Here is a 55,209-nt window from a genome sequence, read left to right on the forward strand (position 1 = left end):
TTGATGGCCGGGTGCCGAATGCGGTCCTGCTGGAGATCTTCACCGACACCGGCATGGGCACGCTGATCAGCAACCGCAAGCGCTCCTAACGCTGAAAACAAAAGACCCCGCTCAACCAGGTTGAGCGGGGTCTTTTTTATTTCAACAGCCGTCACGCAACCGCGTGGGTGTCACACGCCGAACTGCTCGCGGTAGGCTTTCACCGCAGGCAAATGCTGCTTGAGCTGCGCATCGTCTTCAAGGAACTGCAACACCTGGTTCAACGACACGATGCTCACCACCGGAATGCCGAAGTCACGCTCCACTTCCTGGATCGCCGACAGCTCACCGTTGCCGCGCTCCTGGCGGTTCAGCGCGATCAGCACGCCCGCGGCCGTTGCACCGTCCTGGGAGCCGATGATCTGCATCACTTCACGAATGGCCGTGCCAGCGGTGATCACGTCGTCGATGATCAACACATTACCCTTGAGCGGCGCGCCGACCAGGCTGCCCCCTTCGCCATGGGCCTTGGCTTCCTTGCGGTTGAAGCACCACGGCACGTCCTGCCCATGATGCTCGGCCAGGGCCACGGCAGTGGCGGCGGCCAACGGGATACCTTTGTAGGCCGGGCCAAAGAGCACGTCGAAGGCAATGCCGCTCTCAACGATGGCTGCCGCATAAAAACGACCCAATTGCGCCAGGGCAGCACCCGAATTGAACAAGCCGGCGTTAAAGAAGTACGGGCTGGTGCGACCGGACTTGAGGGTGAACTCACCGAAGCGCAAAACGCCGCGATCGATGGCAAAACGAATGAAATCGCGTTGATACGCCTGCATGAAAAAAGCCTCAGATACCACGGATTTAGCTAAATGGGTAGACGGCGTGTATCATACACGCACGCGATTTTTGGGGCCATTTATGCGGATCATCAGTGTGAACGTTAATGGTATTCAGGCTGCAGTCGAGCGTGGTTTGCTCAGTTGGCTGCAAGCCCAGAATGCCGACGTCATCTGCCTGCAGGACACCCGCGCCTCCGCCTTTGAACTGGACGACCCAGCCTTCCAACTGGATGGCTACTTCCTTTATGCCTGTGATGCCGAAGTCCCCACCCAAGGTGGCGTGGCCCTGTATTCACGGTTGCAACCCAAGGCGGTCATCAGCGGCCTCGGCTTCGAGACAGCCGACCGCTACGGGCGCTACCTGCAAGCCGATTTCGACAAGGTCAGCATCGCGACCTTGCTGCTTCCATCCGGGCAGAACGGCGATGAAGACTTGAACCAGAAGTTCAAGCTAATGGACGATTTCGGCCGTTATCTGGACAAGCAGCGGCGCAAGCGTCGCGAGTACATCTACTGTGGCTCGCTGTACGTGGCGCAACAAAAGCTGGACATCAAGAACTGGCGCGACAGCCAGCAATCCCCGGGTTTCCTGGCGCCGGAACGCGCCTGGATGGACGAGATTGTCGGCAACATGGGGTACGTAGATGCCCTGCGCGAAGTCAGCCGCGAAGGCGATCAATACAGTTGGTGGCCAGACAACGAACAGGCGGAGATGCTCAATCTGGGTTGGCGTTTCGACTATCAGTTGCTGACCCCCGGCCTGCGCCGTTTTGTACGCAGCGCCCGCTTGCCTCGCCAGCCGCGCTTCTCGCAACACGCGCCGCTGATCGTGGACTACGACTGGACACTGACCATCTGAGGTCATTGCCCAGGCACAAAAAACCGACATCGCTGTCGGTTTTTTTGTGGCCGCCGATTACTTCAACAAGCGCCAGATAAACGGGTAGCGGTAGGCAATGCCCTTGTTGACCTTGACGCTCGCGATGGCCATTAGCACGGCCGCCACAATCACCAGCACCGCCAGCACAAAGCCGCCAAACGTCGCGCCACCTACCACCATGCCAAGCGCCCAGACCAGGCACACCATGATCTGGAAGTTCAACGCCTCCTTGCCCTGATCATTAATCAGCGGGTCGGCCTTGCGCTTGAACAGCCACACCGCCAAGGGTGCCACCAGGTTGCCCAGCGGGTAAAAAAGCCCCACAACCGCCACGAGGTGACACAGCATCGCCCAGCGGCGGGCGCTTATGGTCGGTTCGGGCGGCACAACCTGCGGGTCACTCATGGCATCGCTCCTTGAAGCCGTGTGGGGTTCAGTCGGCCAGGGCGGCGGTCTGAAGCTGGAAGATTTCGCTCATGCCTTTTTGCGCCAGGGCCAGCATCGCGTTCAGTTCTGCCGGCTGGAATGGCGCGCCTTCGGCGGTGCCCTGCACTTCGATGAAACCACCGGTGCTGGTCATCACCACGTTCAGGTCGGTTTCGGCGGCCGAGTCTTCGAGGTAGTCTAGGTCCAGCACGGGCTCGCCCTGGTACATGCCCACCGAAACAGCAGCGATCATTTGCTTGAGCGGGTCGCCTGCCTTCAAGCCGCCGCGCTTCTTGATCACTTTAAGGGCATCGACCAGCGCAACCATGGCGCCGGTGATGGACGCAGTGCGGGTGCCACCGTCGGCCTGGATCACGTCGCAGTCGACATACAGGGTCACATCGCCCAGCTTGGACATGTCCAGCGCAGCGCGCAGGGAGCGGCCGATCAGGCGCTGGATTTCCAGGGTGCGCCCGCCTTGCTTGCCACGGCTGGCTTCACGCTGGTTACGCTCGCCGGTGGCGCGCGGCAGCATGCCGTACTCGGCAGTGAGCCACCCCTGGCCCTGGCCCTTGAGGAAACGCGGCACGCCGTTTTCTACGCTGACGGTGCAGATCACCTTGGTATCGCCAAACTCGACCAGTACAGATCCCTCGGCGTGTTTGGTGTAGTTGCGGGTGATGCGGATCGAGCGCAGCTGATCGGCAGCGCGACCACTTGGACGTTTCATAGGGGATACCTGTACTGAGGACGAAAAACTGCCGGGCATTATAGAGCCGCTGCGCCCGCAGGGCACGGCTAAAAAAATCCGGTTACGAAGTGCCCCGCCTGCATCGCTTTGTCACAGCCACCGTTTGGGCGCACCGGCCCCGTTGCGCTACACTCCTGCGCCTTCTGCCTGTCGGCTTCAATTTACCCATCAGCCCGCCCGTCGGCGGGACTGCATCGCGAGGTACCGCCATGGTGCACAGCATGACCGCCTTCGCCCGCGTCGAACACGCAGGCGCCCAAGGCACCCTGAGCTGGGAACTGCGCTCGGTCAACAGCCGTTACCTGGAGCCGCACCTGCGCCTGCCGGAAGCCTTTCGCGACCTCGAAGGCGCCGTGCGTGAAGCGCTGCGCCAGGGCATCTCCCGCGGCAAGCTGGAATGCACCCTGCGCTTTACCGAGGAAACCACCGGCAAGCCGCTGCAGGTAGACCGCGAGCGCGCCGCGCAACTGGTCGCCGCCGCCGAAACCATCGCCAGCCTGATCAAGCAACCGGCCGCCCTGAACCCGCTGGAAGTGCTGGCCTGGCCCGGCGTGCTGGTCGCCGACGCCACCGACCCGCAAGCCCTGAACGCCCAGGCCCTGGCGCTGTTCAACCAGGGCCTCAAAGAACTCAAGGCCGGCCGCGAGCGCGAAGGCGCCGAGCTGGCTCGCCTGATCAACGAGCGCCTGACGTCCATCGAAGCAGACGTGCTGACCTTGCGCGAGCTGGTCCCGCAGATGCTGGCCACGCAGCGCCAGAAAGTGCTCGACCGTTTCACCGACATGAAAGCCGAGCTGGACCCGCTGCGCCTGGAACAGGAAATGGTCCTGCTGGCACAAAAGAGCGACGTGGCCGAAGAGCTCGACCGCCTGAGCACCCACATCCTGGAAGTGCGCCGGGTGCTCAAGTCGGCCGGTGCCGCCGGTCGGCGCCTGGACTTCCTGATGCAGGAACTCAACCGCGAAGCCAATACACTGGGCTCCAAGGCGTTCGACCCGCGCAGCACCCAGGCAGCGGTCAACCTCAAAGTGCTGATCGAACAGATGCGCGAACAAGTACAGAACATCGAGTAAGGCAACCTCCATGACCCACAGCACCGGCACCCTCTACATCATTTCTGCCCCGTCGGGCGCAGGCAAAAGCAGCCTGGTCAAGGCATTGACCGACGCCGACGAGCAGATCCGCATTTCCGTCTCCCACACCACCCGAGCCATGCGCCCGGGTGAGGTGAACGGCGTGCACTATCACTTCGTCGAACGCACCGAGTTCGTGAAGATGATCGAACACGGCGACTTCCTGGAGCGTGCCGAAGTCTTCGGCAACCTCTATGGCACCTCCCAAAGCCACTTGCAGCAAACCCTGGACGAAGGCCACGACCTGATCCTGGAAATCGACTGGCAGGGCGCCGAGCAAGTGCGCCAGTTGATGCCCAAGGCGCGCTCGATCTTTATCCTACCGCCGTCCCTCGAGGCCCTGCACCAGCGCCTGACCAACCGCGGCCAGGACAGTGACGAGATCATCGAAGGCCGTATGCGTGAAGCCGTCAGCGAAATGAGCCACTACGTCGACTACGACTATCTGATCATCAACGACGACTTTGCCCACGCCCTGGACGACCTCAAGGCGATTTTCCGCACCAACCAGCTCCAGCAAAAGCGCCAGCAACAGCGTTTCGGCAAGTTGCTCGCCGAACTGCTGGGCTAAGCCGCGCTTCCCAAAACCGCTGCAAGAGCTTTACATTGGCGCTTGCAGCGCGTTTTAAGCCGAGCCCTGAAAATCAGCGCTTCCCTAAACGCTGGTGATTTTTTAAACTGTTCAGTCCGCTCGCCCAACCGGGCACCGCGCATACTGCATTCGCTCCGAGGAATACCATGGCCCGCGTAACCGTTGAAGACTGCCTAGAACACGTGGATAACCGCTTTGAGCTGGTCATGCTCTCTACCAAGCGTGCCCGTCAACTGGCCACTGGCGGCAAAGAGCCCCTGGTTCAGTGGGAAAACGACAAACCTACCGTAGTCGCCCTGCGGGAAATCGCTGAAGGCCTGATGAGCCACGAGTACGTCGCTGCACAGGACGCCATTCAGGAAGATCCAGTGTTTGCAGCGTTTGAGGACGAGTCCAACGAGGCCGTCTAAGCCTATGCCTGGTCGACGTAGCACGGCGCGGGGTCACAGCCATCGGCAGGAGTTCATACTTTGCCGAGCATAGACGCCCTCGCCGATCGCTTATCGGCCTACCTCGGCCCGGACCAGGTCAACCTGGTCCGCCGAGCGTATTTCTACGCCGAACAAGCCCACGACGGCCAACGCCGCCGCAGCGGCGAGGCGTACGTCACCCATCCTCTTGCGGTGGCCAATATTCTGGCCGACATGCACATGGACCATCAGAGCCTGATGGCCGCCATGCTGCATGACGTGATCGAAGACACCGGCATCGCCAAGGAAGCGCTCCAGGCGCAATTTGGCGAAACCGTGGCCGAACTGGTCGACGGGGTCAGCAAACTGACCCAGATGAACTTCGAGACCAAGGCCGAAGCCCAGGCGGAAAACTTCCAGAAGATGGCCATGGCCATGGCCCGGGACATCCGGGTGATCCTGGTCAAGCTGGCCGACCGGCTGCACAACATGCGCACGCTGGAAGTGCTCTCCGGCGAAAAACGCCGACGCATCGCCAAGGAAACCCTGGAAATCTACGCGCCCATCGCCAACCGGCTGGGCATGCACGCCGTGCGCATCGAGTTTGAAGACCTGGGCTTCAAGGCCATGCACCCGATGCGCTCCTCGCGCATCTACCAGGCGGTGAAGCGCGCCCGGGGCAACCGCAAGGAAATCGTCAACAAGATCGAAGAATCGCTGAGCCATTGCCTGGCGGTTGACGGTATCGAAGGCGACGTCAGCGGGCGACAAAAACACCTCTACGGCATCTACAAAAAGATGCGCGGCAAGCGCCGGGCGTTCAACGAGATCATGGACGTCTACGCGTTCCGCATCATCGTCGACAAGGTAGACACCTGCTACCGCGTACTGGGCGCTGTGCATAATTTGTACAAGCCCCTGCCAGGGCGCTTTAAAGACTACATCGCCATTCCCAAGGCCAACGGCTACCAGTCGCTGCATACCACGCTGTTTGGCATGCACGGGGTGCCGATCGAAATCCAGATCCGTACCCGCGAAATGGAAGAGATGGCCAACAACGGCATCGCCGCCCACTGGCTGTACAAATCCAGCGGCGACGAGCAGCCCAAGGGCACTCACGCCCGCGCTCGCCAGTGGGTCAAAGGCGTGCTGGAAATGCAGCAACGTGCGGGCAACTCCCTCGAATTCATCGAAAGCGTGAAGATCGACCTGTTCCCGGACGAGGTCTACGTGTTTACGCCCAAAGGCCGGATCATGGAGCTGCCCAAAGGCTCCACGGCGGTCGACTTTGCCTACGCGGTACACACCGATGTGGGCAACAGCTGCATCGCGTGTCGGATCAACCGCCGCCTGGCCCCGCTGTCGGAGCCGCTGCAAAGCGGGTCCACGGTGGAGATCGTCAGCGCGCCGGGCGCCCGCCCCAATCCTGCGTGGCTCAACTTCGTGGTCACCGGCAAGGCCCGCACGCACATCCGTCACGCCCTCAAGCTGCAACGCCGCTCCGAGTCCATCAGCCTGGGCGAACGCCTGCTGAACAAGGTGCTCAACGGTTTCGACAGCGCCGTGGACAAGATCCCGGCCGAGCGCGTGCAGGCGATCCTGCACGAATACCGTCAGGAAACCATCGAAGACCTGCTGGAAGACATCGGCCTGGGCAATCGCATGGCGTATGTCGTCGCGCGCCGTCTGCTGGGCGAAGGCGAGCAACTGCCCAGCCCCGAGGGCCCGCTGGCGATTCGCGGCACCGAAGGCCTGGTGCTCAGTTACGCCAAGTGCTGCACGCCGATCCCGGGCGACCCGATTGTCGGCCACTTGTCAGCCGGCAAAGGCATGGTCGTGCACCTGGACAACTGCCGCAACATCACCGAAATCCGCCACAATCCGGAAAAATGCATCCAGCTGTCCTGGGCCAAGGATGTCACCGGCGAATTCAACGTCGAGCTGCGGGTCGAGCTGGAACACCAGCGTGGCCTGATCGCGCTGCTGGCCAGCAGCGTCAATGCGGCCGATGGCAACATCGAGAAAATCAGCATGGATGAACGCGATGGTCGCATCAGCGTGGTCCAACTGGTGGTCAGCGTGCACGACCGCGTGCACCTGGCCCGCGTGATCAAGAAGCTGCGCGCCTTGACCGGGGTCATCCGCATCACCCGCATGCGCGCCTAACCCATCGTTACCAGGAGTGACTCATGACCAAGACTGTTATCACCAGCGACAAGGCTCCGGCCGCCATCGGCACCTACTCCCAGGCGATCAAGGCGGGCAATACCGTGTACATGTCGGGCCAGATTCCGCTGGACCCAAAGACCATGGAGCTGGTTGAAGGCTTCGAGGCGCAGACCATCCAGGTGTTCGAAAACCTGAAGTCGGTGGCCGAGGCGGCTGGCGGTTCGTTCAAGGACATCGTCAAGCTGAACATTTTCCTCACCGACCTGAGCCACTTCGCCAAGGTCAACGAGATCATGGGCAAATACTTTGAACAGCCGTACCCGGCCCGCGCCGCCATCGGTGTTGCCGCGCTGCCTAAAGGCGCGCAGGTCGAGATGGACGCGATTCTGGTCATCGAGTAAATCACCCGGCGCCGCCCTCTTGCTATCGACGCGCGGCGCCGAACCTGTTCTGGAAGGATTTCGTCATGCGCAAAGCGCTCGTTGCCTCTTCGCTGCTCGCCCTGTTGCTCAGCGGCTGTGCCAGCAACCCCGCCGACCTGGATGTCAGCGGCACCTGGATCAACCAGGCCGCTATCGACGCAGCGTCCAAGGGCGGCCCTTTGCGTGAAGCGCTGCAAAGCTATGGTCAAAACCTCGAATGGGAGGTGAACACCAAGGCCGGCCAGGCGCGCTACTACAACGGTTTTGAAGTGGCCGAAGGCAAGCTGCTCGCCGAAAAATCCGGCGCCTGGAGCGTTGATTTCTACGGCAGCGCCGCCACCGGACTCAAGCGTAAAGGCAAGCAATTGCTGCAAGTGGCCAACGATAACGAGCCCGAGCAGCTGTTTGGCCGCGCCCAGGAGCCTGCCCCTGAAGGCGCGCCGCTGGGGGCCACCTTTGAACGCACGCTGTACGCGGCCTACATGGGCGGTAGCTGGACCATCGCCAGCGGCAACGGCGAAGGCGCTACCGTGCAATTCCAGGCCAATGGCCAGGTATCCGGCCTGCCGGGTGTCGACCAGTACTCACTGTGCCTGGCGGGCGATTGCGCCTCCATGAGCGGCGGCTACGACAGCATCTGGCTGCAACACAACGGCCAGGGCAACCCGTGGATCTTTGCCCGCAAAGGCAAGCAACTGGAAATTTTCCAGGCGATCAACACCGCCCAGGCTGATGAAGTGCCGCAATTCACCCCAGGGCCACGTCAGTGGCTGCTGAAAAAGCAGTAACCCTGTCGAACCGGGGGCGGGGACAAACCCGCCCTGAGGTTTTCAGCCTTTGAGGATGGCGGCGTAGCCTTCGCGGTAGCTGGGATACGTCGGCACCCACCCCAACGCTTTCGCCCGCGCATTACTGCACTGCTTGCTGCCAGCGCGCCGAACACTGGCGTCCTCGGCCCATTCGGTCACGCCCAAGTACCCCCGCAACCAGTCCACCACCTCGGCAAGCGGCGCCGGTGCATCGTCCACGCCGATGTACACAGGCGCCAGCGCCCCGCCCTGCCGCACATGCTGCAGCAGGAACGCCAGCAAGCCCGCCGCGTCATCGGCGTGAATGCGGTTGCCATACAGAGGCGGATCGATCGCCACCCGGTAACCCTGGCGTACCTGGCTCAACAGCCACTCGCGGCCCGGGCCATAAATGCCGGTCAACCGCACCACGCTGGCGGGAATGCCACTCTGCAAGGCCACCTGCTCGGCCTCCAGCATGATTTTGCCGGAGTAGCCCGCGGCCTCGGTGGCGGACGTTTCGTCGACCCATTCGCCCTTCTGCTGGCCGTACACGCTGCTGCTGGACACAAACAAAAGCTGCTCGGGCTCCTGGCCATAGTCGTTCAGCCAGCCCAACACATGCTGTAACCCTTGCACATAGGCCGCGCGATAGCCGGCCTCGTCGTGATCGGTGGCCGCCGCGCAGTACACCAGGTAATCCACGCCACCCACCGGCCAGGTGTCGGGGCAATCTTCGTTGAACAGGTCGCCCGCAATCCCGATCACACCCGCCGGAAGGCGCGAAATATCACGCCGCAGGCCATACACCTCGAAGCCCTGGGCCAGCAACTGAGTGGCCAGACGGCTACCGACATCGCCACAACCGGCAATCACCACAGTAGGTGCAGACATCACAAAACTCCGTTCCAAAACGCGAAGATTAGCCCTCGCAGATGACCAGCGGCTAGCTAACTGGCAAATTTAGTATTCCGTCAATGGACAAAATGCTGTTCAGCAGCGCTATCTGAGGCACGGTGTTCAGCGACCTACAGACGGGATGAGTGCCGAAGAAAAGCGAATGATTTTGCAATATTGAGCTGAAGGCGCCCAAAGGCGCCTTTTTTGTGGGCGCGATTCAGGAACCGGGAGTTTATTAGCTTTGATTGGGGCTCAAGGCGGATGACCCCTTGGACACTCTATGGTCGCTTTTACGCAGGTGATACGAGAGACGCACGGAGAATCAAGAGACACCACTTGTATATCCAAAAGATACACACGTATAGACATTAGATATACGCAGGCGTAAGCTTCCTGCCGAGGCCCGCTCAGCCTCACACCCAAACGTCAGATCTCACGTTAGCACCGTGGCTCAAGACTCTTGAGCCACCAGAAAGGAGTCATCTCATGGAACAAAAATACAAGCGTGACGTACGAACGCCATAAGGAGGCAAATATCTGAAAAAACCAACCAGCCCATAGGTGAAATATGTCTGTCAGCCCTGAAAGCATTGAAAGATCCAAACCCGTTCCAATCAACATGAGAGCGGACGAAAGAAAACGGAACCTGATCGATCTGGCAGCTGCCCTGTCCGGTCGTGATCGAACCAGCTTCATCCTTGAAGCTGCTTGTCAAAAAGCAGAAGAGGTCATCTTGGATAAGCGTTTGTTCCTTCTCGACGACGCTGCATTTGACGCATTTGAACAGGCCATGGAAGCCAACCCGATACGAGGTAACGAATGCCTACGTCAACTTCTCGAAAGACCCAAACGGTGGAGCTGAGTGCTCCCGAAAAGCTGAGCGACGAACACATACTGGATCAATTCGATTCAGGTGAACCGTCGATCAACGACTACCTGCAACGGCAGGCGCGTAAAGCCCAGGCCGCTAAACAGGCCGTCGTTTACGTCATCTGCCGCAAGGACACCTCAATAGTGATGGGTTACTACACCCTGTCGAGTGGATCCATTGCACGCGAGAACGTCGTTCCGAAAAGCCACCAACGCAATTCGCCAAGCGTGCATCCAGTGACTCTGCTGGGGCGCATGGGGATCACTCAAGCAGCTCAAGGTCAGGGTTTCGCAATCGACCTACTGCAAGATGCCGTTGAAAGAGCAATCAGGGCTTCCAATAGCATTGGGTCCAGCGCAATGATTGTTCACCCGCTGAACGAACGCCTGTCGACCTTCTACGCCAAGTACGCAGGATTTATACCGTGCCCGGGACTATCGCCCATTACGTTGATGTTGCCGCTTCGGTAACCCGTCAAGACCTAACGCCAAACCCGCTATAGCTCTCGCGATAGCGGGTTATTTTTGCCATTCAGAATCTTCCAGCTGCACCGACGGCCCACCGCTCACCTTTCGATACGACCGGCAGGCACGATCCGGCAGCACCTTTGGTTTACAGGCAGCGAGCCAATCATTACTTTTCATTTTTTATGGCACGGATGCACCGCTGGCAAGGCCTGCGCAGTGTCCACGTTACGTCCGCATTCAGCGGCAATATGTTCTGAAATGACGCGAAAATACTCCGCCCTCCCCTTTGGCCGCCACGTCAACCAGTCATCACTCGCTGCAAATAAAGTAACTGTATTACTTTTGTTAACAAGAATTACTTGCAATAATGACCGCCCGTTTGTCCTTGACCCGCTGATGGTCTGGAAGGGCAGTCACTTATTTCTCCTCTCAGGTCCGGCCAGCATGACACGCTATAACTTTCCCGCTTCGCCAACCCCGCTTCGCAGCCCGTCCCGCTTCGCGCGCGCGATGGCTGCGCTGCTGTTCAGCGTAATGCTGGCACCGACCGCCGCATTCGCCGACACCGCCGCCCCGGCCACCCAGCCAGCGGCCACCGCACCGGCCCACGAACAAACCGCTCCAGCGGCAGCAGACAGCGCTGCACCCGCAGCGGCTGCCGACGAAACCGGCGTGGTGCTGGAAGAAGACAACAGCCTGGGCATGGCCCATGACCTGTCGCCTTGGGGCATGTATCAGCATGCTGACGTGGTGGTAAAAGCCGTGATGATCGGCCTGGCCATCGCCTCGATCATCACCTGGACCATCTGGATCGCCAAAGGCTTTGAATTGCTGGGCGCCAAACGCCGCCTGCGCACTGAAATCGTCCACCTCAAAAAAGCCGCCACCCTCAAGGAAGCCAGCGAAAGCGCGACCAAAAAGGGCACCCTGGCCAACCTGCTGGTGCACGACGCGTTGGAAGAAATGCGCTTGTCGGTCAACGCCCGCGAAAAAGAAGGCATCAAGGAGCGTGTGAGTTTCCGTCTTGAGCGCCTGGTGGCGGCCTGCGGTCGCAACATGAGCAACGGCACCGGCGTACTGGCCACCATCGGCTCCACCGCACCGTTCGTGGGCCTGTTCGGCACCGTGTGGGGCATCATGAACAGCTTCATCGGTATCGCCAAGACCCAGACCACCAACCTCGCCGTCGTCGCCCCCGGCATCGCCGAAGCCTTGCTGGCAACCGCGCTGGGCCTGGTGGCCGCCATCCCTGCGGTGGTGATCTACAACGTCTTCGCCCGCTCCATCGCCGGCTACAAGGCCCAGGTGTCGGACGCGTCGGCAGAAGTGTTGCTGCTGGTCAGCCGTGACCTCGACCACCTGCCTTCCGAGCGCAGCTCGCAACCGCACATGGTGAAAGTGGGGTAATCGGCCATGGGCCTGCATTTGAATCAAGGCGACGACGAACTCGTCGAGAACCACGAAATCAACGTCACGCCGTTCATCGACGTGATGCTGGTGCTGCTGATCATCTTCATGGTGGCCGCGCCCCTGGCCACCGTGGACATCAAGGTCGACCTGCCCGCCTCCAGCGCCAAGCCGGCGCCGCGGCCAGAGAAGCCGGTGTTCCTCAGCGTCAAGGCGGGCCAGCGTCTGTACATTGGCGATGACGAAGTCAAAGCCGACGCCCTGGGCGCCGCGCTCGACGCCAAGACCCAAGGCAAGAAGGACACGACGATCTTCTTCCAGGCCGACAAAGGCGTGGACTACGGCGACCTGATGAGCGTGATGGACTCCCTGCGGGCGGCCGGCTACCTCAAGGTTGGCCTGGTCGGACTTGAGACGGCAGCCAAGAAATGATCACGACGCGCCACACATTTGCGCGTTATGGCACCAGCCTCGCCGTCGTGCTGGGCGTCCACGCCGTTGCGATCATCATCGCGCTCCAGTGGTCGGCGCCCCATGTGGTGCAGTTGCCGCCGGCCGCCATGGTCATCGACCTGGCCCCGCTGCCTGCGCCACCGGCCCCGCCAAAGGTAGTAACGCCGCCGCAACCACCGGCCCCCGTGGAGGAGTTGCCGCTGCCTAAATTGGCCGAGGCGCCAAAACCTACGATCCAGGTGCCCAAGCCGGTCAAGCCCAAGCCAAAACCGCAGCCGCCCAAGCCGGTGGAGAAAAAGCCCGAGCCGCCCAAGGAAAAACCCTCGGAAGAACCGCCGAGCGAAACACCGCAGAACAACGCGCCAACGGAAAAATCCGCCCAGCCGCAACCCGGCCCGTCACCGCAGCAAATTGCCGCGAAAGCCTCCTGGGAAAGCCTGCTGCTGGGCCACCTGGCCAAGTACAAGAAGTACCCGCCGGGTGCCCAGGCGCGTGGCAAGGAAGGTTTGAACCGCTTGCGGTTCGTGGTGGATGCCGATGGCAATGTGCTGTCCTATGAATTGGTGGGCCGTTCCGGCAACGCCGACCTGGACCGCGCGACGCTGGACATGATCCGCCGCGCCCAACCGCTGCCCAAGCCACCTGCCGACATGCTCAAGGGCGGCAGCATCGAGATCGTTGCACCGTTCGTGTACAACATCGAAAAACGCCGCTAGTGGCCACCCAGGTGAGGGGAAACCCTCGCCTGGGCCCACAAAATCTTGCGTATTCCCCGCTCAATCCCTGGCAAAGTTCTGATAACGTGCGTCTATCGATTGCAGCCGGTATGCTTGGCCCGCACCTCATGGACGCCCGCTATGACCCTCACAGAATTACGCTACATCGTTACCCTCGCCCAAGAGCAGCACTTCGGCCATGCCGCCGAGCGTTGCCACGTCAGCCAGCCCACCCTCTCGGTAGGCGTGAAAAAGCTTGAAGACGAACTCGGTGTGCTGATTTTCGAGCGCAGCAAGAGCGCCGTGCGCCTCACCCCGGTGGGCGAAGGCATCGTCGCCCAGGCCCAAAAGGTGCTGGAGCAGGCCCAGAGCATTCGTGAACTGGCCCAGGCCGGCAAAAACCAGCTGACCGCACCGCTGAAAGTCGGCGCCATCTACACCGTGGGCCCGTACCTGTTCCCGCACCTGATCCCGCAACTGCACCGCGTTGCACCGCAGATGCCGCTGTACATCGAAGAAAACTTCACCCACGTGCTGCGCGACAAACTGCGCAACGGCGAGCTGGACGCGATCATCATCGCCCTGCCGTTCAACGAGGCCGATGTACTGACCCTGCCGCTCTACGACGAGCCGTTCTACGTGCTCATGCCAGCGAGCCACCCGTGGACGCAACAGGACACCATCGACGCCAACCTGCTCAACGACAAGAGCCTTTTGCTGCTGGGCGAAGGCCACTGCTTCCGCGACCAGGTGCTGGAAGCCTGCCCGACCCTGACCAAGGGCAACGACGCGGCCCGCCACACCACGGTGGAATCCAGCTCGCTGGAAACCATTCGCCACATGGTTGCCTCCGGCCTGGGGATTTCGATCCTGCCGTTGTCGGCCGTGGACAGCCACCACTACGCTCCCGGCGTGATCTCGGTGCGCCCACTGACGCCGCCCGTGCCGTTTCGCACCGTGGCCATCGCCTGGCGCGCCAGCTTCCCGCGCCCCAAGGCCATTGAAATCCTCGCTGACTCGATCCGCCTGTGCTCGGTGGCCAAGCCACCTGCCGCGAGCTAAGCCGCGGTCATGACCGAGTTGTCGCAGGTGTCGGTGACGGCGCTCAAAGGTGTCGGCGAGGCCATGGCCGAGAAGCTGGCCAAGGTCGGCCTGGAAAACCTCCAGGACGTGCTGTTTCACCTGCCGCTGCGGTATCAGGACCGCACCCGCGTGGTGCCCATCGGCGAACTGCGCCCGGGGCAGGACGCGGTGGTCGAAGGCACCGTCAGCGGCGCCGATGTGGTGATGGGCAAGCGCCGCAGCCTGGTGGTGCGCCTGCAAGACGGCACCGGCGGCCTGAGCCTGCGCTTCTATCATTTCAGCAACGCGCAAAAGGAAGGCCTCAAGCGCGGCACCCGCGTGCGCTGCTACGGCGAGGCCCGGCCCGGCGCGTCCGGCCTTGAGATCTACCACCCGGAATACCGCGCCATTACCGGCGACGAGCCACCGCCGGTAGACACCACCCTCACGCCAATCTACCCGCTCACCGAGGGCCTGACCCAACAGCGCCTGCGCCAGTTGTGCCAACAAACCCTGACCCTGCTCGGCCCCAAGAGCCTGCCCGACTGGCTGCCTCAGGAACTGGCCCGCGACTACCAACTGGCGCCGCTGGACGACGCGATCCGCTACCTGCACCACCCACCGGCCGACGCCGACGTGGACGAGCTGGCCCTGGGTCATCACTGGGCCCAACACCGCCTGGCATTTGAAGAGCTGCTGACCCACCAACTGTCCCAGCAGCGCCTGCGCGAAAGCATGCGCTCCCTGCGCGCCCCGGCCATGCCCAAGGCCAAGCGCCTGCCCGCGCAATACCTGGCAAACCTGGGCTTTGCCCCGACCGGCGCGCAGCAGCGGGTCGGTAACGAAATCGCCTACGACCTGAGCCAGAAAGAACCCATGCTGCGCCTGATTCAGGGCGACGTGGGAGCGGGCAAGACCGTGGTCGCCGCCCTCGCCGCCCTGCAGGCGCTGGAGGCCGGTTATCAAGTGGCGTTGATGGCGCCCACCGAGATTCTGGCCGAGCAGCACTTCATCACCTTCAAACGCTGGCTCGAGCCGCTGGGCCTGGAAGTGGCGTGGCTGGCGGGCAAGCTCAAAGGCAAAAACCGGGTGACGGCCCTGGAGCAAATCGCCGGGGGCGCGCCAATGGTGGTGGGCACCCACGCGCTGTTCCAGGATGAAGTGCAGTTCAAGAACCTCGCCCTGGTGATCATCGACGAACAACACCGCTTTGGCGTGCAGCAGCGCCTGGCCCTGCGCCAAAAAGGCGTGGGCGGGCGCATGAGCCCGCACCAGTTGATCATGACCGCCACGCCTATCCCGCGCACACTGGCGATGAGCGCCTACGCCGACCTCGACACCTCGATCCTCGACGAACTGCCGCCGGGCCGCACCCCGGTCAACACCGTGCTGGTCACCGACTCGCGCCGCGTGGAAGTGATCGAGCGCGTACGGGGGGCATGCGCCGAAGGCCGCCAGGCGTATTGGGTGTGCACGCTGATCGAAGAGTCCGAAGAACTCACCTGCCAGGCCGCCGAAACCACGTTCGAAGACCTCACCAGTGCCCTGGGCGAACTCAAGGTAGGGCTGATTCACGGGCGCATGAAGCCTGCGGAAAAAGCCGCGGTCATGGCCGAATTCAAGGCCGGCCAGCTGCAACTGCTGGTGGCCACCACCGTGATCGAAGTGGGGGTGGACGTGCCCAACGCCAGCCTGATGATCATCGAGAACCCCGAGCGCCTGGGCCTGGCGCAATTGCACCAGCTGCGCGGGCGCGTAGGCCGGGGCAGCGCCGCCAGCCATTGCGTGTTGCTGTACCACCCGCCGCTGTCGCAGATCGGCCGTCAGCGCCTGGGGATCATGCGTGAAACCAACGACGGTTTCGTGATCGCCGAAAAAGACCTGGAACTGCGCGGCCCCGGCGAAATGCTCGGCACCCGCCAGACCGGCCTGTTGCAATTCAAGGTCGCGGACCTGATGCGCGACGCCGACTTGCTGCCCGCCGTGCGCGACGCCGCTCAAGCCTTGCTGGAGCGCTGGCCACAACACGTCAGCCCGTTGCTGGATCGCTGGCTGCGCCACGGCCAGCAATACGGCCAAGTGTGACGCCGGCCTCACTTAGGCGACCAACAGATGTAACAAGCTGGTTATACTCCAATAACTGTAGGAAATTGGACCAAGGCCATGTCAGAAGTTGCTCTCGCCACAGCGCCACCGACCGCACCGTCGGTTATTCGGGCGCTGCTTGAAAAGCTCGCCATCAGTTACACGGAAGTTGTCGAACACCCCGGCCTGAACGCCGCACAAAAAGTTCAGGCGGTGCTGCTGGATGACGAAGTGGGCGCCCTGATGGTGTTGTTTCCGCAGAGCCAGTTGCTGGACCTCAATCGCCTCGCCGAACTGACCGGTCGCCGCCTCAAGGCCGTCGCGCCGGAACGCCTGGAGCGCATGCTCGGCAAGCACAACCTGCGCCTGCTGCCCGGCCTGCCGCCGTTGACCAGTTCACCGTGCCTGTACGAAGAAAGCCTGCTGCGCGAACCGACCCTGCTGGTACATTCGGGGGAGGCCGGGGTGCTGCTGCAAATCACCAGCGAAGCGTTCAAGGGCATGCTCACCAAGGCCAGCGCCGGCCACTTCGGCGAGCCGCTGAACCGCATCCGGCCGAACCTCGATCGCCCCAACGATGACCGCGAAGAAATCACCCAGGCGGTGCAGGCGTTCACCGCCCGCCGGATCCAGCAGCGTCTGGAAGCGACCATCGAAATTCCACCGCTGGCCGACACCGCACAAAAAATCATCAAGCTGCGCGTGGACCCCAACGCCACCATCGACGACATCACCGGCGTAGTGGAAACCGACCCGGCCCTGGCCGCGCAGGTCGTGAGCTGGGCGGCCTCGCCTTACTACGCCTCGCCGGGCAAGATCCGCTCCGTGGAAGACGCCATCGTGCGCGTGCTGGGCTTTGACCTGGTGATCAACCTGGCCCTGGGCCTGGCGCTGGGCAAGACCTTGAGCCTGCCCAAGGACCACCCGCACCACACCACGCCGTACTGGCACCAGTCGATCTACACCGCCGCCGTGATCGAAGGCCTGACCCGCGCCATGCCGCGCGCCCAGCGCCCGGAAGCGGGCCTGACCTACCTGGCCGGCCTGCTGCACAACTTCGGCTACCTGCTGCTGGCGCACGTGTTCCCGCCGCACTTCTCGCTGATTTGCCGTCACCTGGAAGTCAACCCGCACCTGTGCCACAGCTACATCGAGCAACACCTGCTGGGCATCAGCCGCGAGCAGATCGGCGGCTGGCTGATGCGCTACTGGGACATGCCGGACGAGCTGTCCACGGCCCTGCGCTTTCAGCATGACCCGACCTACGACGGCCAATACGCCGAGTACCCGAACCTGGTGTGCCTGGCCGTGCGCCTGCTGCGCAGACGCGACATTGGCTCCGGGCCAGACGAAAGCATCCCGGACGAACTGCTCGAACGCCTGGGCCTGAGCCGCGAAAAAGCCGAAGACGTGGTACGCAAGGTGCTCGACGCCGAAGTGATGCTGCGAGAACTCGCCTCACAATTTGGGTAAAAGAGGGGGGCTGCGGCACGCGTTTAGCTTGCCGCGTACGCCCTACCGCGCCGCTTTGCGCTTGCGCAGGTATTTGGTCAGCCCCTGAAACCAAATCACCAAGGCCGGGTTGCCTTTGATTTGCACCGACTTGTCTTGAATGCCCGTCATGAACGCCAGTTGCTTGTTCTTGGCCTGCAACGTGGCGAAACCGTAGGCGGCGTCCTTGAAGGCGATCGCAAAGGCGGGCGTGGCGTGCACCCCGGCGCGGCTGGTGATGCGCTGGTCCTTGACGATGAAGTGACGGGCAACCTTGCCATCTAAGGTCTGCAGCTGGAACACCAGGTCCTTGTCACCCAGCTGCTGCTGGAAGGCGGGGTTGGTGCGGCTGGCTTTGCCCATTAACAGGCCCATCACCCAGAGAAGAAAACGAAATTTCATGCACACGGCCTCAGTGGAATTATTGGGTGGCCGCGGCAGTTTAACGATTTGTTTTCAGAAAACCACCGATCTTGCCCATTAGCAGAAGATCGCCAGTTTTTAGCGCTTATAACCACAAAATGACTGGAGAGTCGCCCAACAAAAATGGGCACCCGACCCCGTCGGCGTGCCCATTTTTCCTCCCGCGCGTAGTGCGTGCCGCGCGTACCGTGCCTTACGGGTTGACGCTGTCTTTGAGCGACTTGCCCGGCTTGAAGGCCACGGTGTTGCTGGCCTTGATCTTCACCGGCTCACCGGTCTGTGGGTTCTTGCCGGTGCGGGCGCCGCGATGGCGTTGCAGGAAGGTGCCGAAGCCGACCAGGGTGACGCTGTCCTTGCGATGCAGGGCGCCGGTGATTTCCTCAAGAACGGCGTTGAGCACACGATTGGCCTGTTCTTTGGTGAGATCCGCTTTTTCAGCGATGGCGGCTGCGAGTTCTGGTTTACGCATAAGTGAAGCCTCTTTGACGGTTTTTTGTTGTTATGTCAGTGCTGCTCATCGTTGGAGCAGCCCCAAGGCGCCGCAGGCTCTACTCTGCGGCAGACGGGAGTGAGGATGGCATGCCATCGGTGCCTGCGCCAGTCTCGCTACGACCTTTCTACCGGGAAACCCGTGCTGATTCCGACAGAACGACCGGTATTTACGCCAGCAACGGCGGCAGTTCCTTGTTCAACGCCAGTTTTTCCATCACCGCCGTTCCTGTCAGCGCGTAACCGAGCAGGCGCCCGCTGGTATCGCGGCAAAGCGCCTTGATATCGGCGCCCTGCCCTTCGACGCTCCACACGCCTTCGGTGCCCCGGGGCGGCGGCGACACCACCAGCGGGCACACCGGGGTTTTCACGGTGATGGGCATCGGCCCGTAGCTCACCGCCGTGGCGTTGCCCGCCAGCGTCTGGGCCAGCGCCCGGGCGCAGCTCATCAGGGGCATGACGTAGAGCAGGTTCAAGCCGTCCACCTCGGCGCAGTCGCCTAGCGCATAGATATTGGCGTGGGACGTCTTCAGGTGACGGTCCACGACCACCCCGCGACCGGTTTGCAAACCGGCCGCGGCGGCCAGGTCCACGCGCGGGCGCAGGCCGATGGCCGACACCACCACATCGCACGGGATCACGCTGCCATCCGACAGGTGCGCGTGCAGCCCGTCGTCGGTGCGTTGCAAGCGGTTGAGCACCGGCCCCAGGTGAAAACGCGCGCCCAGGCCTTCCAGCCCGGCCTGCACTGCCGCAGCGGCGGCGGGGTGCAACAGGGTCGGCATGACTTGCTCGCACGGCGCCACCAGGTCGATCTGGTAGCCGCCCAGGATCAGGTCATTGGCGAACTCGCAGCCGATCAGGCCCGCGCCCAGCAGCAACACGCGGCGCTTACCGGCCGCAGCGGCGCGAAAGCGTGCGTAGTCTTCGAGGTCGTTGATGGGGAAGATCAAGTCGGCGGCATCGCCTTGCACCGGCACACGCACGGTCTCGGCGCCCCAGGCCAGGATCAGGTCGCGATAGGCCACGGCCTCTTCTCCGATCCACAGGCGCTTGTGGCCCGGGTCAATGCCGCTGATGCGGGTGTGGGTGCGCACCTCGGCCTTGAGCTGCTCGGCCATGGTGCCGGGTTCGGCCATGCTCAGGCCGTCGGCATCCTTGTTCTTGCCAAAACCGGTGGAGAGCATGGGCTTGGAGTAGGAGCGCCCGTCATCGGCGGTGATCAGCAACAGCGGGGTTTCGCCATCGAGTTTGCGAAACTCGCGCGCCAGGTTGTAACCCGCCAAACCCGTGCCGATGATCACGACAGGTGCGTTCATTCCTTTCTCCTTGTAGTACGTTTCTTAAATTCAACAATCAGCCGATTTCGATCATCTCGAAATCCATTTTGCCCACGCCGCAATCCGGGCACAGCCAATCTTCAGGGACGTCTTCCCAACGGGTGCCGGGCAGGATTCCGTCATCCGGCCAGCCGTCTTTCTCGTCATAGACCAGGCCGCAGACTACACATTGCCACTTTTTCATTTGCTCGCATCCTCAGGGTTCAGGCGTGTGGCCCACGGTCGATGGATAAAGCCTTGCCGTGCGGCTCAGCGCGTTTTGTACTGATCGGGGCCGCCAGATGCAAGCGGGATCGACACACGGGGCAAAACGCCGGGGCAGCGTGGTAAGCTCGCCGCCTCTTTTGCTGCCGACCATCACCCACCGTGCCGCACTCAAACACCGCTTCTGCTGCTTGCCACTGGCGTTCACGCAGCCTGCTGGACCCTGCGCCCGCCCCGCTCATCCTTGACTGGCTCTTTGACGAAGGCTCGCTCACCCGGCGCCTCACGCACCTGTCCAGCGATGGGTTCAGTGTCACGCCCTTGTCTGAAGGCTGGCAGCCGCTGCGTGACGACGAATGCACCGCCCTGGACCTGCCTGCCGCCAGCGTTGGCTGGGTGCGCGAGGTGTATTTGCGCGGCCATGGCCAGCCCTGGGTGTTCGCCCGCAGCGTGGCGGCGCGCAGTGCGCTGGAAGGCGACGGGTTGCACATGGACGAATTGGGCAGCCGCTCGCTGGGGGAGCTACTGTTTTGCGACCACGCCTTCCGCCGCCAGGCCATTGAAGTGTGCCACTACCCGCCCGCATGGCTGCCCGCGGCCGACCGCACCGCAGGCCTGTGGGCCCGCCGCTCGCGCTTTGATCGCGGCCCGCTGAGCGTGCTGGTGGCCGAAATCTTCCTGCCCGGCCTGTGGCAGGCCGTGCCCGCCTCCCAGGAGACTCGCTGATGTACCAGCGCCTGCTCAAATCCCTGAATCACTTGAACCCCCGCGCCTGGGACTTCGTTCAACTGACCCGCATGGACAAACCCATCGGCATCTACCTGCTGCTGTGGCCCACCCTGTGGGCACTGTGGATCGCCGGCAAGGGCTCGCCCTCACTCGCCAACGTCGCCATCTTCGTGCTGGGCGTGATCCTCACCCGCGCCGGCGGCTGCGTGATCAATGACTGGGCCGACCGCAAAGTGGACGGCCATGTGAAACGCACCGAGTCACGGCCCCTGGCCAGCGGCAAGATCGGCTCCAAGGAAGCGCTGGTGTTTTTTGCCGTGCTGATGAGCTTGAGCTTTGTGCTGGTGCTGCTGACCAACGCCACGACCATCCTGCTGTCGCTGGGCGGCCTGGCGCTGGCGGTCAGCTACCCGTTCATGAAGCGCTACACCTACTACCCGCAAGTGGTGCTGGGGGCGGCGTTTTCGTGGGGCATGCCCATGGCCTTCACCGCCGAAACCGGCAGCCTGCCCGCCACGGCGTGGTTGCTGTACATCGCCAATCTGCTGTGGACGGTGGGGTATGACACCTACTACGCCATGACCGATCGGGATGACGACCTGAAGATCGGCGTCAAATCCACCGCCATTCTGTTTGGCGAGGCCGACCGGGTAATCATCCTGACATTGCAGGGGCTGGCCCTGGGTTGCCTGCTGCTGGCGGGCGCGCGGTTTGAGCTGGGGGGCTGGTTTCACCTGGGCCTGCTCGCGGCGGCCGGGTGTTTTGCCTGGGAGTTCTGGTACACCCGGAGCAAGGACCGCATGAAGTGCTTCAAGGCGTTCTTGCACAACCACTGGGCCGGGTTGGCGATTTTTGTCGGAATTGTGGCGGACTACGCATTCCGGTAAGCCGGGCCGGCGTGGGCTGTTTTGCCGCACGCTATCGCAACCAGGCCCGCCCCACCCGGGAGGAGCGGGCCTGCCGGGTCAAGGCTTGATGATGTGCCAGGCGCCGCCCTTTCCGTCGCCGGTCTTGTCGCCCGCCTTGTGGTCGTCCTTGAAGGTGTAGACCGGCTTGCCCTTGTAGGCCCACTGGCTGGTCTGGTCGTCGCGGGTGATCACGGTCCAGTCGCCGCTGGGCTTGTCGGTGGACTCAGCCTTCAGCGGCGGCCAGTTGGTGGCGCACTGGTCCTTGCACACGGACTTGCCGTCGGCGTCCTTGTCGAAGGTGTAGAGGGTCAGGCCCTTGTGGTCCACCAGGATCCCGTCCTGGGTGTTTGCAGGCTCGGCGGCCACTGCCAGTGTGGGCAGGGTCAACGCGGCCGTTACCAGCAGGGTTTTCCAGGAAACAGTGCGGTAAGTCATCGGAACCTTCCTTTTTTGGTTGTCAGTATTCGGACCCAAAGCGTAGTCCAGAGTGCCGTCTATTGCCGGACCGTCTAAATTACTGTCACACGACTGCAATAATTCCGTTATCTAATGCGGCGCAAGACAGTTAAATGACACGAGGCTTGAGCATGGTTGGCAGAAGTATTCTGATCGTTGACGACGAAGCGTCTATTCGCGAGATGATCGCCGTTGCGTTGGAAATGGCCGGCTATGACTGCCTGGAGGCCGAGAACTCCCAGCAGGCCCACGCCATTATCGTCGACCGCAAGCCGGACCTGATCCTGCTGGACTGGATGCTGCCCGGCACCTCCGGCATCGAACTGGCCCGGCGCCTCAAGCGCGACGAGCTGACCGGGGACATCCCGATCATCATGCTCACCGCCAAGGGCGAAGAGGACAACAAGATCCAGGGCCTGGAAGTGGGCGCGGACGACTACATCACCAAACCGTTTTCCCCCCGCGAGCTGGTCGCCCGTCTGAAGGCCGTGCTGCGCCGCGCCGGCCCGACCGATGGCGAAGCGCCCATCGAAGTCGGCGGCCTGCTGCTGGACCCGATCAGCCACCGCGTGACCATCGACGGCAAGCCTGCCGAAATGGGCCCGACCGAATACCGCCTGCTGCAGTTTTTCATGACTCACCAGGAGCGCGCCTACACCCGCGGGCAGCTGCTGGACCAGGTCTGGGGCGGCAACGTGTATGTGGAGGAGCGCACCGTCGACGTGCACATCCGCCGCCTGCGCAAAGCGTTGGGCGATGCCTACGAGAATCTGGTACAAACCGTGCGCGGAACCGGCTATCGGTTTTCAACCAAAGGTTGAGCAACGAGTGATCAGCGGCCAGTCGCTGCCGTGACGCGTTGACTTGAAGCTTGCCGCTTGACGTTCGCCACTGCTCCAAAGGACCCCACGTGACCCAGAATTGGCACGGCACCCTGATCCGTCACCTGCTCCTGTTGATCACCGGCAGCCTGCTCGTGGGCCTGGTCAGCGGGTATTACGGCTGGAGCCTGGCCGTCGGCCTGGGCCTGTACCTGGGCTGGACCCTCAAGCAACTGCTGCGCCTGCACGAATGGCTGCGCCAGCACAAACCCGATGAACCACCGCCCGACGGCTACGGCCTGTGGGGCGAGGTGTTCGACAGCATCTACCACTTGCAACGCCGCGACCAGAAAGTGCGCGGGCGCCTGCAAGCGGTGATCGACCGGGTGCAGGAGTCCACCGCTGCGCTCAAAGACGCGGTGATCATGCTCGACAGCGACGGCAACCTGGAATGGTGGAACCGCGCCGCCGAAACCCTGCTGGGCCTCAAGACCCCGCAAGACAGCGGCCAGCCGGTGACCAACCTGGTGCGCCACCCGCGCTTCAAGGAATACTTCGAGCAGGAAAACTACGAAGAAGCCCTGGAGATCCCCTCGCCCACCAACGACCGGGTGCGCATCCAGCTCTACCTCACGCGCTACGGCAATAACGAACACCTGATGCTGGTGCGCGACGTGACCCGCATCCATCAGTTGGAACAGATGCGCAAAGACTTCGTCGCCAACGTCTCCCACGAACTGCGCACGCCGCTGACGGTGATCTGCGGCTACCTGGAGACGCTGCTGGACAACGTCGACGACATCAACCCGCGCTGGGGCCGTGCGCTGCAACAGATGCAGCAGCAAGGTTCGCGCATGCAGACCCTGCTCAACGACCTGCTACTGCTGGCCAAGCTTGAAGCCACCGACTACCCCTCGGACAACCACCCGGTGGCCGTGCAAAGCCTGCTGCAAACCGTCAAGAACGACGCCCAGGCGCTGTCCGGCGAGCGCGGGCAAAGCATCACCCTGGAAGCCGACCCGTCGGTGTTGCTCAAGGGCAGCGAAGGCGAGTTGCGCAGCGCGTTTTCCAACCTAGTGTTCAACGCCGTGAAATACACCCAGGACAAGGGCAACATCCGCATCCGCTGGTGGGCAGACGCCCAGGGCGCGCACCTGAGCGTGCAAGACTCCGGCATCGGCATCGACAACAAACACCTGCCGCGCCTCACCGAACGCTTCTACCGCGTCGACTCCAGCCGCAACTCCAACACCGGCGGCACCGGGCTGGGCCTGGCCATCGTCAAGCATGTGCTGTTGCGCCACCGCGCACGGCTGGAGATCAGCAGCGTGCTGGGCCACGGCAGCACCTTCACCTGCCATTTCCCGCCGGTGCAGGTCACCCGCTCGCACCTGGCCCACCAGGACGAGTAAGCCGCGTCCCGCCAAAGGAGACTAGGCAAGCGCCCTGTCAGCCGCTACATTGGCCGACTTGCGCCTGCCTTCCAGGCACACCTGCTCACCCTTTTTGAATAGACGGAACCCGCAAAACCCCATCATGGACCCTTCCCCTGGCATTACCCTCGCGTCACTCTTCGCCGACTTCGGCATGATTCTTTTTGCACTGATCCTGGTACTGCTCAACGGTTTTTTCGTTGCGGCCGAATTTGCCATGGTCAAACTGCGCGCCACCCGGGTCGAGGCCATCGCCCACAAGAACGGCTGGCGCGGGCAGATCCTGCGCACCGTGCACAGCCAGCTCGACGCCTACCTGTCGGCCTGCCAGCTGGGCATCACCCTCGCCTCCCTGGGCCTGGGCTGGGTCGGTGAACCGGCCTTCGCGCACATCCTGGAGCCACTGCTGGACGCGGTAGGCGTGCAGTCGCCGGAAGTGATCAAGGGCGTGTCGTTTTTTGCCGCCTTTTTTGTGATCTCCTACCTGCACATCGTGGTCGGCGAACTGGCCCCCAAATCCTGGGCCATCCGCAAACCCGAGCTGTTGTCCCTGTGGACCGCCGTGCCGCTGTACCTGTTCTACTGGGCCATGTACCCGGCCATTTACCTGCTCAACGCCAGCGCCAACGCCATCCTGCGCATCGCCGGCCAAGGCGAGCCCGGCCCGCATCACGAGCACCATTACAGCCGCGAAGAACTCAAGCTGATCCTGCACTCCAGCCGTGGCCAGGACCCCAGCGACCAAGGCATGCGCGTACTCGCCTCTGCCGTGGAAATGGGCGAGCTGGAAGTGGTGGACTGGGCCAACTCCCGGGAAGACATGGTCACCCTGGACTTCAACGCCCCGCTCAAGGAAATCCTCGCGCTGTTCCGTCGCCACAAATTCAGCCGCTACCCGGTGTTCGACGCCACGCGCGGTGAGTTCGTGGGCCTTTTGCACATCAAGGACCTGCTGCTGGAACTGGCCGACCTGGACCACATCCCCGAATCGTTCAACCTGGCCGAACTGACCCGCCCGCTGGAACGCGTGTCGCGCCACATGCCGCTGTCGCAACTGCTGGAGCAGTTTCGCAAGGGCGGTGCGCACTTCGCCCTGGTGGAAGAAGCCGACGGCAAAGTGATCGGCTACCTCACCATGGAAGACGTGCTGGAAGTGCTGGTAGGCGACATCCAGGACGAACACCGCAAGGCCGAGCGCGGCATCCTGGCCTACCAGCCGGGCAAACTGCTGGTACGCGGCGACACCCCGCTGTTCAAGGTCGAACGCCTGCTGGGCATCGACCTGGACCACATCGAAGCCGAAACCCTCGCCGGGCTGATCTACGAAACCCTCAAACGGGTGCCGGAAGAGGAAGAAGTGCTGGAAGTCGAAGGTCTGCGCATCATCATCAAAAAGATGAAAGGGCCGAAGATCGTGCTGGCCAAGGTGCTGTTGATCGATTGAATCAACCCGGCAGGCGCCCAACGCGGGTGCCTGCCGCAACCGCTACACCGCCAGCGACGTGAGACGGATGTCTACCTCCAACTGAGCCGCCGCCGACAAGTTGACCAGGGCGTCGAGCGAAAACTTGTCGATCTTGCCGCCCAGCACATCGTTGAGCCGGGGTTGGCTGATATTGAGCCGCTTGGCGGCCTCCTTCTGCGACAGCTCCCAACCTCGAATGGTTTGACACAACGCCAGCAGCAGCTTGGCGCGCAAACGCATATTGGCCGCTTGTTGGGGGGTGTCTTCAAGGGCGTCCCAGACGCTGTTGAAACGCTCGGTGTGCAGTGGTTGATCTGTCATGGCGCTTAACTTAGCTCCTGCAATCTGGCCCGGGCCAGCTCGATATCCCGCATTGAGGTTTTTTGTGTGGTTTTGCGCAGCGCATGCAGCACATAAACGGCTTCGGGCCGATTCGCCACGTAGAACACTCGAAACGCTCCTGAGTCGTCGTTAATTCTGATCTCGCTGACACCTCGACCAATGGTCTTCATCGGCTTGCAATCAAAAGGCTGCTCACCTTGCTGCAAGAGGTCCAGCTGAAAACCGGCAGCTCTGCGCGCATCGAGCGGGAAAGACTGAAGGTCTTTGCGCGAGCTGCCTACAAACACCACATCCTTGTGCCTTGGCATTCACTTCTCCTTGAGTGGAAAGCAAAAGCCTAATCGACGATTTGGCCAAGGGCGCAGAGGTGTGTTTCAAGGCGTAGCAGAGCTTGGATAACAACGGCGTGTTACCAAGAGACTATATCGAAACCGATATAAATCAAGCGAGCCGTCTGGAATCAGACGACTGGCCGACAGGAACCCTCAAGCCCCCGGCACAAAATGCTTCTGCGCCGTGCCCCGGGCGATCAGGCGCGACAGGTAGTCGAGTTTCTGGGCGTCCTGGTCGATGAAGCGGAAGGTCAGTTGCAGCCAGTCGCTGTCGGGTTTTGGCTCATAGGCGGCGATGGCGTGCAGGTAGCCGTTGAGGCGGGCCACTTCGGCGTTTTCGCCTTGTTCCAGGTCGAGCACGGCGCTTTCCAGGACTTGGGGCAAGGTGTCGCCACGGCGTACCACCAGCAGCGCTTCCTTGATGCTCAAGCCCTTGATCACGCATTGCTGGGTGCCGCTGGACAGACGCAGCTGGCCCTGGCCACGCCCGCTGGCAGGCGAGGTCGCAGGCGCCGGTTGTGCCGGTGGGTTATTGAGCAAGCCCCTGCTTGGCGCAGGTGCGGGTGCCGGTGCGGGCGCCGCCGTGGGTTTGACCGCTTCGGGCTTGCCACCGGTCAGGGCGCTGAGCGAGTCGTTGGCAAATGCCGAGGTGGCTTTGGTGGGGGCGCTGGCGATCAGGGCGTCGAGGCGGCCGATCTTGGTCAGGGCCTGCTTGACCTTGTTCAGCAACTGCTCGTTGGTGAACGGCTTGCTGACGTAGCCGGACACACCAGCCTGGATCGCCTGCACGACGTTTTCCTTGTCGCCCCGGCTGGTCACCATCACGAACGGCATGGCCTTCAAGTGAGGCTGTTCGCGGCACCAGGTGAGCAGCTCCAGGCCGGACATTTCCGGCATTTCCCAGTCGCACAGGACCATGTCGAACGATTCGCGCATCAGGATGGCCTGGGCTTTTTTGCCGTTCACCGCATCTTCGATCTTGATGCCCAGGAAGTAGTTACGCAGGCACTTCTTCACCAGATCGCGGATAAACGAGGCGTCATCCACCACCAACACACTGACTTTGCTCATCGACCCTTCATCCTATAAAAACCCCGGCAAGCATAACGCTTCACTGATGGCAATTTGCCAAAACTCTCTGATCAACTTTCACGCCCACCAACGAAAACGCCCGACCAAAGGCCGGGCGTCATTGTCACGGGCAATCTTACTTATCGTCAGATTCGTCCGGAACATTAGGGGTTTGGTCGGAAGTGCCTTCGACTTCGGCCTTCATGCGCTTGAGGCCCATGTGCCGCACGTCGGTGCCGCGTACCAGGTAAATCACCAGTTCCGAGATATTGCGCGCGTGGTCGCCAATGCGCTCCAGCGAACGCAGCACCCAGATGATGCTCAACACGCGCGAGATCGAGCGCGGGTCTTCCATCATGTAAGTGGCCAACTCGCGCAGGGCGGTCTTGTATTCGCGGTCGATGATCTTGTCGTACTGGGCCACCGACAACGCCAGCTCGGCGTCAAAGCGCGCAAACGCGTCCAGCGCATCGCGGACCATGTTGCGCACCTGGTCACCGATGTGGCGCACTTCCACATAACCGCGCGGCGCTTCGCCTTCTTCGCACAGCTGGATGGCGCGGCGGGCGATCTTGGTGGCTTCGTCGCCGATGCGCTCCAGGTCAATCACCGACTTGGAGATGCTGATGATCAAGCGCAGGTCGGACGCCGCCGGCTGACGGCGGGCCAGAATGCGCAGGCATTCTTCGTCGATGTTGCGTTCCATCTGGTTGATCTGGTCGTCGATCTCGCGCACTTGCTGGGCCAGGCCCGAGTCGGCCTCGATCAGCGCGGTGACCGCGTCGTTGACTTGTTTTTCCACCAGCCCGCCCATGGCCAGGAGGTGGCTGCGCACCTCCTCGAGCTCGGCGTTGAACTGCGCGGAGATATGGTGGGTCAAGCCTTCCTTCGAAATCATGGTTGTGCTCCGCGTAGCTTTAAGCGCCAAGCTACAAGCTGCAAGTTGATAGGTGTCGTTACTCGAATCGGGCTGACTGGCCGCTTGAAGCGCGGCTCACAACGGCCCCCACTAGCCATAGCGACCGGTGATGTAGTCTTCGGTCTGTTTTTTCGCCGGGTTGGTGAACAGGGTGTCGGTGTCGCCAAACTCCACCAGCTTGCCCATGTACATGAACGCGGTGTAGTCCGATACCCGCGCCGCCTGTTGCATGTTGTGGGTCACGATGACGATGGTGAACTTGGACTTGAGCTCGTAGATCAGCTCTTCCACTTTCAGGGTGGAGATCGGGTCGAGCGCCGAGCACGGTTCGTCGAGCAGCAGCACTTCAGGCTCCACGGCGATGGTACGGGCAATCACCAGACGCTGTTGCTGGCCGCCGGACAGGCCCAGCGCCGAGTCGTGCAGGCGGTCCTTGACCTCGTCCCACAGCGCCGCGCCCTTGAGGGCCCATTCGACGGCTTCGTCGAGCACGCGCTTTTTGTTGATGCCCTGGATACGCAGGCCGTACACGACGTTTTCGTAGATGGTCTTGGGGAACGGGTTGGGCTTCTGGAACACCATGCCCACCCGGCGACGCAGCTCGGCAACGTCTTCGCCCTTACGGTAGATGTTGCTGCCGTAGAGGTTGATGGCGCCTTCCACACGGCAACCGTCCACCAGGTCGTTCATGCGGTTGAAGGTGCGCAACAAGGTCGACTTGCCGCAACCCGACGGGCCGATGAAGGCAGTCACGCGCTGCTTGGGGATGTTCATGCTGACGTTGTACAGGGCCTGCTTCTCGCCGTAGTACAGGCTCAGGTCCGGCACTTCGATGGCCACGGTTTCCTGGGCCAGGCTCAGGCTCTGCTTGTTGCGGCCCAGGGCCGACATGTTGATGCCGTGGGTGTGGGTTTCTTGTTGCATGGTCTTACTCCGTTCTTAGCTGCACGCCTTTAGCGGCAAGCTGCAAGATTTGGGCAGAAGCGGCGTGAAGCGTGCCGCTCGTGGCTAATAGCTAATGGCTTCAGCTGTCCAACGCCTTGTATTTTTCACGCAGGTGGTTACGAATCCACACCGCCGACAGGTTGAGCGTGGCGATCACCAGCACCAGCAACAACGCGGTGGCGTACACCAGCGGGCGCGCGGCTTCGACGTTGGGGCTCTGGAAGCCCACGTCATAAATATGAAAGCCCAGGTGCATGATCTTCTGGTCCAGGTGCAGGTACGGGTAGTTACCGTCCACCGGCAGCGAGGGCGCCAGTTTCACCACGCCCACCAGCATCAGCGGCGCCACTTCACCGGCGGCGCGGGCCACGGCCAGGATCATGCCGGTCATCATCGCGGGGCTGGCCATGGGCAGCACGATCTTCCACAGCGTTTCCGCCTTGGTCGCGCCGAGCGCCAGCGAGCCTTCACGCACGGTGCGCGGGATGCGCGCCAGGCCTTCTTCGGTGGCCACGATCACCACCGGCACCGCCAGCAGCGCCAGGGTCAACGAGGCCCACAGCAGGCCCGGGGTGCCGAAGGTCGGGGCCGGCAGGGCTTCGGGGAAGAACAGCCGGTCGAGCGAGCCGCCCAGCACGTACACGAAAAAGCCCAGGCCAAACACGCCATAGACGATCGCCGGCACGCCCGCCAGGTTGTTCACCGCGATACGGATCACCCGGGTCAACGCGTTCTGCTTGGCGTATTCACGCAGGTACACCGCCGCCAGCACGCCAAACGGGGTCACGATCATCGCCATGATCAGGGTCATCATCACGGTGCCGAAGATCGCCGGGAAAATCCCGCCTTCGGTGTTGGCTTCCCGCGGGTCGTCGCTGAGAAATTCCCACACCTTGCTGAAGTAGAAACCGACCTTGGTCGCGTAGCCCATCGCGTTCGGCTGGTAGGCGTGCACCACCTTGCCGATGTCGATCTGGACTTCTTTACCGTTGCCATCCCGGGCGGTGAGGCTGTCGCGGTTGACCTGGGTGTGCAGCTCGGACAGGCGCGCCTCGACGTCTTTGTAACGGGCGTTCAGTTCGGCGCGGCCCGCTTCCATGTCGGCCTGGGCGGCGGCGTCCAGCTTGCCCTCCAGCTCCAGCTTGCGACCGTGCAGGCGGATGCGTTCCAGGCCTGCGTTGATCGAGCCGATGTCGGATTTTTCCAGGGTCTTGAGCTGGCTGGCGAGTGCGCTGACGCGGTCGATCCGCGCCTGCAGCTCAGGCCAGGCGGCAGCGCCTTCGGCGACGACCTTGCCGTCTTCCTTGACGTTGACCAGCGTGCCGTAGAAGTTGCCCCACTCGCGGCGCTCGAGGGTCATCAGCTCGGCAGGCCGGGTCTGGCCGGTCAGCCACTCGCCGACGATCCAGGTGAAGTCGTTGCCGTTCAGGTCGCGGTTGCCGATCTTGATCAGCTCGCGGGTCATGAATTCCGGGCCCTGGTCCGGCACCGGCAAGCCGGCACTTTTCAGGCGCTCGCGGGGCACTTCTTCTTTTTGCACCACTTCGCCGATGACGACATGGTTTTCCTGGCCCGGCACGTTGTAGCTGGCCTGGATCAGGTCGGCCGGCCAGAAGTGGCCCAGGCCACGCACGGCAATCACGGCCAGCAAGCCAATGGTCATGATGACCGCGATGGACACCGCGCCACCGCTGATCCAGACACCCGGGGCGCCGCTCTTGAACCATCCATTCAGGGAGTTCTGTTTCACAGACTTCTACCTTTTCTTAAAGCGACGAGTATTTCTTGCGCAGACGCTGACGGATCAGCTCCGCGAGGGTGTTCATGATGAAGGTGAACAGCAGCAGCACCAGGGCCGAGAGGAACAGCACGCGGTAGTGGCTACCGCCCACTTCCGACTCGGGCATCTCCACCGCCACGTTCGCCGCCAGCGTGCGCAGGCCTTCGAACAGGTTCATCTCCATCACCGGGGTGTTGCCGGTGGCCATCAGCACGATCATGGTTTCACCCACGGCGCGGCCCATGCCGATCATCAGCGCGGAGAAAATCCCCGGGCTGGCGGTGAGGATCACCACGCGGGTCATGGTCTGCCAGGCGGTGGCGCCCAGGGCCAGCGAGCCCAGGGTGAGGCCGCGCGGCACGCTGAACACGGCGTCTTCGGCGATGGAATAGATGTTGGGGATCACCGCAAACCCCATGGCCAGGCCCACGACCAGGGCGTTGCGCTGGTCGTAGGTGATGCCCAGGTCGTGGGAAATCCACAGGCGCATGTCGCCGCCAAAGAACCAGGTTTCCAGGTACGGGCTCATGTACAGCGAGAGCCAGCCTACAAACAGGATCACCGGGATCAGGATCGCGCTTTCCCAGCCGTCCGGCACCCGCAGGCGCAGCGACTCGGGCAGGCGGCTGAACACGAAACCGGCCACCAGGATGCCCACCGGCAACAGCAGCAACAGGCTGAAGATGCCCGGCAAGTGCCCTTCGACATACGGCGCCAGGAACAGGCCGGCGAAGAAGCCCAGGATCACCGTGGGCATGGCCTCCATCAATTCGATCACCGGCTTGACCTTGCGGCGCAGGCTCGGGGCCATGAAGTAGGCGGTGTAGATCGCTGCGGCAACCGCCAGCGGCGCGGCCAACAACATGGCGTAGAACGCCGCCTTGAGCGTGCCGAACGTCAACGGCGCCAGGCTCATCTTGGGCTCGAAGTCGGTGTTGGCGGCGGTCGATTGCCAGACGTATTTAGGCTCGTCGTAGTTTTCGTACCAGACCTTGCTCCACAACGCGCTCCAGGACACTTCCGGGTGCGGGTTGTCCAGCGCCAGCGGTTGCAGCTTGTCGCCCGCTTCGACAATCACACGGTTGGCGCGTGGCGACAGGCCAAACAGGCCCTTGCCTTCAACCACCTGGTCGACCAGCAGGGTGCGGTGCGCGGTGCTGTGAAACACACCGAACTTGCCGGAGGCGTCGAGGGCGGTGAAGCCTTTGCGCCGTTCTTCGGCGGTGATCTCAACGATGGGCGCAGTGCCCATCTGGAAGGTACGGATCTGTTTGAAACGCTGCTCGCCGTCCGGGTCGCGGGCCATGAACCACTGGGCCAGGCCGCCCTTGGAGTTACCGACGATCAGCGAGATACCGCCCACCAGCTGGGTGCTGGCGGTGATTTCGGCACCGGCGTCTTCCGAGAGTTTGTAGCGGCCATTGAGGCTCTTGTCGCGCAGGTTGAACACATCGGCCTGGGCACGCCCGTTGACCACGTACAGCCACTGCTGGCGCGGGTCGACGAATATGGCTTTGACCGGCTCGGTCATCTGCGGCAAGTCGATGCGCTTCTGCTCGGTGGTGACCTCGTCGGTCATCAGGTTTTCTTCACGGCTGATCGCCAGCACGTTCAGATGCGAGCCACTGGAACCGGCCACCACCAGCGACGAATCGGTGGCGTTCAATGCGACGTGTTCCAGCGGGCTGCCTTGCTCGTCGAGGGCGATAGGTGTTTCGCCGTAGGGGTATTCGATGGCCGGCGTAATGGTTTTCTTGCCGTCCGGGTAGGACACCTTATAGGTGTGGCGGAACACCAGGACCTGGCCATTGGACAGTCCCAGGATCACCAGCGGGCTGCCCGGTTGGTCCTTGCTGATCGACACCACGCTGGCACCGGCCGGCACCGGCAGGTCGATACGCTTGAGCTCGGCCCCGCTGTCCACATTAAAGAACAACGCCTGGCCCTTGTCGGAGAGCCGCATGGCGACCTGGTTCTGTTCTTCCATCGAGATCAACAGCGGCTTGCCCGCGTCCTGGATCCAGGCGGGCGTGAGCGCCTCGTCGCGGGTCAGGCTCGCGCCGTGGAACAGCGGTGCGACCACGTAGGCGAGAAAGAAGAAAATCAGGGTGATGGCGCCGAGAACGGCGAGGCCGCCGACCAGCACGTACCAGCGGGTCAGGCGGTCCTTGAGCGCACGAATGCGGCGCTTGCGTTGCAGCTCTGGCGTATTGAAATCAATGCGCTTGGGGGGAGAAGTCGTCGTCATGGTGGAATTGGCCAAATCATTCATGCGCACACCCTAGCGGTCCTGTATGACAGAAAGATGACAGTGCAGTGACGCACGAAATCCACCGCGTGCGGGGAGCGCAGCGGATTCGGAAAATTGGAGGCGAGGTCCGGGTCTGTGGACCCCGCCCTGGCCATGAACCTGAACAATGTCCAGGTTCACAGCGGCGTCGCAGAAGGCTTAGTTGCCTTCTTTCAGGCCCAGGTCAGCCAGTGCCTTGGCGGCGACTTTGGCTGGCAGCGGGATGTAACCGTCTTTGACGACCACTTCCTGACCCTGTTTGGACAGGACCAGTTTCACGAACTCGGCTTCCAGCGGGGCCAGAGGCTTGTTCGGGGCCTTGTTGACGTACACGTACAGGAAGCGCGACAGCGGGTATTTGCCGTTCAGGGCGTTTTCTTCACTGTCTTCGATGAAGTCAGTGCTGCCTTTCTTGGCCAGGGCCACGGTCTTCACGCTGGCGGTCTTGTAACCGATGCCCGAGTAACCGATGCCGTTCAGCGAGGAACTGATGGACTGAACCACCGACGCCGAACCCGGTTGCTCGTTCACGTTGGCCTTGTAGTCGCCTTTGCACAGGGCTTCTTCTTTGAAGTAGCCGTAGGTGCCCGATACCGAGTTACGACCGAACAGCTGCACCGGCTTGTTGGCCAGGTCGCCGGTCACACCCAGGTCGCCCCAGGTTTTCACGTCGGCCTTGGCGCCGCACAGGCGAGTCGAGGAGAAGATCGCGTCGACTTGTTCCATGGTCAGGTGCTGGATCGGGTTGTCCTTGTGCACAAACACGGCCAGCGCATCCACGGCCACCGGGATAGCGGTTGGCTTGTAGCCGTACTTCTGCTCGAAGGCCGCCAGTTCGGTGTCCTTCATCTTGCGGCTCATCGGGCCCAGGTTGGAGGTGCCTTCAGTCAACGCAGGGGGCGCAGTGGCGGAGCCTGCAGCCTGGATCTGGATGTTGACGTTCGGGTATTCCTTTTTATAGGACTCGGCCCACAGGGTCATCAGGTTAGCCAGGGTGTCAGAACCGACGCTGGACAGGTTGCCCGATACACCCGTGGTCTTGGTGTAAGCCGCAATCGCCGGGTCAACACCAGCGGCCACCGCGTGGGCAGTCGCAACGCCAGCGGCGACAAACGTCATTGCCGCCATCAAACGCTTCAGTTTCATGCCTTGCTCCTAGCAGATAGGGGTAGTGGGATCGGGGCCAAGTATCAGTAGGCCGTGTGAACACTCTATGTCCGTAATGTGACAATTAGATGAAAGGCCACTATTGGGAGAAAGCACGGAAACGACAGGAAATGTCCCGGAATACGGGACTTGCGCGGGATATGAGCGATGGGTGTTGCGCTATTTCAGAAATACTCTGTAACCGTTATATAAACATCGTGGTGTGGATTCCCGCGCAAAGCACGGGAACCCACCAGAAACCTACCGCCCTTTCTTCCACAAATACCCACCCACCAACATCCCCATCACGCACAGCACCGCCACGTAATACGCCGGGCCCATGGCGCTTTCCTTCATCAGCAGCGACACCACCAGCGGCGTCAGGCCGCCAAAGATCGCGTAGGCCACGTTGTAGGAAAACGACAGGCCGCTGAACCGCACCACGGCGGGGAATGCCTTGACCATCACGTAGGGCACCACGCCTACGGTGCCCACGAACAGGCCGGTCAGGGTGTAGAGCGGGAACAGCCAGTCGGGGTGCGCCGCCAGGCTGTGGTAGAGCGTCCACGAAGTGGCCAGCAACAGCGCGCAGCCCGCGATCAGTACGCGGCCGGCGCCGAAGCGGTCGGCCAGGGCGCCGGAGGCGATGCAGCCCAGGCTCAGGGTGACGATGGCCAGGCTGTTGGCCTGTAGCGATGCGGTCGGGCTGAAGTGGTAGACGGTCTGCAACAGGGTCGGGGTCATCAGGATGACGACGACGATACCGGCCGACAGCAACCAGGTCAGCAACATCGACAGCACGATGGCGCCGCGGTGGTCACGCACCACGGCGCGCAGCGGCAGTTCGGCGGCCAGCGCCTTGCGTTGCTGCATCTCGGCGAAAATCGGGGTTTCGTGCAACCAGCGGCGCAGGTACACCGACAGCAGGCCGAATACACCGCCCAGCAGGAACGGGATGCGCCAGGCGTAATCCACCACCTGCTCGGGGCTGTAGAGCGTGTTGATGGCCGTGGCCACCAGCGAACCCAACAGAATCCCGGCCGTCAGCCCGCTGGTGAGGGTGCCGCAGGCGTAGCCGATGTGCCGGGGCGGCACGTGTTCAGACACAAACACCCACGCGCCCGGCACTTCGCCGCCAATCGCCGCGCCCTGGATCACCCGCATCAGCAGCAACAGGATCGGCGCCCACAGGCCGATCTGCGCATACGTGGGCAACAGGCCCATGATCAGCGTCGGCACGGCCATCATGAAGATGCTCAACGTGAACATCTTCTTGCGCCCCAGCAGGTCGCCGAAGTGCGCCATCACAATCCCGCCCAGCGGCCGCGCCAGGTAACCGGCGGCAAAGATGCCAAAGGTCTGCAACATGCGCAGCCAGTCGGGCATGTCCAGGGGGAAGAACAGTTTTCCGACCACGGTGGCGAAAAACACAAAGATGATGAAGTCGTAGAACTCCAGCGCGCCGCCCAGGGCAGACAGCGACAGGGTTTTGTAGTCGTTGCGGGTCAGCGGGCGCGACGTGGGCGCGCTGCTTGCGGGCACGGAGGACATGGCAAGGCTTCTCTTGTTATCGGGGCGGCAGACGCATAACCCCGGCAAGTGCCGGGGTCGGTTGGGCACGATAACAAATCGCCTGCAAAAGCACAGCGTCGCTTAACGCCCGCGTTTCCACAGGTAGGCGCCCACCAGCATGCCCACCGCGCTCACCAGCGCCACATAGTAAGCCGGCCCCATCGGGCTTTCCTTGAGCAACAGCGAAACGAACACCGGGCTCAAGCCACCCAGCACCGCGTACGCCAGGTTGTAGGAAAATGACAGCCCGCTGAACCGCACCGCCGCCGGGAACCCTTTGACCATGACATACGGCGCGGTGGCCACGGTGCCCACGAACAGCCCCGTGAGGGTATACAACGGGAACAACCAGTCCGGATGGGCCGCCAGGCTCGCGTACAACGCCCAGCACAACACCAGCAGGCCCGCGCAACCAAACACCAGCACCCGGCCCGCGCCGATGCGGTCCGACAGCCAGCCAGCGACCACCACACCCACACTCAGGGCCAGGATGGCCAGGATATTGGCCTGCAGCGCGACCTTGGCCGGGAAGTGATACACCCCCTGCAACAGCGCGGGCGTCATCAAGATCACCACCACCACGCCGGCCGACAGCAGCCAGGTCAGCAGCACCGACAGCACGATCGACTCGCGATGTTCACGCAGCACTGCGCGCAACGGCACTTCGGCGGCCAGCGCCTTGCGTTGTTGCAGTTCGGCAAACACCGGGGTTTCGTGCAGCCAGCGGCGCAGGTACACCGACAACAGGCCAAACACCCCGCCCAGCAGGAACGGAATGCGCCAGGCGTAATCCGCCATCTGCTCCGGGGTGTAGAGGCTGTTCATGCTGGTCGCGACCAGCGAGCCGAGCAAAATCCCCAGGTTCAGGCCCACGGTCAGCACACCCACGGCATACCCGATGCGCTTGGCCGGCACGTGCTCGGCGACAAACACCCACGAACCCGGCACTTCACCGCCAATGGCGGCGCCCTGGATGATGCGCATCAACAGCAACAGCACCGGCGCCAGCAGGCCTACCTGGGCATACGTCGGCAGCAGACCGATGGCCAGGGTGGGCAACGCCATCAGGAAGATGCTCAGGGTAAACATCTTCTTGCGGCCCAGCAGGTCGCCAAAGTGCGCCATCACGATGCCGCCCAGTGGGCGGATCAGGTAACCGGCCGCGAAAATCCCGAAGGTCTGGATCAGGCGCATCCACTCGGGCATGTCCGGGGGGAAAAACAGCTTGCCCACCACCGCCGCAAAAAACACGAAGATGATGAAGTCATAGAACTCCAGCGCGCTGCCCAGGGCAGACAGCGACAGGGTTTTATAGTCGTTGCGGGTCAACGGGCGCACGGGTTGCGCGGTGCTTGCAGGCACGGAAGACATGGCGGGAAATCTCTGAAGAGGCGGTACTGACTCAGTAAACAGCCGATGCGTAGGAAATATTCCCGCAATCTGTAGTCAATTTAATACTGAGTGGAATCGGCGCAGGAACAGTTCCTTGAAAAAACCGCATTACAGCGGCGATTGTCGAGCAAATAAGCGCCTGCGAGGTCGTCGTGACGCCAGCGGCCCGATATACTCGGCCACTGCAAGCGCCAAACCCGCATGCTTGAGGGGCTACTGTGCCAAAGCGTCGCTGGGGGTCACCCCGCCGATTTCGCCGCGTTTCCCCTGAGTACGCCAGACGAGAAACGTAGCTCGCTTCGCGTGTTGGTGCTGAAACGTTTTTCCACAAAGACGGCTATCCACTTCAAACACCCATCAAGCGTCACGGGTCAGAGGCACCAGCATGATCGAACTCGAACAAGAAGATCCTATCCCGCAGGGCGACCTTGCCTTGCAAATCACCGCCCTCCCACGGGAAACCAACGGGTTTGGCGATATTTTCGGCGGTTGGCTGGTGTCCCAGATGGACCTCGCCGGCACCGCCATGGCCAGCAAAGTGGCCGGTGGCCGCGTGGCGACCGTGGCGATCGACCGCATGGCCTTCCTGGTCCCGGTGGCCGTGGGCGCGCAGTTGTCCTTTTATACCCAGGCGCTGGAAATCGGCCGCAGCTCGATCCAGATGATGGTCGAGGTATGGAGCGACGACCCGCTGTCCAGCGAATGGCGCAAGGTCACCGAAGCGGTGTTCGTGTTTGTCGCCATCGACGGCAGCGGCCGTACCCGCTCGGTTCCGCCACGCGCCCGTTAACCCAAGCCCCCTGAGAGCCTGCCCATGTCCGAACACACCGTTGAAACCCTCCAGCTGGGTGAACTGAGCGCCTGGCGCATCCGTCATGCCGGCGCCGAGCTGGTGGTGGCGCAGCAAGGCGCGCACATCGTCAGTTACCAGCGTGAGGGCGAGCAGCCGCTGATCTGGCCCAACGACGCGGTGGTGTTCAAAAAAGGCAAGGGCATCCGCACCGGCGTACCGGTGTGCTGGCCATGGTTTGGCGTGTTTGACCGCAACCCGCAAAGCGTGACAGCCATGCGCCAGGCTGACGAACCGGCAGGCGCCCACGGTTTTGTGCGCACGGCGGACTGGACCCTGGCCGCGGTCGAAAACGAAGGCGCGGCCCTGCGCGTCGATTTGGTGCTGACAGCGCCCGAAGGCGGCTACCCCGAGTGGCCCCATCAGGTGGACCTCACGCTCAGCCTGCTGCTGGACGATCAACTGCACATTCGCCTCACCAGCCACAACCGCGGCCACGAAACGGTGACGCTCAGCCAGGCGCTGCACACCTACTTCGCCGTGAGCGATGTGCGCAACGTGCAGGTCGAGGGTGTGGACGGGCTGGCGTACATCGACACCGCCGACGCCTGGAAAACCAAGACCCAAAGCGGCCTGCTGCACTTTACCGGCGAAACCGACCGCATTTACCCCGACACCCCGGCGCAGTTGAGCATTGTCGATAAGGCCTGGCAGCGCCGCATCCAGCTCACCAGCACCGGCTCGCGCTCGACCATCATCTGGAACCCCTGGACCGAGCGTGCCAAGGCGTTCAACGACATGGCCGATGACGGCTGGCAGGGGATGCTGTGCATCGAAACCGCGAACGTACTGGATGACGTGGTCAGCCTCGAGCCCGGCGCGCGCCACACCCTGGGCGTGAGCCTGGCCGCCATCGCGCTGTAGGCCGGCGCCTGCGAGAGCCGGGCCCTTAGAGGTCCGACTCTTTCACCACCCGCACTTTGCCCGCATCGAGCGCATACGCCGCATCGGCCAGGTCGTTGTTGACCTTCTCCACCTTCAACGTGCCGCTTACCCACAGCGGTGTGTAGATGTCATCGAGCTTGAGGCCCTTTGGGTAACGCACCAGCACCAGTTGATTGGGCGGCGGCGGCGGCACATGAATGCACGCGCCCGGGTACGGCACTAGAAAGAACAGCGTGCTGCGGCCCTTGGCGTCGGTTTCCAGCGGCACCGGGTAGCCGCCAATACGAATGTTCTTGCCGTTCATGGCCGCCACGGTCTTGGTCGAATACATCACCGCTGGCAAGCCCTTGCTTTGCTTCAAGCCCCCCTTGGCGGTAAAGGTGCCTTGGGCTTCCGGGGAGTTGTGGTCGATTTCCGGCATGGCTTCGAGGGCTTTCTGGTCTGATTCGGGCATCAGGTCCAGCCAGTCGGTTTCCGGCAGTTCGCCAGCATGGGCCAGGCTTGAGCCCAGCAAAAGGAGAGTCAACAGGAGACGGCGCATGAGGGGGCTCGGCAGGAAAAACAGTGCCGTATTCTAGCCCTCCGCGCCTGCGCCGCGCAGAGGGCTTGCGTGCTAAATCATTTCTTTTTCAGCACGCCGTAGAGCACCAGCAACACAATGGCGCCGATCAACGCGCCAAGGAACCCGGCCCCCTGGCCTGCCTGGTAAATGCCCAGCGCCTGGCCACCGTAAGTGGCCACGAGGGAACCTGCGATACCCAGCAGCACAGTCATGATAAAGCCCATGCTGTCATCGCCCGGTTTCAGGAAGCGCGCCAGCAGGCCGACGATAAAGCCGATAAAGATGGTTCCGATAATGCCCATGGCAGTGCCCTCAAAATGAAGTGAAGTCGCTCAAAGCCTAGTCAGGCTTTTGCTTCCTGCAATCAGAGGGTGGCGGATACCAATGGTTCCCGCCGCGCCTTGGGTTATTGCTCGGCGATCAGCGCTTGAACCTTGAGGATCTGCGCGTCCAGCGTCGCACGGTCGTGGCTGCGCAAATTGGCATGACCCACCTTGCGCCCCACCTTGAACGCCTTGCCGTAGTGGTGCAGGTGGCAGTCGTCGATGGCGATGACTTTTTCGACCGCAGGCACGGTGCCGATGAAGTTGAGCATGGCGCTCTCGCCGACCTTGGCCGTGGAACCCAGCGGCAAGCCCGCAACCGCCCGCAGGTGGTTTTCGAACTGGCTGCACTCGGCGCCTTCGGTGGTCCAGTGCCCGGAGTTGTGCACGCGCGGGGCGATTTCGTTGGCCTTGAGGCCACCGTCCACTTCAAAGAACTCGAACGCCATCACGCCCACGTAATCGAGTTGCTTGAGCACGCGGCTGGAATAGTCTTCGGCCAAGGCCTGCAACGGGTGGTCGGCGCTGGCCACCGACAGCTTGAGAATGCCGCTCTCGTGGGTGTTGTGCACCAACGGGTAGAAGCGCGTTTCGCCATCACGGGCGCGCACGGCAATCAGCGAGACTTCGCCGGTGAACGGCACGAAGCCTTCCAGCAGGCAAGCCACGCTGCCCAGCTCGGCAAAGGTGCCGACCACATCGGCGGCGGTGCGCAACACCTTTTGGCCCTTGCCGTCGTACCCCAGGGTGCGGGTTTTCAGCACGGCAGGCAGGCCGATGCTGGCCACCGCAGCGTCCAGGTCGGCCTGGGACTGGATGTCGGCGAAAGCCGGGGTCGGAATGCCCAGGTCCTTGAACATGCTCTTTTCGAACCAACGGTCGCGAGCGATGCGCAGGGCTTCGGCGCTGGGGTACACCGGCACGAACTGCGAGAGAAAGGCCACGGTTTCGGCCGGGACGCTCTCGAACTCGAAGGTCACCAGGTCCACTTCATCGGCCAGTTGGCGCAGGTGGTCCTGGTCGCCGTAATCGGCGCGCAAGTGTTCACCCAGGGCGGCCGCGCAAGCGTCCGGCGCCGGATCCAGGAACGCGAAGTTCATCCCCAGCGGCGTTCCCGCCAGGGCCAGCATGCGGCCCAGTTGGCCGCCACCGATTACACCGATTTTCATCAATCAACCTCAGGCGATGCGTGGGTCTGGATTGTCCAGCACGTTGTCCGTCTGCTCGGCGCGAAATTTCTTCAGGGCCGCGTGGAACTGCGGGTGCTTGGCCCCCAGGATGCTGGCGGACAACAGCGCGGCGTTGATCGCCCCCGCCTTGCCGATAGCCAGCGTGGCCACCGGAATACCGGCCGGCATCTGCACGATGGACAGCAGCGAGTCCACGCCCGAGAGCATCGACGATTGCACCGGCACGCCCAGCACCGGCAGGTGGGTCTTGGCGGCGCACATGCCCGGCAAGTGGGCCGCACCACCGGCACCGGCGATGATCACCTCGATGCCACGGGATTCAGCCTCATCGGCATACTGGAACAGCAAGTCCGGGGTGCGGTGGGCAGAAACCACCTTCACTTCAAAGGGAATGCCGAGTTTTTCCAGCATATCGGCGGTGTGGCTAAGGGTGGACCAATCGGACTTGGAGCCCATGATCACGCCAACCAATGCACTCATCGTCGTGCCTCTTCTCTCTGGGCGCCCGCAGGCGCGTCAAAAAACAACAAGCCACGCGGGAAATCCGGCGTGGCTTGGTGTACGAATAATGGCCGGTTGAGCCGGCCGAAGGCCGCGCAGTATACCGTAATAACGCAGATAAACAGCCCCTCGAATGACCATCTGTCTTATGCCTGAAAGCGGCCAATTTACTGACTTTCAAGTCAACCTGACGAGCCCTCCCGAGGCACGAAACATCAGCACCGCGACGATGAATACCGCTACTGCATTTGGCTATGGCTCCGACAGGCAATCGAAGGATCCGGCCCTATCGTGATCGGCATCACGCCGTGCGTGCATCGATAACCACAAGGACCGTCTCATGACTACATCGATTGACTACTATCGCTTCCTGCCCGAGCCTCACGCCATCCTCAGCCTGACACCGCCTGAAACGGCCGCGCTGTTGAAGGTACTGAACAAAAACGTCCTCTACACCCTCGGCAACATCCCCACCCGCCCGGTCAGCGCGCTGAGGCTGCTGATAGAGGTCCTCGAACCTTTTCTTAAAACACCCGAGCTGGAAAAGATTTTCTACGGCCCCCCGCCCTTCGTCACGCCGCAGCAGACCTTATATGAACTGTATAAGGAGCTCGCGCTGTTCAATACCCTGCCCGCCACCTACGACACTACGCGGGGGTTTTTCTACACCGTTGAAAACGGCGTCTTGAACATGCTGCCGGACGACTGCCAGACACGGCTGAGAGTCACCCTGCAGAACCTGCAGGGCATCGAGTTCTACCTCAGAGACCTTGCCGACTTCTGGCAGTCCAAGCACCTGCACAGCGACATGACCAATGGGCAATACGTCGCCCGGGCCTTTGCCGCCCGACTGCAGTGTGAAGCATTGCTCCGGCTGGCGGATGGCTCACTGGGCCTTGAGAGTGTGGCGCTGATCACCCTGCTGGCCTCGCCAGGGCACCTCTCTGGTTGCCACCTTTACCAACTGTCGATCAGAGATGAGCAATACCAGGCCGAGGTGCCTTTGTTTGGGGCTTTTGCCATCACCCGCAAGGCCGCAAGCGAGGTTGCCGGGCAAAATCCCTGCGTGCTGTATGTGCCGGGGCTCGAATTGCAAGCGTTTTACTCCCCCGCGTTGCTCAAAGCCCATGTCATAGCAGAGCTGGGCCCGGGCTCGCTCCACCGGGGGCTGCCGTGCATTGATCGAAACCAGCTGCAGCGTGTCGAAACCCTGGTAAAGCAGGGCCTGCACGATGGTCACCTCAGCCTGTCGCCGGTGGTGTTCAGCCAGTATTTCTACGCCGATGTGATGCTTTCACTGGTCAACATGCAACGAAGAAACGTCAGGCACGCGTGGGCCTGGGCGCAACCTCAGTCCGGCAAGCCAGCCTACTGGACGAACCAAATCATCGAGACGGCGTCCGACCTCAGGTCAGTGATGACCTTTGAAACAACCGTGCAAAAACACGCGGCGCCGGCCATCGCCGCATTCGAGAAAACACAGCCCCCCAAACCGGCACCCGCCGCACTTCCGACAGCGCCAAAGCCCATCAACTTGACGGTGTACATTCACGATGACCTGAAAAACAGCGCGCGATTAGCAATCGCGCGCCATGCGTTTTTTTCCTGGCTGGAAACGGAACTTGAAGAGGTATCCGGTCGCAAGGTTTCCATCACGTTCATCCAGCCTGACGGTACTTGCGCACTGACCGGTTTCAACTACAAAGGTGATTACGTACAAGTGCTCGCCGCCTGGAAGGAACGTGTTGTCGAGCACTTGAACAAGACGGCCTCATCCTATTCGCCGCTGGATCTATTCCTGCTGCTGACCCGCGACAACATCAGCGACACCGTCGCCGGCATGGCGCATCTTTACAGCAGTTTCGCCGTTGCAGCGACTACGTACCATCGAGCTGCCGCCCACGAAGTCGGGCATATGCTCGGTGCAGTGCATGAAGACGGCGACAATGTTTTCAACGGCTGGTGGAACGAAACGGTGATGAAAGATAAGGACGTATTCTCCTTTCTGAGGGGTAATGCCTACCGCTTCAGCGATAAGAACCGCAACAACATTCGCACCTACCTCAGCCAATTTGATTAACGTGCGAGGGTGAAGGGTTGCTGCGGGCGGGCTTCGCCCTTGTCAACTGGCGGGGCTCGCCGCGCCGCCTTCCAGCTTGCGCCATAACAGCCGCACATTCGCCTTGCGCACCAGCGCGCAGCGGTACAGGCGAATCTCCAGCGGCACATGCCACTGCGCGCCGCCGCACACCACCAGCTCACCGCGCGCCAGTTCGGCGCGCACGCTGAGCCTGGGCACCCAGGCGATTCCCAGGCCCTCCAGCGCCATGCTTTTGAGGCTGTCGGCCATCGCGGTTTCATAAATAGTGGTGAACCGAAGCGCCCGCTGGCGCAGCAACAGGTTGACCGAACGGCCCAGAAAGGCCCCCGCGCTGTAGGCCAGCAGTGGCACACTGCCCTCGCCCTCCAGGTCGAACAGCGGCTTGCCTTCGGCATCGGCCGCGCACACGGGGAGCATTTCGGTGTGGCCCAGGTGCAGCGAGGGGAAGATCTCGGCGTCCATCTGCAACGCCGCATCGGGGTCGTAGAAGGCCAGCATCAAGTCGCAACCGCCCTCGCGCAGCGCGTGCACGGCGTCGCCCACGTTGGTGGCCACCAGCCGCGTGGCGATGTTCAAGCCATCGTTGCGCAACTGGGCAATCCAGCGCGGGAAGAAGCCCAGCGCCAGCGAATGCGCCGCCGCCACCTGGATCACTTCCCCCTGCCCGCCTTCCAGGTGATGCAGGTGGCGCACCACCTCGCCCAGCTGTTCGACCACGGTACGCGCCGTCACCAGAAACAACTGCCCCGCGGCGGTCAGTTCCACCGGCGTGCGTGAGCGATTGACCAGGGTCAGCCCCAGCGCCGCCTCCAGGCTGCGGATCCGGCGGCTGAACGCCGGCTGGGTCACGAAGCGCCGCTCTGCCGCTTGCGAGAAGCTGCGGGTCGCCGCCAGGGCGCTGAAGTCTTCCAGCCATTTACTTTCAAGGTTCATCCCATCCTCCCGGGCGTGCACCTTTTTGGTACACACGCCCGCCATGATAACCGGGTCACACCCACATTATGCCGTTTATGCATAGGTCAGTGCTGAACAGCATTGGCCCAAAATTTTGTGAAAGCCTAGGATTCACAGCGTTCCGGCCAGTTCCGGGTCCCTATCGAGATGATTTCTATCATGTCCTCCGCTGCATCTTTCCGCACAGAAAAAGACCTGCTTGGCGTACTCGACGTACCGGCTCAAGCGTATTACGGCATCCAGACCCTGCGAGCCGTGAATAACTTCCGTCTCTCCGGCGTTCCGATTTCGCATTACCCCAAACTGGTGGTCGGTCTGGCCATGGTCAAGCAAGCGGCGGCCGACGCCAACCGCGAGCTGGGCCAACTCAGCGAAGCCAAGCACGCGGCCATCAGCGAGGCCTGTGCCCGCCTGATTCGCGGCGATTTCCACGAAGAGTTCGTGGTGGACATGATTCAAGGCGGCGCCGGCACTTCAACCAACATGAATGCCAACGAAGTGATCGCCAACATCGCGCTGGAGGCCATGGGCCACCAGAAAGGCGAATACCAGTACCTGCACCCCAACAACGACGTGAACATGGCGCAGTCCACCAACGACGCCTACCCCACCGCGATCCGCCTGGGCTTGCTGCTGGGCCACGACGCGTTGCTGGCCAGCCTGGACAGCCTGATCCAGTCCTTCGCAGCCAAGGGTGAAGAATTCGCCCACGTCCTGAAAATGGGCCGCACCCAGCTGCAAGACGCCGTGCCGATGACCCTCGGCCAAGAATTCCGTGCGTTCGCCACCACCCTGGGTGAAGACCTGGCCCGCCTGAAAACCCTGGCGCCAGAGCTGCTCACCGAAGTGAACCTGGGCGGCACCGCCATCGGCACCGGCATCAACGCCGACCCGCGCTACCAAGCCCTGGCCGTCCAGCGCCTGGCGGTCATCAGCGGCCAGCCGGTTGTTCCGGCAGCCGACCTGATCGAAGCCACCTCCGACATGGGCGCCTTCGTGCTGTTCTCCGGCATGCTCAAGCGCACCGCGGTCAAACTGTCGAAGATCTGCAACGACCTGCGCCTGCTGTCCAGCGGCCCGCGTACCGGCATCAACGAGATCAACCTGCCCGCCCGCCAGCCTGGCAGCTCGATCATGCCCGGCAAGGTCAACCCGGTGATCCCCGAAGCGGTCAACCAAGTGGCCTTCCAGGTGATCGGCAACGACCTGGCGCTGACCATGGCGGCCGAAGGCGGCCAGCTGCAACTGAACGTGATGGAGCCGTTGATCGCCTTCAAGATCTTCGACTCGATCCGCCTGCTGCAACGCGCCATGGACATGCTGCGCGAGCACTGCATCACCGGCATCACCGCCAACGAAGCCCGCTGCCGCGAGCTGGTGGAGCACTCCATCGGCCTGGTCACCGCGCTCAACCCCTACATCGGCTATGAAAACGCCACCCGCATCGCCCGTATCGCCCTTGAAAGCGGCCGTGGCGTGCTGGAACTGGTGCGCGAAGAAGGCTTGCTCGACGACGCCATGCTCGACGACATCCTGCGCCCCGAAAACATGATCGCCCCGCGCCTGGTCCCCCTGAAAGCCTAAGCGCCGCTGCACCGCTCACCAGGTTGAGGGACTAGACACCTCTCACCTTTTGAGGGCTTGAAGGCCAGTCCTTCAAGCCCTTTTTTTTGCCGCAAGGTTGTGAAATGAAACCGATAAAACAACAACAATCGCCTCGTGCCCACCCCCTCGAAGCTCAAATCCCGGGCAGACGGATCACGCGTGCATAGGTATAGTGCCGCCCCTCTTCGCATCAGCGGCCATCGGTAACGAGGCGCAGATCCGCGAAACCGCATGAATAACAACACCCGCAAAAGGAACGGGATCGAACTGTCGTGCACTGCCTGGTGCCATACGACGGTGCGGACCGTCCTGCGTTTGCCATTAAAAAATCAGCGAGGAACATTCCATGCTCGAAGTCATTAACGACTTCCTCTCCGGGAAAGTACTGATCGTACTTATTGTCGGGCTCGGCGGTTATTTCACGATTCGTTCGCGTTTCGTTCAGTTGCGTCACTTTTTCCACATGTTCGCGGTGTTTCGCGACAGCCTCAAAAACAGCTCCGACCAGCTCAGCTCGTTCCAGGCGCTGATGCTCAGCCTCGCCGGGCGCGTGGGTGCCGGTAACATCGCGGGTGTCGGCATCGCCGTGACCTTGGGTGGCCCGGGCGCTGTGTTCTGGATGTGGGTCACCGCGTTGGTGGGCATGTCGTCGAGCTTTATCGAGTGCGCCTTGGGCCAGCTCTACAAGCGCACCGACAGCGAAGGCCAGTTCCGTGGTGGCCCGGCCTATTACATCCAGCACGGCCTGCAAAAACGCTGGCTGGGCATGGTGATCGCCTTCCTGTTGCTGGTGACCTTCGGCCTGGCCTTCAACGGCCTGCAAGCCCACGCCGTGACGCACTCGCTCAACAGCGCCTTTGGCCTGGACACCACCTACACCGGCCTGGCGCTGGCCGTACTGCTGGGCCTGGTGTTCATCGGCGGGATCAAGCGCATCGCCTCGATCGCCGACCTGCTGGTGCCGATCAAGACCCTGGTGTACATCGCCGTGACCCTCTACGTGATCGTGCTGCAGTTCGACCACGTGCCGGCCATGCTCGCCACCATCGTCAAGAGCGCCTTCGGTCTGGACCAGGCCTTCGGTGGCCTGGTGGGCAGCGCCATCATCATGGGCGTGAAACGCGGCGTGTTCGCCAACGAAGCCGGTTTGGGCAGTGCGCCTAACGTCGCGGCCGTGGCAGCCGTGGAACACCCGGTGGCACAAGGCGTGGTGCAAGCGTTCAGCGTGTTCCTGGACACCTTCATCATCTGCACCTGCACCGCGCTGCTGATCCTGCTGTCGGGCTTCTACACCCCGGGTTTCGAAGGCGACGGCATTGCCCTCACCCAGAACTCCCTGGCGGCCGTGGTGGGTGACTGGGGCCGCATGTTCATCTCCGTGGCCCTGGCGTTATTCGTGTTCACCTCGATCATGTACAACTACTACCTGGGCGAGAGCAACCTGCGCTTTCTGGTGGGCAACAACCGCAAGATGCTGATGGCGTACCGCGCCTTGGTGCTGGCGCTGATTTTCTGGGGCTCCATCGAAAACCTCAGCACCGTGTTCGCCTTCGCCGACATCACCATGACCCTGCTGGCGTTCGTCAACCTGTTCGCCCTGGCGTTCCTGTTCAAGATCGCCATGCGCATCCTGAACGACTACGACAAGCAGCGCGCGGCAGGCATCAAGGTGCCGGTGTTCGATTCAAGCCAGTTCCCCGACCTGAACCTGGACCGCAGCGCCTGGCCGGCCAACCCGGCAACGCCGCAAGCAGCGGCCTCCGCTGAACTGCACGCCCAAGCGCAACGCTAAGGGCAGATGACACACCGCGTGGCCTTGGGCATGCTCGGGGGCACGCGGTGTTTTTCGTTCAGGAGAGTCTTCAATGCCCCCATCAAATAACGTCATGGTGCTCTACACCGGCGGCACCATCGGCATGCAGGCCAGCGCCGGTGGCCTGGCGCCCGCCTCGGGCTTCGACACGCGGATGCGTGAATTCCTTGCCAGCCAACCTCAACTTGCAGTGCCTGCCTGGCGCTTTCGGGAAATGTCGCCGCTGATCGACAGCGCCAACATGAACCCCGCCTACTGGCAGCGCCTGCGCGTGGCGGTGGTCGAGGCGGTGGACGCAGGTTGCGACGCTGTACTGATCCTGCACGGCACCGACACCCTGGCCTACAGCGCGGCGGCCATGAGCTTCCAGTTGCTGGGCCTGCCGGTGCCCGTGGTGTTCACCGGCTCCATGTTGCCGGCCGGCGTACCCGACAGCGATGCCTGGGAAAACGTCAGCGGCGCGCTGTTGGCATTGGGCGAAGGCCTGGCGCCGGGCGTGCAGCTGTACTTTCACGGCGCACTGATGGCACCGACCCGCTGCGCGAAGATCCGCAGTTTCGGGCGCCACCCGTTCGCCGCCCTGCAACGCAGCAGCGGCGCGGCCAAGGCCGAGTCGGTCCCCGACACGCTGAACTACCGTCACGCCAAGGCGCTGGCCAAGGTCGGCGTACTGCCCTTGGTGCCGGGCATTGGTGCAGAGCAGGTCGACGCCATGGTCAACAGCGGCCTTCAGGCACTGGTGCTCGAATGCTTTGGCAGCGGCACCGGCCCCAGCGACAACCCCGCGTTTCTCGCCAGCCTCGCCCGTGCGCAGGCACAAAGCGTGGTGGTGGTGGCTATCACCCAATGCCATGAAGGCGGCGTGGAGCTGGACGTGTACGAAGCGGGCAGCCGCCTGCGCGGCGTGGGGGTGTTGTCCGGGGGTGGCATGACCCGCGAAGCCGCGTTCGGCAAGCTCAACGCGCTGCTCGGCGCCGGGCTCGACACCGCGCAAGTGCGCCACCTGGTGGAACGGGACCTGTGCGGCGAACTGTACTGACCGGCATGTAACTTGCTCCCCTTCCAGCCATCCCCTGGCTGGAAGCCCCCCATGCTGCATTCCCACCTCACCACCCTCAATGCCGTCTCGCTGGTGCTCGACACCTTCAAGGCCCAAGGCTTGCCCCAGGAGGCCTTGCTGGCGGGCAGTGGCATCTGCCACGCGGACTTGAGCCGCGCCGACACCCGCATCACCACCACCCAGGAAATGCGCGTATGCGCCAATGCGGTGGCGTTGCGCGAGGACATCGGCCTGGAACTGGGGCGCAAGATGCACGTGTCGTCCTACGGCATGCTGGGTTACGCCCTGCTCACCAGTGCCACCTTTGGTGACGCTTTGCGCCTGGCCCTGCGGTATCCGGCGCTGTTGGGAACACTGTTTGAACTGAGCCTTGAAGACGAGGGCGAGCGTGTGTGGTTCACCGCCAGCGATTACCGCGAAGCGCCCGCGCTCAAAGCCTTTAATGTCGAGCTGTGCCTGGTGTCGCTCAAAGTCATCTGCGACGACCTGCTGCGCCAGCCCCTGCCCTTGCTTGGCGCCCGCTTTGAACACGCAGCGCCCGACTACCAGGCGCACTACGCCGAACCCTTCGACTGCCCGCTGCAATTTGCAGCGGGCGCCAATGCCTTCGCCTTCGACCGCCACTGGCTCGCGCACCCCTTGCCGCTGGCCGACCCCATCACCCACCAGGCCATGGCGCAACGCTGCCGCAAACAAAACACCGAATTCACCGGGCGCCAGGCCTGGCTGGGCCGCGTGCGCCAACTGCTCGGTGCGCAACTGAGCGCCGCACCGGGGCTGGACGGGCTGGCCGCGCAGATGAACTGTTCGACGCGCACATTGCGCCGCCACCTGCATGACCTGGGGTGCAGCTACCAGGAGCTGCTGGACGAACTGCGCTTCGAGCGGGCCAAGCAGTTGCTGGGGCAGGACCAGGTGCCCATCTACCGCATCGCCGAACAACTGGGCTTCAGCGAAACCGCAAGCTTTCGCCACGCGTTCGTGCGCTGGAGCGGCGTGGCCCCCAGCCAGTTTCGCGCCTGATCCCTTGGCGTCATCGGGCTAAAACACCGCGCAGGCGTTGAATGGGGCGAATAACGGACACAGTCTTTGGCCAGATCCATCCCCTTTTGGCCGCTCCTGCCGTTCTCTTAAACCCCGCCCGCCGCAAGACTGCATCCACCGATACAGCCTGCGGAGAACACCACATGTTGACGATCTATTCAGACGATCACCACCTGCACCACGGCCGCTGCGAATTGATGGACGGGCAACTGATGCCCTGCTTTGAAATGCCCTCCCGGGCCGACCATGTGCTGCAACGGATCAAGGACCGCGCGCTGGGCCCGGTGCGCGCCCCCGAGGACTTTGGCCTGGCGCCCCTGCAACGCGTGCACGACGCCGCTTACCTGGAGTTCTTCAAAGGCGCCTGGGCCCGCTGGACGGCCTTTAACACCGACGGCGACCTGCTCCCCTACACCTGGCCCGCCCGCACCCTGCGCCGGGTATTGCCCACCAGCCTGCACGGCCAGCTGGGTTATTACAGCTTCGACGGCGGCGCGCCGATCACCGCTGGCACCTGGCAAGCGGCGTACAGCGCGGCCCAAGTCGCCCTCACCGCCCAGCACGCCATGCAGCAGGGCGCCCACAGCGCCTTCGCCCTGTGCCGCCCGCCGGGGCATCACGCCGCCAGTGACCTGATGGGCGGTTATTGCTACCTCAACAACGCCGCCATCGCCGCCCAGGCCTTTCTCGACCAGGGCCAGCGCAAGGTTGCGATCCTCGACGTGGACTACCACCACGGCAACGGCACCCAGTCGATTTTCTATGGGCGCAGCGACGTGCTCTTCACCTCGATCCATGGCCACCCGGAGGCGGAATTCCCGTTCTTTTTGGGCTACGCCGACGAACGGGGCGAAGGCCCGGGCGAGGGGTTCAACTTCAACTATCCTCTGCCCGCCGGTTCAGGCTGGCAGGCCTGGAGCGCCGCGCTGGAGCAAGCCTGCACGGAGATCGACGCCTACGGTGCCGACGTCATCGTCGTCTCCCTGGGCGTGGACACGTTCAAGGACGACCCCATCTCCCAGTTCAAGCTCGACAGCCCCGACTACCTGGCCATGGGCCAACGCATCGCCCGCCTCGGCAAGCCCACGCTGTTTGTGATGGAAGGCGGTTATGCGGTGGAAGAAATCGGCATCAATGCCGTCAACGTCCTCGAAGGTTTCGAAAAAGAAGGTATCGCCCCATGAAGAGCCTCGCCGCCCTGGCCTTGTGCACCGCCGTGATCAGCGGTGCGGCCCACGCCGAACCCAAGCCCCTCAAGGTCTACAACTGGTTCGACTACATCACCCCCAAGGCGCTGGAGGATTTCAAGGCGCAGAACCCGGGCATCCCGCTGGTCTACGACATCTTCGACACCAACGAAGCGCTGGAAGCCAAGCTGCTCACCGGCAACTCGGGCTACGACGTGGTGGTGCCGTCCAACGTGTTCCTGGCCAAGCAGATCGAAGCCGGTGTGTTCCAGCCGCTGGACCGCAGCCGCCTGCCCAACTGGAACCACCTGGACCCCAAGCTGATGAAGCTGATCGAGGCCAACGACCCCGGCAACCAATTCGCCGTGCCCTACATGTACGGCACCATCCTGATCGGCTTCAACCCGGCCAAGGTCAAGGCCGCGCTGGGTGACAACGCCCCGGTGGACAGCTGGGACCTGATCTTCAACGAAGCCAACATCAGCCAGCTCAAGCAGTGCGGCGTGGCACTGCTGGACTCGCCCTCGGAGATTCTGCCGCTGGCCCTGCAACACCTCGGCCTGGATCCCAACAGCAGCAACCCCAAGGACTACGCAAAAGCCCAGGCGCTGCTGCTCAAGATCCGCCCCTACATCACCTACTTCCACTCCTCCAAGTACATGGCCGACATCGCCAACGGCGACATCTGCGTGGCCGTGGGGTATTCGGGCAGCTTTTCCCAGGCTGCCAACCGCGCCAAAGACGCCAAGAACGGCGTGGTGGTAGACATGCGCCTGCCCAAGGAGGGCGCGCCGATCTGGTTTGACATGCTCGCCGTGCCCAAGGGCGCGCAAAACCCGCAAGACGCCTACACCTTCATCAACTACCTGCTGCAACCCGGCGTGATCGCCCCCATCAGTGACTTTGTGGGCTACCCCAACCCCAACAAAGACGCCACGAGCCTGGTGGACCCTGCGATCCGCAACAACCCCAACCTGTACCCCACCGAGGCGGCCATGGCCACGCTCTACACCTTGAAACCCCTGAACCGTGACGCCGAGCGCGCCCGCACCCGGGCCTGGACCAAGATCAAGTCCGGCACCTGACTGGGGCGGTTTCAGTCGCCGCAGGCCCCTCACTGGGCGCCAGTGGCGCCTGCCACGCCGCCCTCAAGCGCTGCAGTGCCTGGGCGATCGCCGCTTCGGGCACCGCGGCAAACCCCAGTACCAGGCCTGCGCGCTGGTCGGCCGGGGTGCTGGAGTCCGGCAGCCAATAGGTGCTCAGCCCCGTGACTTCCACCTCGGCGGCGCGGGCCTGGGCGAGTAGCTGCTGCTCGCGCGCCAGGCTGTCCACGCGCACCGCCACGTGCAACCCCGCGGCCACGGCGGGCAGCACGCCGACCCCGTCCAGGCCTTGCGGCCAGCCCGCCAGCAAGGCATTGCGCCGACTCAAGGCCGCCCGGCGCATACGCCGGATGTGCCGCTGGAAGTGCCCGGCGGCCATGAACTCGGCCATCACCGCCTGGGTGCTGGCTTCGGAATGGCGCACGTCCACGGCGCGGCGCCGGGCGAAGGCGTCTACCAGGCCGGGCGGCAACACCAGGTAACCCAGGCGCAACGCGGGAAAGGCCACCTTGCCAAAGGTGCCCACGTAGAGCACGCGACCGCTGCGGTCCAGCGCGGCCAACGGGGCCAGGGGCGCGCCGCTGTAGCGGTACTCGCCGTCGTAGTCGTCCTCGACGATCCAGCCGCCCGTGCGCTCGGCCCAGGCCAGCAGTTCCAGGCGCCGCGCCAGGCTCATCACCACGCCCAACGGGTATTGATGGGAGGGGGTCACATACGCCAGCCGACACGGGCCCAGGGCATTCATGGCGTGGCAGTCGATGCCTTCGTTGTCCACCGCCACACCGTGCAGCCGCGCCCCGGCAATCGCGAAGGCATGGCCTGCAGCGCGGTAGCCGGGATTTTCGATGGCCACCCCGTCGCCGGGCGCCACCAGCAACTGTGCACAAAGGCTGATGGCTTGCTGCGCGCCACTGGTGATCACAATTTGTTCAGCGCTGCACTGCAAGCCTCGCGAGCTGCGCAAATAAGCCGCGATAAGGCCGCGCAGGCGTTCGTCACCGGCGGGGTCGCCGTAGCACAGCTGCCCCAGGTCCGGGTTGCGCCAAAAGGCCGCATTCAGCTTGGCCCACACGTCAAACGGGAACAGATCGAACGCAGGCACGCCCACGCGAAACGCCCGGGGCGGGCCGCTGGGCGGCAGGGGCAAATGGTGGTTTTGTACCCGTCCCAAGGCCGGGCTGTGGATAACTTCACCGGGCGAACTGCCTTCAGGATTCGCCGCAAATGTGGATAAGGCTGTGGACAAGCCTGTTGAAAACCCTGTGGACACTTTTGTGGATAGTTTTCCCGCAGCGGGCAAGTGGGCTACGTAAGTGCCATCACCAACCCGCCCTTCGATAAACCCTTCGGCATACAACTGGTCGTAGGCGCGGACCACGCTGTTGCGCGAGATCGACAACGCCGTCGCCAGGTCGCGGCTGGCGGGCAGGCGCGTGCCGCTGGCCAGGCGCCCGTCCAGTACCCGCTGGCGCAGGGCTTCGTAGAGCTGGCGGGTAAGGCCCTGGCGGCGATCCAGTTCAATACCGGCGGGGTTGAACGACAGCGGCGCAGTGATTGGCGACATGATTGGACCCATGAAATTGGTCTGAGATGGCTCTTACAACCGACCATTAGCCTGCCTAGGATGCAGGCATTCGCCAAGGAAAATATCCATGTACACACCCCGCGCCTTTGCCCTCGATGATTTGCCCGAACTGCAACAACTGATGCAGCACACGCGCCTGGCGCAGTTGGTGACCATGGGCGATCAAGGCCTGATGGCCAGCCATTTGCCGCTGCTGCTCAACCCCGACGAAGGCCCTAATGGCACGCTCTACGGGCACTTGGCCAAGGCCAACCCCCAGTGGCATGACCTGCAAAACGGGCGTGAGGCCCTGGTGATCTTTGCGGGGGCCGAGGCCTACGTCAGCCCGGCGTTCTACCCGGCCAAGGCCGAGCACGGCAAAGTCGTGCCCACCTGGAACTACATCGCCGTGCACGCCTACGGCGAGGCAGACGTGTTCACCGACCCCGAGCGCCTGTTGCAGGTGGTCAACGCCCTCACCGACCGCCACGAAGCCGGCCGCTCCCAGCCGTGGAAGGTCAGCGACGCCCCGGCGGACTACATTGAAGGCATGCTCAAGGCCATCGTCG

At 62.7% G+C, this 55,209-nt stretch carries 56 protein-coding genes (2 of these 56 running past the window's edge); 31 read left to right on the forward strand and 25 right to left on the reverse strand.

Features of this window, described 5'->3' with window-relative positions; genetic code table 11:
- On the forward strand, positions 1-89 hold the final stretch of the coding sequence (gene argB / locus ACW9H9_RS08630) for an acetylglutamate kinase (RefSeq protein ID WP_457342731.1). Its footprint begins 817 nt before the window's first position; only the last 89 of its 906 coding nucleotides appear in the window; the start codon falls outside the window, past its left edge; it ends in the stop codon at positions 87-89.
- A gap of 81 nt (positions 90-170) precedes the next feature.
- Here argB and pyrE read toward each other — a convergent pair whose 3' ends face one another.
- On the reverse strand, positions 171-815 hold the full coding sequence (pyrE, locus tag ACW9H9_RS08635; protein ID WP_457342732.1) for an orotate phosphoribosyltransferase: 645 nt from the start codon (positions 813-815) through the stop codon (positions 171-173).
- Positions 816-897: 82 nt separating this feature from the next.
- Between pyrE and ACW9H9_RS08640 the strand changes: the two genes are divergently transcribed.
- Positions 898-1,677, forward strand: a complete 780-nt coding sequence (locus ACW9H9_RS08640) for an exodeoxyribonuclease III (RefSeq protein WP_457342733.1) — start codon at positions 898-900, stop codon at positions 1,675-1,677.
- Positions 1,678-1,734: 57 nt separating this feature from the next.
- Here ACW9H9_RS08640 and ACW9H9_RS08645 read toward each other — a convergent pair whose 3' ends face one another.
- Both ACW9H9_RS08645 and rph read right to left on the reverse strand, forming a co-directional pair.
- Complete coding sequence (locus tag ACW9H9_RS08645) at positions 1,735-2,103, reverse strand: DUF4870 domain-containing protein (RefSeq protein WP_457342734.1); 369 nt, start codon at positions 2,101-2,103, stop codon at positions 1,735-1,737.
- Positions 2,104-2,131: 28 nt separating this feature from the next.
- Positions 2,132-2,854 (reverse strand): ribonuclease PH, encoded by a 723-nt coding sequence (gene rph, locus ACW9H9_RS08650; RefSeq protein ID WP_457342735.1) that lies wholly within the window; start codon positions 2,852-2,854, stop codon positions 2,132-2,134.
- A gap of 230 nt (positions 2,855-3,084) precedes the next feature.
- On the opposite strand from rph, the gene ACW9H9_RS08655 reads away from it, so the two are divergent.
- The 6 genes from ACW9H9_RS08655 (at position 3,085) to ACW9H9_RS08680 (ending at position 8,389) form a co-directional block, all read left to right on the forward strand.
- A complete protein-coding gene (locus ACW9H9_RS08655; RefSeq protein ID WP_457342736.1) occupies positions 3,085-3,948 on the forward strand; it encodes a YicC/YloC family endoribonuclease in 864 nt (287 codons plus the stop codon).
- 10 nt (positions 3,949-3,958) lie between these two features.
- Positions 3,959-4,579, forward strand: coding sequence for a guanylate kinase (gene gmk / locus ACW9H9_RS08660; RefSeq protein ID WP_010168203.1), 621 nt, complete (start codon positions 3,959-3,961; stop codon positions 4,577-4,579).
- Positions 4,580-4,746: 167 nt separating this feature from the next.
- Positions 4,747-5,010 carry a DNA-directed RNA polymerase subunit omega gene (gene rpoZ, locus ACW9H9_RS08665; protein ID WP_457342737.1) on the forward strand — a complete coding sequence of 88 codons (264 nt, stop codon included), beginning with the start codon at positions 4,747-4,749 and terminating at the stop codon, positions 5,008-5,010.
- Between the two features lie 60 nt (positions 5,011-5,070).
- Positions 5,071-7,176, forward strand: a complete 2,106-nt coding sequence (gene spoT / locus ACW9H9_RS08670) for a bifunctional GTP diphosphokinase/guanosine-3',5'-bis pyrophosphate 3'-pyrophosphohydrolase (RefSeq protein ID WP_457342738.1) — start codon at positions 5,071-5,073, stop codon at positions 7,174-7,176.
- 23 nt (positions 7,177-7,199) lie between these two features.
- Complete coding sequence (locus ACW9H9_RS08675; RefSeq protein WP_003213288.1) at positions 7,200-7,580, forward strand: RidA family protein; 381 nt, start codon at positions 7,200-7,202, stop codon at positions 7,578-7,580.
- A gap of 65 nt (positions 7,581-7,645) precedes the next feature.
- Positions 7,646-8,389: a hypothetical protein gene (locus ACW9H9_RS08680; RefSeq protein WP_457342739.1), complete on the forward strand. Its 744-nt coding sequence runs from the start codon at positions 7,646-7,648 to the stop codon at positions 8,387-8,389.
- A 42-nt stretch (positions 8,390-8,431) separates the two neighbouring features.
- Here ACW9H9_RS08680 and ACW9H9_RS08685 read toward each other — a convergent pair whose 3' ends face one another.
- On the reverse strand, positions 8,432-9,283 hold the full coding sequence (locus ACW9H9_RS08685; RefSeq protein ID WP_457342740.1) for an SDR family oxidoreductase: 852 nt from the start codon (positions 9,281-9,283) through the stop codon (positions 8,432-8,434).
- A 574-nt stretch (positions 9,284-9,857) separates the two neighbouring features.
- On the opposite strand from ACW9H9_RS08685, the gene ACW9H9_RS08690 reads away from it, so the two are divergent.
- The 8 genes from ACW9H9_RS08690 to ACW9H9_RS08725 all read left to right on the forward strand — a co-directional run bounded on the left by ACW9H9_RS08690 (position 9,858) and on the right by ACW9H9_RS08725 (position 17,823).
- On the forward strand, positions 9,858-10,151 hold the full coding sequence (locus ACW9H9_RS08690; protein WP_457342741.1) for a type II toxin-antitoxin system TacA family antitoxin: 294 nt from the start codon (positions 9,858-9,860) through the stop codon (positions 10,149-10,151).
- Positions 10,109-10,630, forward strand: coding sequence for a hypothetical protein (locus ACW9H9_RS08695; protein WP_457342742.1), 522 nt, complete (start codon positions 10,109-10,111; stop codon positions 10,628-10,630). Before ACW9H9_RS08690 ends, ACW9H9_RS08695 begins: the two co-directional genes overlap by 43 nt.
- 441 nt (positions 10,631-11,071) lie before the next feature.
- Positions 11,072-12,034, forward strand: coding sequence for a tonB-system energizer ExbB (exbB, locus tag ACW9H9_RS08700; protein WP_457342743.1), 963 nt, complete (start codon positions 11,072-11,074; stop codon positions 12,032-12,034).
- A 6-nt stretch (positions 12,035-12,040) separates the two neighbouring features.
- Complete coding sequence (gene exbD, locus ACW9H9_RS08705; RefSeq protein WP_457342744.1) at positions 12,041-12,466, forward strand: TonB system transport protein ExbD; 426 nt, start codon at positions 12,041-12,043, stop codon at positions 12,464-12,466.
- Entirely contained in the window at positions 12,463-13,203 is a 741-nt protein-coding gene (locus tag ACW9H9_RS08710; protein WP_457342745.1) for an energy transducer TonB family protein, read from the forward strand. The genes exbD and ACW9H9_RS08710 overlap by 4 nt, the downstream gene beginning before the upstream one ends.
- A 141-nt stretch (positions 13,204-13,344) precedes the next feature.
- A complete protein-coding gene (locus ACW9H9_RS08715; protein ID WP_457342746.1) occupies positions 13,345-14,265 on the forward strand; it encodes a LysR substrate-binding domain-containing protein in 921 nt (306 codons plus the stop codon).
- Between the two features lie 9 nt (positions 14,266-14,274).
- On the forward strand, positions 14,275-16,350 hold the full coding sequence (gene recG, locus ACW9H9_RS08720; RefSeq protein ID WP_457342747.1) for an ATP-dependent DNA helicase RecG: 2,076 nt from the start codon (positions 14,275-14,277) through the stop codon (positions 16,348-16,350).
- Between the two features lie 78 nt (positions 16,351-16,428).
- On the forward strand, positions 16,429-17,823 hold the full coding sequence (locus tag ACW9H9_RS08725; RefSeq protein WP_457342748.1) for an aminoacyl-tRNA deacylase and HDOD domain-containing protein: 1,395 nt from the start codon (positions 16,429-16,431) through the stop codon (positions 17,821-17,823).
- Positions 17,824-17,865: 42 nt separating this feature from the next.
- On the opposite strand, the gene ACW9H9_RS08730 is transcribed toward ACW9H9_RS08725, so the two are convergent.
- The 4 genes from ACW9H9_RS08730 to ACW9H9_RS08745 form a co-directional block, all read right to left on the reverse strand.
- Positions 17,866-18,243, reverse strand: a complete 378-nt coding sequence (locus ACW9H9_RS08730; protein WP_457342749.1) for a helicase — start codon at positions 18,241-18,243, stop codon at positions 17,866-17,868.
- Between the two features lie 214 nt (positions 18,244-18,457).
- Positions 18,458-18,733, reverse strand: coding sequence for an HU family DNA-binding protein (locus tag ACW9H9_RS08735; RefSeq protein ID WP_003213368.1), 276 nt, complete (start codon positions 18,731-18,733; stop codon positions 18,458-18,460).
- Between the two features lie 190 nt (positions 18,734-18,923).
- Positions 18,924-20,072 carry an NAD(P)/FAD-dependent oxidoreductase gene (locus ACW9H9_RS08740; protein WP_457342750.1) on the reverse strand — a complete coding sequence of 383 codons (1,149 nt, stop codon included), beginning with the start codon at positions 20,070-20,072 and terminating at the stop codon, positions 18,924-18,926.
- Positions 20,073-20,109: 37 nt separating this feature from the next.
- Positions 20,110-20,277: a rubredoxin gene (locus ACW9H9_RS08745; protein WP_457342751.1), complete on the reverse strand. Its 168-nt coding sequence runs from the start codon at positions 20,275-20,277 to the stop codon at positions 20,110-20,112.
- Positions 20,278-20,459: 182 nt separating this feature from the next.
- Between ACW9H9_RS08745 and ACW9H9_RS08750 the strand changes: the two genes are divergently transcribed.
- Together ACW9H9_RS08750 and ubiA are read left to right on the forward strand one after the other, a co-directional pair.
- A complete protein-coding gene (locus tag ACW9H9_RS08750; RefSeq protein ID WP_457342752.1) occupies positions 20,460-21,023 on the forward strand; it encodes a chorismate--pyruvate lyase family protein in 564 nt (187 codons plus the stop codon).
- Positions 21,023-21,913, forward strand: coding sequence for a 4-hydroxybenzoate octaprenyltransferase (gene ubiA, locus ACW9H9_RS08755; RefSeq protein ID WP_457342753.1), 891 nt, complete (start codon positions 21,023-21,025; stop codon positions 21,911-21,913). Before ACW9H9_RS08750 ends, ubiA begins: the two co-directional genes overlap by 1 nt.
- A 78-nt stretch (positions 21,914-21,991) precedes the next feature.
- Here ubiA and ACW9H9_RS08760 read toward each other — a convergent pair whose 3' ends face one another.
- On the reverse strand, positions 21,992-22,369 hold the full coding sequence (locus ACW9H9_RS08760) for a hypothetical protein (protein ID WP_457342754.1): 378 nt from the start codon (positions 22,367-22,369) through the stop codon (positions 21,992-21,994).
- A 152-nt stretch (positions 22,370-22,521) separates the two neighbouring features.
- On the opposite strand from ACW9H9_RS08760, the gene phoB reads away from it, so the two are divergent.
- The 3 genes from phoB (at position 22,522) to ACW9H9_RS08775 (ending at position 26,088) form a co-directional block, all read left to right on the forward strand.
- The gene (gene phoB, locus ACW9H9_RS08765) at positions 22,522-23,211 is read left to right on the forward strand and encodes a phosphate regulon transcriptional regulator PhoB (RefSeq protein ID WP_457342755.1); all 690 of its coding nucleotides are present in this window, start codon (positions 22,522-22,524) and stop codon (positions 23,209-23,211) included.
- Positions 23,212-23,300: 89 nt separating this feature from the next.
- Positions 23,301-24,623: a phosphate regulon sensor histidine kinase PhoR gene (phoR, locus tag ACW9H9_RS08770; protein WP_457342756.1), complete on the forward strand. Its 1,323-nt coding sequence runs from the start codon at positions 23,301-23,303 to the stop codon at positions 24,621-24,623.
- Positions 24,624-24,747: 124 nt separating this feature from the next.
- A complete protein-coding gene (locus ACW9H9_RS08775; protein WP_457342757.1) occupies positions 24,748-26,088 on the forward strand; it encodes a hemolysin family protein in 1,341 nt (446 codons plus the stop codon).
- A 42-nt stretch (positions 26,089-26,130) separates the two neighbouring features.
- Here the strand turns inward: ACW9H9_RS08775 and ACW9H9_RS08780 are convergent, their stop codons facing one another.
- The 10 genes from ACW9H9_RS08780 to ACW9H9_RS08825 form a co-directional block, all read right to left on the reverse strand.
- Entirely contained in the window at positions 26,131-26,430 is a 300-nt protein-coding gene (locus ACW9H9_RS08780; RefSeq protein ID WP_457342758.1) for a helix-turn-helix domain-containing protein, read from the reverse strand.
- 5 nt (positions 26,431-26,435) lie between these two features.
- Positions 26,436-26,759 (reverse strand): type II toxin-antitoxin system RelE/ParE family toxin, encoded by a 324-nt coding sequence (locus tag ACW9H9_RS08785; RefSeq protein WP_457342759.1) that lies wholly within the window; start codon positions 26,757-26,759, stop codon positions 26,436-26,438.
- Between the two features lie 177 nt (positions 26,760-26,936).
- Entirely contained in the window at positions 26,937-27,854 is a 918-nt protein-coding gene (locus tag ACW9H9_RS08790) for a response regulator (RefSeq protein ID WP_457342760.1), read from the reverse strand.
- Positions 27,855-27,990: 136 nt separating this feature from the next.
- A complete protein-coding gene (gene phoU, locus ACW9H9_RS08795) occupies positions 27,991-28,752 on the reverse strand; it encodes a phosphate signaling complex protein PhoU (RefSeq protein ID WP_457342761.1) in 762 nt (253 codons plus the stop codon).
- A gap of 111 nt (positions 28,753-28,863) precedes the next feature.
- Complete coding sequence (pstB, locus tag ACW9H9_RS08800) at positions 28,864-29,697, reverse strand: phosphate ABC transporter ATP-binding protein PstB (protein ID WP_457342762.1); 834 nt, start codon at positions 29,695-29,697, stop codon at positions 28,864-28,866.
- A gap of 100 nt (positions 29,698-29,797) precedes the next feature.
- Positions 29,798-31,468, reverse strand: coding sequence for a phosphate ABC transporter permease PstA (pstA, locus tag ACW9H9_RS08805; RefSeq protein ID WP_457342763.1), 1,671 nt, complete (start codon positions 31,466-31,468; stop codon positions 29,798-29,800).
- Between the two features lie 16 nt (positions 31,469-31,484).
- Positions 31,485-33,770: an ABC transporter permease subunit gene (locus tag ACW9H9_RS08810; protein WP_457342764.1), complete on the reverse strand. Its 2,286-nt coding sequence runs from the start codon at positions 33,768-33,770 to the stop codon at positions 31,485-31,487.
- Between the two features lie 177 nt (positions 33,771-33,947).
- Positions 33,948-34,934: a phosphate ABC transporter substrate-binding protein PstS gene (locus ACW9H9_RS08815; protein WP_457342765.1), complete on the reverse strand. Its 987-nt coding sequence runs from the start codon at positions 34,932-34,934 to the stop codon at positions 33,948-33,950.
- Between the two features lie 261 nt (positions 34,935-35,195).
- Positions 35,196-36,485 (reverse strand): MFS transporter, encoded by a 1,290-nt coding sequence (locus ACW9H9_RS08820; RefSeq protein WP_457342766.1) that lies wholly within the window; start codon positions 36,483-36,485, stop codon positions 35,196-35,198.
- A gap of 102 nt (positions 36,486-36,587) precedes the next feature.
- The gene (locus ACW9H9_RS08825; protein WP_457342767.1) at positions 36,588-37,877 is read right to left on the reverse strand and encodes an MFS transporter; all 1,290 of its coding nucleotides are present in this window, start codon (positions 37,875-37,877) and stop codon (positions 36,588-36,590) included.
- A 406-nt stretch (positions 37,878-38,283) separates the two neighbouring features.
- Between ACW9H9_RS08825 and ACW9H9_RS08830 the strand changes: the two genes are divergently transcribed.
- Both ACW9H9_RS08830 and ACW9H9_RS08835 read left to right on the forward strand, forming a co-directional pair.
- Positions 38,284-38,688 carry an acyl-CoA thioesterase gene (locus ACW9H9_RS08830; protein ID WP_003177184.1) on the forward strand — a complete coding sequence of 135 codons (405 nt, stop codon included), beginning with the start codon at positions 38,284-38,286 and terminating at the stop codon, positions 38,686-38,688.
- Positions 38,689-38,712: 24 nt separating this feature from the next.
- Complete coding sequence (locus tag ACW9H9_RS08835) at positions 38,713-39,612, forward strand: D-hexose-6-phosphate mutarotase (protein ID WP_457342768.1); 900 nt, start codon at positions 38,713-38,715, stop codon at positions 39,610-39,612.
- Between the two features lie 25 nt (positions 39,613-39,637).
- Here the strand turns inward: ACW9H9_RS08835 and ACW9H9_RS08840 are convergent, their stop codons facing one another.
- From ACW9H9_RS08840 to purE, 4 genes are all read right to left on the reverse strand, one after another.
- Positions 39,638-40,174 (reverse strand): DUF3299 domain-containing protein, encoded by a 537-nt coding sequence (locus ACW9H9_RS08840; RefSeq protein WP_457342769.1) that lies wholly within the window; start codon positions 40,172-40,174, stop codon positions 39,638-39,640.
- A 77-nt stretch (positions 40,175-40,251) separates the two neighbouring features.
- Positions 40,252-40,497: a GlsB/YeaQ/YmgE family stress response membrane protein gene (locus tag ACW9H9_RS08845; RefSeq protein WP_457342770.1), complete on the reverse strand. Its 246-nt coding sequence runs from the start codon at positions 40,495-40,497 to the stop codon at positions 40,252-40,254.
- A 104-nt stretch (positions 40,498-40,601) separates the two neighbouring features.
- Complete coding sequence (locus tag ACW9H9_RS08850; protein ID WP_457342771.1) at positions 40,602-41,687, reverse strand: 5-(carboxyamino)imidazole ribonucleotide synthase; 1,086 nt, start codon at positions 41,685-41,687, stop codon at positions 40,602-40,604.
- A gap of 9 nt (positions 41,688-41,696) precedes the next feature.
- The gene (purE, locus tag ACW9H9_RS08855) at positions 41,697-42,188 is read right to left on the reverse strand and encodes a 5-(carboxyamino)imidazole ribonucleotide mutase (RefSeq protein WP_457342772.1); all 492 of its coding nucleotides are present in this window, start codon (positions 42,186-42,188) and stop codon (positions 41,697-41,699) included.
- A gap of 361 nt (positions 42,189-42,549) precedes the next feature.
- Here purE and ACW9H9_RS08860 point away from each other — a divergent pair, with 361 nt between their 5' ends.
- The gene (locus ACW9H9_RS08860; RefSeq protein ID WP_457342773.1) at positions 42,550-44,289 is read left to right on the forward strand and encodes a hypothetical protein; all 1,740 of its coding nucleotides are present in this window, start codon (positions 42,550-42,552) and stop codon (positions 44,287-44,289) included.
- Positions 44,290-44,331: 42 nt separating this feature from the next.
- Here the strand turns inward: ACW9H9_RS08860 and ACW9H9_RS08865 are convergent, their stop codons facing one another.
- On the reverse strand, positions 44,332-45,243 hold the full coding sequence (locus tag ACW9H9_RS08865) for a LysR substrate-binding domain-containing protein (protein WP_457342774.1): 912 nt from the start codon (positions 45,241-45,243) through the stop codon (positions 44,332-44,334).
- Positions 45,244-45,423: 180 nt separating this feature from the next.
- Here ACW9H9_RS08865 and aspA point away from each other — a divergent pair, with 180 nt between their 5' ends.
- The 6 genes from aspA (at position 45,424) to ACW9H9_RS08895 (ending at position 53,058) form a co-directional block, all read left to right on the forward strand.
- On the forward strand, positions 45,424-46,848 hold the full coding sequence (aspA, locus tag ACW9H9_RS08870) for an aspartate ammonia-lyase (RefSeq protein WP_457342775.1): 1,425 nt from the start codon (positions 45,424-45,426) through the stop codon (positions 46,846-46,848).
- Positions 46,849-47,215: 367 nt separating this feature from the next.
- Positions 47,216-48,661 carry an alanine/glycine:cation symporter family protein gene (locus tag ACW9H9_RS08875; RefSeq protein ID WP_457342776.1) on the forward strand — a complete coding sequence of 482 codons (1,446 nt, stop codon included), beginning with the start codon at positions 47,216-47,218 and terminating at the stop codon, positions 48,659-48,661.
- Between the two features lie 73 nt (positions 48,662-48,734).
- Complete coding sequence (locus ACW9H9_RS08880) at positions 48,735-49,721, forward strand: asparaginase (RefSeq protein WP_457342777.1); 987 nt, start codon at positions 48,735-48,737, stop codon at positions 49,719-49,721.
- Positions 49,722-49,772: 51 nt separating this feature from the next.
- Positions 49,773-50,765, forward strand: a complete 993-nt coding sequence (locus ACW9H9_RS08885; RefSeq protein ID WP_457342778.1) for an AraC family transcriptional regulator — start codon at positions 49,773-49,775, stop codon at positions 50,763-50,765.
- Positions 50,766-50,929: 164 nt separating this feature from the next.
- Positions 50,930-51,970, forward strand: a complete 1,041-nt coding sequence (locus ACW9H9_RS08890; protein ID WP_457342779.1) for a histone deacetylase family protein — start codon at positions 50,930-50,932, stop codon at positions 51,968-51,970.
- The gene (locus tag ACW9H9_RS08895; RefSeq protein WP_457342780.1) at positions 51,967-53,058 is read left to right on the forward strand and encodes a polyamine ABC transporter substrate-binding protein; all 1,092 of its coding nucleotides are present in this window, start codon (positions 51,967-51,969) and stop codon (positions 53,056-53,058) included. The genes ACW9H9_RS08890 and ACW9H9_RS08895 overlap by 4 nt, the downstream gene beginning before the upstream one ends.
- Here ACW9H9_RS08895 and pdxR read toward each other — a convergent pair.
- Positions 53,042-54,640: a MocR-like pyridoxine biosynthesis transcription factor PdxR gene (gene pdxR, locus ACW9H9_RS08900; RefSeq protein WP_457342781.1), complete on the reverse strand. Its 1,599-nt coding sequence runs from the start codon at positions 54,638-54,640 to the stop codon at positions 53,042-53,044. The two genes, ACW9H9_RS08895 and pdxR, sit on opposite strands and share 17 nt — an antisense overlap.
- An 88-nt stretch (positions 54,641-54,728) precedes the next feature.
- On the opposite strand from pdxR, the gene ACW9H9_RS08905 reads away from it, so the two are divergent.
- Positions 54,729-55,209: the 5' portion of an FMN-binding negative transcriptional regulator gene (locus ACW9H9_RS08905; RefSeq protein ID WP_457342782.1), read on the forward strand. It continues 143 nt past the right edge of the window; only the first 481 of its 624 coding nucleotides appear in the window; it begins with the start codon at positions 54,729-54,731; its stop codon lies beyond the right edge, outside the window.

It is taken from the genome of Pseudomonas sp. SDO5215_S409, from assembly GCF_054071325.1.

What these genes read in the sequence shown, in the direction of transcription:
- ACW9H9_RS08725 (WP_457342748.1), top strand. Translation starts at nt 16,429, where the DNA reads ATGTCAGAAGTTGCTCTCGCCACAGCGCCACCGACCGCACCGTCGGTT.
- ACW9H9_RS08655 (WP_457342736.1), top strand. Translation starts at nt 3,085, where the DNA reads ATGGTGCACAGCATGACCGCCTTCGCCCGCGTCGAACACGCAGGCGCC.
- ACW9H9_RS08810 (WP_457342764.1), bottom strand. Translation starts at nt 33,770, where the DNA reads ATGAATGATTTGGCCAATTCCACCATGACGACGACTTCTCCCCCCAAG.
- ACW9H9_RS08840 (WP_457342769.1), bottom strand. Translation starts at nt 40,174, where the DNA reads ATGCGCCGTCTCCTGTTGACTCTCCTTTTGCTGGGCTCAAGCCTGGCC.
- pstB (WP_457342762.1), bottom strand. Translation starts at nt 29,697, where the DNA reads ATGCAACAAGAAACCCACACCCACGGCATCAACATGTCGGCCCTGGGC.
- gmk (WP_010168203.1), top strand. Translation starts at nt 3,959, where the DNA reads ATGACCCACAGCACCGGCACCCTCTACATCATTTCTGCCCCGTCGGGC.
- exbD (WP_457342744.1), top strand. Translation starts at nt 12,041, where the DNA reads ATGGGCCTGCATTTGAATCAAGGCGACGACGAACTCGTCGAGAACCAC.
- ubiA (WP_457342753.1), top strand. Translation starts at nt 21,023, where the DNA reads ATGTACCAGCGCCTGCTCAAATCCCTGAATCACTTGAACCCCCGCGCC.
- ACW9H9_RS08885 (WP_457342778.1), top strand. Translation starts at nt 49,773, where the DNA reads ATGCTGCATTCCCACCTCACCACCCTCAATGCCGTCTCGCTGGTGCTC.
- ACW9H9_RS08715 (WP_457342746.1), top strand. Translation starts at nt 13,345, where the DNA reads ATGACCCTCACAGAATTACGCTACATCGTTACCCTCGCCCAAGAGCAG.
- ACW9H9_RS08890 (WP_457342779.1), top strand. Translation starts at nt 50,930, where the DNA reads ATGTTGACGATCTATTCAGACGATCACCACCTGCACCACGGCCGCTGC.
- ACW9H9_RS08640 (WP_457342733.1), top strand. Translation starts at nt 898, where the DNA reads ATGCGGATCATCAGTGTGAACGTTAATGGTATTCAGGCTGCAGTCGAG.
- aspA (WP_457342775.1), top strand. Translation starts at nt 45,424, where the DNA reads ATGTCCTCCGCTGCATCTTTCCGCACAGAAAAAGACCTGCTTGGCGTA.
- ACW9H9_RS08675 (WP_003213288.1), top strand. Translation starts at nt 7,200, where the DNA reads ATGACCAAGACTGTTATCACCAGCGACAAGGCTCCGGCCGCCATCGGC.
- pdxR (WP_457342781.1), bottom strand. Translation starts at nt 54,640, where the DNA reads ATGTCGCCAATCACTGCGCCGCTGTCGTTCAACCCCGCCGGTATTGAA.
- ACW9H9_RS08850 (WP_457342771.1), bottom strand. Translation starts at nt 41,687, where the DNA reads ATGAAAATCGGTGTAATCGGTGGCGGCCAACTGGGCCGCATGCTGGCC.
- ACW9H9_RS08865 (WP_457342774.1), bottom strand. Translation starts at nt 45,243, where the DNA reads ATGAACCTTGAAAGTAAATGGCTGGAAGACTTCAGCGCCCTGGCGGCG.
- ACW9H9_RS08860 (WP_457342773.1), top strand. Translation starts at nt 42,550, where the DNA reads ATGACTACATCGATTGACTACTATCGCTTCCTGCCCGAGCCTCACGCC.
- ACW9H9_RS08740 (WP_457342750.1), bottom strand. Translation starts at nt 20,072, where the DNA reads ATGAACGCACCTGTCGTGATCATCGGCACGGGTTTGGCGGGTTACAAC.
- ACW9H9_RS08690 (WP_457342741.1), top strand. Translation starts at nt 9,858, where the DNA reads ATGTCTGTCAGCCCTGAAAGCATTGAAAGATCCAAACCCGTTCCAATC.
- ACW9H9_RS08815 (WP_457342765.1), bottom strand. Translation starts at nt 34,934, where the DNA reads ATGAAACTGAAGCGTTTGATGGCGGCAATGACGTTTGTCGCCGCTGGC.
- ACW9H9_RS08820 (WP_457342766.1), bottom strand. Translation starts at nt 36,485, where the DNA reads ATGTCCTCCGTGCCCGCAAGCAGCGCGCCCACGTCGCGCCCGCTGACC.
- ACW9H9_RS08745 (WP_457342751.1), bottom strand. Translation starts at nt 20,277, where the DNA reads ATGAAAAAGTGGCAATGTGTAGTCTGCGGCCTGGTCTATGACGAGAAA.
- ACW9H9_RS08880 (WP_457342777.1), top strand. Translation starts at nt 48,735, where the DNA reads ATGCCCCCATCAAATAACGTCATGGTGCTCTACACCGGCGGCACCATC.
- ACW9H9_RS08790 (WP_457342760.1), bottom strand. Translation starts at nt 27,854, where the DNA reads ATGAGCAAAGTCAGTGTGTTGGTGGTGGATGACGCCTCGTTTATCCGC.
- ACW9H9_RS08785 (WP_457342759.1), bottom strand. Translation starts at nt 26,759, where the DNA reads ATGCCAAGGCACAAGGATGTGGTGTTTGTAGGCAGCTCGCGCAAAGAC.
- ACW9H9_RS08695 (WP_457342742.1), top strand. Translation starts at nt 10,109, where the DNA reads ATGCCTACGTCAACTTCTCGAAAGACCCAAACGGTGGAGCTGAGTGCT.
- ACW9H9_RS08680 (WP_457342739.1), top strand. Translation starts at nt 7,646, where the DNA reads ATGCGCAAAGCGCTCGTTGCCTCTTCGCTGCTCGCCCTGTTGCTCAGC.
- ACW9H9_RS08645 (WP_457342734.1), bottom strand. Translation starts at nt 2,103, where the DNA reads ATGAGTGACCCGCAGGTTGTGCCGCCCGAACCGACCATAAGCGCCCGC.
- ACW9H9_RS08895 (WP_457342780.1), top strand. Translation starts at nt 51,967, where the DNA reads ATGAAGAGCCTCGCCGCCCTGGCCTTGTGCACCGCCGTGATCAGCGGT.
- pyrE (WP_457342732.1), bottom strand. Translation starts at nt 815, where the DNA reads ATGCAGGCGTATCAACGCGATTTCATTCGTTTTGCCATCGATCGCGGC.
- ACW9H9_RS08835 (WP_457342768.1), top strand. Translation starts at nt 38,713, where the DNA reads ATGTCCGAACACACCGTTGAAACCCTCCAGCTGGGTGAACTGAGCGCC.
- ACW9H9_RS08780 (WP_457342758.1), bottom strand. Translation starts at nt 26,430, where the DNA reads ATGACAGATCAACCACTGCACACCGAGCGTTTCAACAGCGTCTGGGAC.
- ACW9H9_RS08730 (WP_457342749.1), bottom strand. Translation starts at nt 18,243, where the DNA reads ATGAAATTTCGTTTTCTTCTCTGGGTGATGGGCCTGTTAATGGGCAAA.
- rph (WP_457342735.1), bottom strand. Translation starts at nt 2,854, where the DNA reads ATGAAACGTCCAAGTGGTCGCGCTGCCGATCAGCTGCGCTCGATCCGC.
- phoU (WP_457342761.1), bottom strand. Translation starts at nt 28,752, where the DNA reads ATGATTTCGAAGGAAGGCTTGACCCACCATATCTCCGCGCAGTTCAAC.
- recG (WP_457342747.1), top strand. Translation starts at nt 14,275, where the DNA reads ATGACCGAGTTGTCGCAGGTGTCGGTGACGGCGCTCAAAGGTGTCGGC.
- purE (WP_457342772.1), bottom strand. Translation starts at nt 42,188, where the DNA reads ATGAGTGCATTGGTTGGCGTGATCATGGGCTCCAAGTCCGATTGGTCC.
- ACW9H9_RS08775 (WP_457342757.1), top strand. Translation starts at nt 24,748, where the DNA reads ATGGACCCTTCCCCTGGCATTACCCTCGCGTCACTCTTCGCCGACTTC.
- ACW9H9_RS08735 (WP_003213368.1), bottom strand. Translation starts at nt 18,733, where the DNA reads ATGCGTAAACCAGAACTCGCAGCCGCCATCGCTGAAAAAGCGGATCTC.
- exbB (WP_457342743.1), top strand. Translation starts at nt 11,072, where the DNA reads ATGACACGCTATAACTTTCCCGCTTCGCCAACCCCGCTTCGCAGCCCG.
- ACW9H9_RS08685 (WP_457342740.1), bottom strand. Translation starts at nt 9,283, where the DNA reads ATGTCTGCACCTACTGTGGTGATTGCCGGTTGTGGCGATGTCGGTAGC.
- ACW9H9_RS08875 (WP_457342776.1), top strand. Translation starts at nt 47,216, where the DNA reads ATGCTCGAAGTCATTAACGACTTCCTCTCCGGGAAAGTACTGATCGTA.
- rpoZ (WP_457342737.1), top strand. Translation starts at nt 4,747, where the DNA reads ATGGCCCGCGTAACCGTTGAAGACTGCCTAGAACACGTGGATAACCGC.
- ACW9H9_RS08825 (WP_457342767.1), bottom strand. Translation starts at nt 37,877, where the DNA reads ATGTCTTCCGTGCCTGCAAGCACCGCGCAACCCGTGCGCCCGTTGACC.
- ACW9H9_RS08760 (WP_457342754.1), bottom strand. Translation starts at nt 22,369, where the DNA reads ATGACTTACCGCACTGTTTCCTGGAAAACCCTGCTGGTAACGGCCGCG.
- ACW9H9_RS08710 (WP_457342745.1), top strand. Translation starts at nt 12,463, where the DNA reads ATGATCACGACGCGCCACACATTTGCGCGTTATGGCACCAGCCTCGCC.
- phoB (WP_457342755.1), top strand. Translation starts at nt 22,522, where the DNA reads ATGGTTGGCAGAAGTATTCTGATCGTTGACGACGAAGCGTCTATTCGC.
- ACW9H9_RS08845 (WP_457342770.1), bottom strand. Translation starts at nt 40,497, where the DNA reads ATGGGCATTATCGGAACCATCTTTATCGGCTTTATCGTCGGCCTGCTG.
- ACW9H9_RS08830 (WP_003177184.1), top strand. Translation starts at nt 38,284, where the DNA reads ATGATCGAACTCGAACAAGAAGATCCTATCCCGCAGGGCGACCTTGCC.